Raw genomic sequence first — 56,076 nt, 5'->3', positions numbered from 1 at the left:
GGAGGAGGCGCTGCGCGTCCCGTCCCGCCACCTGGGCCTGGTCACCGCGGTCGAACGCGGAACCGAGGCGGCCGAGGCGGTCGAGGCGATGGGCGAGGTCGTGGCCCGCTCGGTCGACCTGGAGGCGGTGCGCGCGCTCGCGGCCGGCGCCGCTCCGGTGCGCTCCTCCCGCTGGACCCCGGCGGAGGAGGTGACCGCGCACGCCGGTGCTCCCGTGATCGCCGTGGCCGGGGGGCCGGCCTTCACCTTCGGCTACCCGGAGCACCTGGAACTGCTCGAGGCGGCGGGTGCGCGGGTGCGCGTGGTGGATCCGCTGCACGCCGAGGCGCTGCCCGAGGGCACCGCGGGCCTGGTGCTGCCCGGGGGGTTCCCCGAGGAGCACCGCGCGCAGCTGTCCGCCAACACCGCGCTGCGCGAGGAGGTCGCGCGCTTCGCGGGCGCCGGCGGGCCGGTGCACGCCGAGTGCGGCGGCCTGCTCTACCTCGGCGAGGAGCTGGACGGGCACCCGATGTGCGGCGCGCTGCCCGCGCGGGCGCGCATGTCCGAGCGCCTCACGCTGGGCTACCGCTCCGCCGTGGCCGCCTGCGATTCCAGTGTTGTCGACGAAGGAGCACACGTGAACGGGCACGAGTTCCACCGCACGGTCCTGGAACCGGCGGGTGGTGATCCGCCCGCGTGGCAGTGGCGGGACGGCGCGGGGCGCCTCCGCCGCGAGGGCTACGTCATCGGGGGTGTGCACGCCTCCTACCTGCACGTGCACCCGGCCGGGGCGCCGGGGACGGTCGAGCGGTTCGTCGCGGGGTGTGCTCGGTGAGGCTGGTCGGAGTCGGCGTCGGCCCGGGCGATCCGGACATGCTGACGGTGGGCGCGCTGCGCGAGATCGAGGCGGCCGGGACCGTCTTCGTGCCGGTGCTGGACTCCGGCGAGCAGGGGCGTGCCGAAGCGGTGGTGCGCGCGCACCTCGATCCGGCGGACGCGGACGAACGGGTGCAGCGCCTCGTGTTCGCGCTGGCCGATCCCGTCGACGGGTCGCAGCAGCGGCGGCACCGGCACTGGGACGGGGCGGCGACCGCGGTCGCGGAGGCGCTGCGCGAGCGCGGTGGGACCGCGGTGTTCGCGACCCTCGGCGACCCCTCGGTGTACTCCACGTTCAGCTACCTCGCCGGGGCGGTGCGCGAGCTCGTGCCCGGCGTGGAGGTCGTCGGTGTCCCGGGGATCACCGCGATGCAGGCGACCGCCGCCCAGGCGGACGTCGCCCTGACCGAAGGCGCCGAACCGCTGACGGTGATCCCCGTGATGCGCGACGTGTCCGCGCTGCGGGACGCGCTGCGCGGGCGCGGTACGGTCGTGGCCTACAAGGGCGGGAGGCGGCTCGGCGAGCTGCGCGCGGCGATCGAACAGGCCGGCGCGCTGGACCGCGCGATCTACGCCGAGCACGTGGGAACCCCGGACGCGCGCGTTCTCCCGCTTTCCCAGGTAAATGTGTCCGATGTGGATGACGGTGCTGCGGCGCCGTATCTGTCCACTGTGGTAGTGCTTCCACCCCGAGGCGGGAGAGGAGAGCAATGGTGAGTGGCCGGATCTCGTTCATCGGCGCCGGGCCAGGCGCGGCGGATCTCATCACGTTGCGCGGAGCCAATCGGATCGCCGAAGCCGACATCGTGGTGTGGGCGGCGAGCCTGGTCACCCCGGAGTGCGTGCGGGACCACGCCCGCAGCGACGCGGAACTGGTGGACTCCTCGCGGATGACCCACGAGCACGCCCTGGAGATCTACCGGCGCGCCGAGCAGGAGAAGCTCAAGGTGGCCCGGGTGCACTCCGGGGATCCCTCCCTCTGGGGGGCGGTGCAGGAGCAGTACGACGCCTGCGTGCGGATGAACGTCGAAGTGGAGATCGTGCCCGGCGTGGCCGCGTTCTCCGCGGCGGCGGCCGCGGTCGGGCGGGAGCTGACCGTGCCGGAGGTCGCCCAGTCGCTGGTGCTGACGCGCCTCGAGGGCGGCAAGACGCCCATGCCGGAGGGGGAGAAGGTCCGCGAGTTCGCCAAGCACGGCACGACGATGGCGCTGTTCCTGTCCGCGGCGCGGACCGGGCAGCTCGTCGACGAGCTGCGCGCGGGCGGCTACTCCGACGACACGCCCGTGCTCGTCGCCTACAAGGTGACCTGGCCGGACGAGCTGCTGCTGCGCACGACCATCGGTGAGCTGGAGGCCACGGTCAAGGAGCACAAGCTCTGGCGGCACACGCTGTACCTCGTCGGCGAGGGGTTGACCGCCGGAGGCACGCGCTCGCACCTCTACCACGCGGGGCACTTCCACACCTTCCGGCGCGCCGATCGCAACGCCCGGCGCGAGCTGCGGGAGCAGCGGAAGCAGCGCTCCCGCGGCGGTGCGGAGGCGACGGCCGGGCGGCAGGAGGGCTCCGCTGCCGCGGAATCCGCCCCGGCCGCCCGGCAGGTCGAGTCCGCCGCCCGGCAGGTCGAGTCCGAAGAGGCGACCGCCCCGGCGGCCGAGACCGCCCCGGTGACCGGAACCGCCCCCGCGGAGGGGAAGGCCGCCGCGGGGGGGAAGACCACCGCCGAGGCGAGCGCGGAGAACCGCGCGGTGGATCCGGACGTCGCCTGGTGGGCGGTGCGCGAGTGGCAGGAGGAGGCGCGCTCCGGGCAGTCCTCCGCCGCCCGCGGGAACCAGAACCGCCCCCGCGCGGCCCGGGCGGACGAGGCCCAGTCCGAGCTGTTCGGTGTGGGCGCCGAGGAGGGGGGTTCCACCGCCGCGGACACCGCGGCGGTCGCGGACACCGCGGCGGGCTCCGGAACGGCCGCGGAGGCCGCGCCGGAGGTGCGAGCGGAGCGGGGAGGCGCCACCGGGTCCGAGGAGGCGTCGGCTTCCGGCGCCGCGGACGCGGCGGGCTCGACCGCGCGGACCGCCGGCTCGGGCAGCTCCGCTCCGGGCAAGTCGACCAGGACGGGCAAGGGCGGCCGCTCGACCAAATCGGGGGGCGGCAAGAGCGGCAAGCGCCGTTCCGCTGCGAACTCGGAGGCGAACAGCGCGAAGCGGGATGACCAGTAGCGACAGCGGGAGACCGCACGAGCAGGGGGCCGATGCGCAGCCCCGGCCGCGTGACCCCGACCTTCCGCGCACCGCCAAGGAGCGTCCGAAAGCGCTGCGCACCGGGTTCACCACGGGTGCGTGCTCGGCGGCAGCCGCGCGGGCCGCCGCCGAGCTGCACCGCACCGGAACAGCACCGGCCACTGTGGACATCGAGTTCCCGGACGGCGAGCGGCGCCGGTTCGCGGTCGACTCGGCCGCCGCGGAGCCGCCCGCCACCGCGGTCGTCGTCAAGGACGCCGGCGACGACCCGGACGCGACGCACGGCGCCCGCATCACGGTGACCGTCCGCCCCCGCACCGACGGTGCGGTCGAGCTGCACGGCGGCGAAGGCGTCGGCACGGTCACGCAGGCCGGCCTCGGCCTGCAGGTCGGCGGGCCCGCGATCAACCCCGTCCCGCGGCGGATGATCACCGCTGCGGTGCGGGAGGGGCTCGGCGACGAGGGCGCTGACGTGACCGTCGCGGTCCCCGGCGGTGAGGAGATGGCGCGCAGGACCACCAACCGGCGGCTGGGGATCATCGGCGGCATCTCCATCCTCGGCACCACCGGCATCGTGCGCCCGTTCTCCACCGCCTCGTGGCGCGCCAGCGTGGAGCAGGCCGTGTCGGTGCTCGCCGCGCAGCGCGGCAGCACCCTCGTGCTCTCCACCGGCGGGCGCACCGAACGCGCCGCGATGCGGCTGCTGCCCGACGAGCCCGAAGCGGCCTTCGTCGAGGTGGGCGACTTCACCGGCGCCGCGTTGCGCCGCGCCGTGGAGAACGAGCTCGGTGAGATCGTGTTCATCGGCATGATCGGCAAGCTCACGAAGCTGGCCTCCGGGGTCGTGATGACCCACTACACGCGTTCCAAAGTGGATACCGACCTGCTCGCGCGGATCACCACCGAGTTCGGCGGCAGCGAGGAGGACGCCGAGCACGTCCGCGCCGCTCCGACCGCGCGGCGCGCCTACGAGGTCTGGCAGCGCACCGGCGTGCTCTCGGCGTGTGCGGAACGGCTGTGCGGGCAGGTGGCCGCAGTATTGGAGCAGTTCACCGCGGACTGCGGTCGGCGGCTGCCGGCGCGCGTGGCGATGGTGGATTTCAGCGGCGAATACGTGGTAGCGGCGACAGAGGCGAGGTGGGTGACGTGGCCGTCACAGTGATCGGCGTCGACGGAGCGGAGCTTCCCCGGGGCGGCGCGGAGCTCGTCGACTCGGCGAAGCTCGTCATCGGAGGGCGGCGGCACCTGCGGTCGCACGCCCCGGAGAGCGCGCGCACCCTCGAACTGGGTCCCCTGGAGCCCGCGCTCAACGCGCTGTCGGCCCTGGCCGCCGACGAGGAGGCCGTGGTGCTCACCTCGGGCGATCCCGGGTTCTTCGGCGCGTTGCGGGCGTTGAAGGAGCGCGGCGTGCACTGCTCGGTGCTGCCGGCGACCTCGAGCGTGCAGCGGCTGATGGCGCGCGCGGGGCGACCGTGGGACGACGTGACCGTGGTGAGCGCGCACGGCCGGGAGCTGGAGCGCGCGATCAACGTCTGCCGCGCCCGCCCGGCCACGGCCGTGCTCACCGCTCCCGGTGCGGGGCCTGCGCAGATCGGTTCCGGCCTGACCGGCTGGCGGCGCACCATGACCGTCGCCGAGGACCTGGGCGGCGAGTTCGAGAACGTGGTCACGCTCGACCCGGCCGAGGCGGCCGCCCGCACGTGGCAGGAGCCGAACATCGTGCTGTGCCTGGCCGACCAGGACGCGGTGCCGCAACGGGGCTGGTTCGCCGGTGGCGAGCCGCTGCCCCCGGACGGGTGGGGCCTGCCGGAGGAGGATTTCTCCCACCGCGACGGCATGATCACCAAGTCCGAGGTGCGCGCGGTCGCGCTGTCGAAGCTGGCACCGCGACCGGGGACCCTCGTCTGGGACGTCGGAGCGGGCTGCGGCTCGGTCGCCGTGGAGTGCGCGCGGCTGGGCTCGGCCGCCATCGCGGTGGAGTCGGACGAGGCGCAGACGGTGCGGATGATCACCAACTCCGCCCGGCACGGGGTGGACGTCCGCGTGGAGGAGGGGCGGGCGCCGCAGGCGCTGCGGCAGCTGCCCCGGCCGGACGCGGTGTTCGTGGGCGGCGGTGGCAGCGAGGTGGTCACCACGTGCGCGAACGTCGGGGCGAACCGCGTGGTCGTCGCCCTCGCGGCGCTGGACCGGATCGCCCCGGCGCGCGATGCGCTGCGCAGCGCGGGCTACGCGGTCGAAGGCGTCCAGGTCGCGGCGAGCAGGCTCGCCGACCTGCCGGACGGATCGGCGCGGTTGGAGGCGGCCAACCCCGTCGTGCTGCTGACGGGGAGCACGCGGGGCAGTGGTGGTACCCGGTCGGACGGCGGCCGGGGTCGGACAACGGACAAGGAGCAGTCGTGATCGGTTTGTTCGCGGTGACCGCGGCGGGACGCCGTGCCGCGGCCGAGCTCGCCGCCCGGATGGGACCGGAGGCGGTCGTCGCGGACGGCCCGGTCTCCGCGGCGGTGCGCCGGTTGTGGGACCACCTCGACGGCGCGGTGTTCTTCCTCGCCAGCGGGGCCACGATCCGCCTGGTGGCGCCGCTGCTGCGGGACAAGCACACCGACCCGGGCGTGGTGTGCGTCGACGAGGCGCGGCACCACGCCGTCGCGCTCCTCGGCGGGCACTCCGGCGGGGCGAACGCGCTGGCCGAACAGGTCGGCGACGTGCTCGGTGCGACGCCGGTGGTGACCACGGCCAGCGACGCCACCGGCAGCACCCCGCTGGACGAGGTGGTCGAGGCGCTGGACGCGGTCGTCGACGGCGATCTCGCCGGTTGCGGGGTCGCCGTGCTCAACGGCGAACCGGTGCGGGTGGTCAACCCGCACGGCTTCCCGCTGCCCGCGCTGCCGGAGAACGTCCGCACCGACGTCGAGGAGCCGCGGTGGACGGTTCTGGTGGACGACCGGCACCGCCCGGACTTCGACGAGACGGACAACGTCCTGCGGCTGGTGCCGCGGACGCTCGTGGTCGGTGTCGGTTCGGCCAGCGGGGTCTCCCGCACCGCGGTGGTCGAGACGCTCGCCCGGCTGGAGTCCGAGCACGACCTCGACCCGCGCGCGATCCGCGCCGCGGCCAGCGTCGACCTCAAGGCCGAGGAGACCGGCATCCTGCAGGCGGTGCAGGACCTGGGCTTCTGGCACTCCAGCGACGGCGGTGACGAGCTGCCGCTGCTGACCTACCCGGCCCAGCAGCTCGCCGAGGTCGCCGTGCCCAACCCGAGCGAGACCGTGCGGGCCGAGGTCGGCACGCCCAGCGTCTCCGAGGCCGCGGCGCTGACCGGAGCCGCCGAGCTCGCCGAGGGCGGGGAGGTGCAGCTCGTCGCGGACAAGATCAAGGGCGCGGACGTCACCGCCGCCGCCGCCCGGATCCGCCCCCGGGGGCGGCTGGCGATCGTCGGCCTGGGCCCGGGGACCCCCGAACTGCGCACCGCGCGCGTGGAGGCGGAACTGCGCCGCGCCTCCGTGGTCGTCGGGCTGGACCAGTACCTCGACCAGGTGCGGCACCTGCTGCGGCCGGGCACCGAGGTCCGCAGCAGCGGCCTCGGCCAGGAGGAGGCCAGGGCCGAGGAAGCCGTGACGCTGGCGCGGACCGGCAACGCCGTGGCGCTCATCGGTTCCGGCGACGCCGGCGTGTACGCCATGGCCAGCCCCGCGCTGGAGAAGGCGTCCTCGGACATCGAGGTGGTGGGCGTTCCGGGGGTGACCGCGGCGCTCGCGGCCTCGGCGCTGCTCGGCGCGCCGCTCGGCCACGACCACGTGCTCATCAGCCTGTCCGACCTGCACACGCCGTGGGAGATCATCGAGCGGCGCGTGCGCGCCGCGGCGGAGGGCGACCTCGTGGTGTGCTTCTACAACCCGCGGTCGGTGCAGCGCGACTGGCAGCTGGGGCGTGCGCTGGAGATCCTCGCCGAGTCCCGACCGGCGACCACGCCGGTCGGCGCCGTGCGGCAGGCCTACCGGCCCGACCAGGGCGTTTGGTGCGCACCGATCGCCGAGTTCGATCCGGGTTCGGTGGACATGCTCACCACCGTGATCGTGGGCTCCTCGCAGTCGGCCGTGCTCAGCGACCGCTTCGTCACGCCGCGCGGCTACCGGTGGATGACCAGCGATGCCTGAGGACCCGCTGGTGATCACCACCGACTGCACCGCCTGCGGCGCGTGCCTGCTGACGTGCCCGGAGCACGCGCTGCGCCCCGCTCCGGGGCGCCCGCGGGTGGTGGCCGACCGGTGCACCGCCTGCGGCGAGTGCGTGGAGATCTGCCCGGCCGATGCCATCCGCCTGCTGGAGTAGGTTCCTGCCCGGGCAGGGTGCCGCGCCCGCCGCAGCGGCAGCGGGCGCGACCGGGAGCTCTCCGGCCCCGGCCGCGCCGCCCCGCTCGGGGCCGTCCCGCTCAGGCGGGCAGCCGCACGCGGCGGTTCAGCTGCTGGCCGATGTCGGACGCCGCCGTGTCCAGCAGTTTGTGCGCCAGTTCGAACAGCGCGCGGGCCGTCGCGATTTCGTCCCCGATCTGGGGGACCTCGGGATCGTCGGGATGCCGCCGCGCCGTGCCGTGGCCGTGTACGACCTGGCCGCTCGGCGTGGTGAACCCGACATCGCACGTCGTCTTCGAACCCTGTTCGACGACTTGGAGATCGAGGGTGATCGTGTGCGTCTCGTTCATGGTCGCCTCCCGGGCCGTGCTGGGCAGAGCGCCACCACGGTGACTCCAGGATGGAGGTCGCGCTGGCGGAACGGAACCCGACGCGTCACCCACACGGGGTGGAACCGGACCCCTGCACGCTCTGTGATCGAATTCACCGGGTTTGACCTCGCGGGGTTCGCGGGCGAAGATGCGGCGGTCGGTGACAGAGGAACCCGGTGCGAATCCGGGACGGACCCGCCCACTGTGACCGGGTGAGCGGGCGCCGCGCAGGAATGGCCACGGCCGGAGACGGCGGGAAGGCCGACGGCGCTCGCGATGATCCGGGAGTCAGGAGACTCAGCACCGACCCCGCGCCGCACCGCGGCGCGCGGCGCCCTCGCCGGCCCCTCGGGCGGGAAACCCAGGAGGTTCGTGGACCGATGTCTCGCGTGCTGCGTCCGCCGCGCGGACGAGCGCGGCCGCAGCGCTGCGGAGTGCGGTTCGGCGCGCCGCGGTGGCGCGCGCGTGCCCGCGCAACCGCGGGCGAGCGCGCCCGCGCCGCCGTCCGGTGCCCCCGGCGCGGTCCCGGGGAGCGGGCGCGCCGCGGAGTCGAACGCGCGCCCGGCGCGGAGCGGCCGGGCGCGCCGAGCCCGATCTCATGCGAAGGATGACCGTGCGCAGGAAAGTGCATCCGATCGAAACCGAGTCCTACCGCATCATGCGGCAGCGCGCCGATTTCGCGCACCACCCGCCGCTGGCGCGCGCCGTCGTGGAGCGCGTGGTGCACACCACCGCCGATCCGAGCTGGGTGGGCGAAGTCGTCACCACCGAGTCCGCAGCTGAGCAGGGTCGGCGCGCGCTCGTGGGCGGCGCGCCGCTGGTCTGCGACGTGCGCATGGTCGCCGCGGGAGTGACCGCCCGCGACTCGCGCGTCGGCCTGGACCACCCGTCGGTGGCGGAAACCGCCGGACAGGCGGAAATAACCCGATCGGCCGCGGGAATCCGTTGCGCCGCAAGGGATTTTCCCGACGGTGCGGTGTGGGCCATCGGGAACGCCCCCACGGCGCTGACCGAGCTGCTGCGGTTGGCCGCCGGCGGCGAGGTGCGCCCGGCGCTCGTCATCGGGGTGCCGGTGGGTTTCGTCGGCGCCGTCGAGTCGAAGGCCGCGCTGCGCGGGAGCGGACTTCCCGCGGTGAGCACGCTGTCCGAGCGCGGCGGTGCCGCCATCGCGTCCGCTGCGGTGAACGCGTTGTTGTACTGGCAAGATTGACGAATCCGGAGGTAACCAGTGAATCGACCGCGACCACTCCTGCTCGTCGGACACGGCACAGTGGACGAAGGCGGGGTGGGTGAGTTCCGCGCGTTCACGCAGCGGGTCGCCGAGCGCGTCTCCGCCGCGGGGATCGACGTCGGCGGAGGGTTCATCGAACTGTCCGCGCCCGCCGTGAACGAGGCGTGGGACGACCTCGCCGAACGCGGCCACGCCGAAATGGTCGCCGTGCCACTGGTCCTCGTCGCCGCCGGGCACGGCAAGGGCGACATCCCGGCCGCGCTGGAGCGCGAGGTGAAGCGCAACCCCGCCACCCGCTACGTCTTCGGCCGCCCGCTCGGCCCCCACCCGACGCTGCTGTCGGTGCTGTCCGAACGCATCGAGGCGGAGGTTCCCCGTTCGGAGTGGACGGACACGGCCGTCGTCCTCGTCGGCCGCGGCTCCACCGACCCGGACGCGAACTCCGAGGTGTCCAAGGTCTCACGGCTCTTGCAGGAAACCGGCGGTTTCGCCACCGTGGAGACGTCGTTCATCTCGCTGGCACCGCCGGACGTTCCCGGCGGTCTGGAGCGCGCTCGCCGGCTGGGTGCGAAACGGGTCGTGGTGGCGCCGTACTTCCTCTTCGACGGAGTGCTGCCGCAGCGGGTCGTGACGCAGGCGCACGAGTACGGCGAGCGGAATCCGGACATCGATGTCCGGGTCGCCGGGTACCTGGGCAACACCGACGCGCTGGCCGACCTCGTCGTGGAGCGCTACCACGAGGCCCTGCACGGCGACATCCGGATGAACTGCGATACCTGCGCGTATCGCGTGCTGCTGCCCGGGTTCGAGGACAAGCTGGGCCAGCCGCAGACACCGCACCACCACCCGGACGATCCGACCGGACAAGGTCATGGCCACGGACACGCACATGGGCACGCGCACTGACACACCGACAGAGCACCACTACCTCGCCGGGTTGGACCTGCGCGGGCGACGCGTCGTCGTCGTCGGCGCGGGCACCGTGGCGCAGCGGCGCCTGCCGCGGCTCGTCGGCGCGGGGGCCGAGGTCGAGGTGATCGCACCGGAGGCCACCCCCGCCGTGGAGTCCATGGCCGATCGCGGCGAGGTGCGCTGGACGCGCCGCGCCTTCGCCGCGGGCGACCTCGCCGAGGCGTGGTACGCCGTGGCGGCGGCCTCCGACGACGCGGTCAACGCAGCCGTCGGCGCGGAAGCCGAGCGCAACCGGGTGTTCTGCGTGCGCGCCGACGACGCCCCCGCGGGCAGCGCCGTCACCCCCGCCGTGGGCGAGCACGACGGGCTGCTGCTCGGGGTGCTCGCAGGGGGCGAACCCCGGCGGTCGGTGGCGGTGCGCGACGGCCTCGTGGAGGCGCTGCAGTCCGGCGTCGTCGACGAGCACGCGGAACCGCCGTCCCCCGGCGTCGCGCTCGTCGGCGGCGGGCCGGGCGCGCCCGACCTCATCACGGTGCGCGGGCGGCGCCTGCTGGCCAAGGCCGACATGGTGCTCACCGACCACCTGGCGCCGCGCGAGCTGCTCGACGAGCTCGGCTCGCACGTCGAGGTCGTGGACGCTTCCAAGATCCCGTACGGACGGGCGGCGAACCAGGAGGTCATCAACCGGACGCTCATCGACGGCGCCCGCGCCGGGAAGTTCGTGGTGCGCCTCAAGGGCGGCGACCCGTACGTGTTCGGCCGCGGTTTCGAGGAGCTGCTGGCGTGCACCGAGGCGGGCGTGCCGGTGACGGTGGTGCCCGGCATCACCAGCGCGTTCTCCGCCCCCGCGGTCTCGGACGTGCCGGTCACCCACCGCGGCGTGGCGCACGAGGTGGTCGTCGTCTCCGGCCACGTGCCCCCGGACGACGAGAAGTCGCTGGTGGACTGGCCCGCACTGGCGCGGCTGAGCGGCACGCTCGTGCTCATGATGGCGGTGCGCCGGCTCGACGCGTTCGCCGACGTGCTGCTGCGGCACGGGCGCCCGGCCGACACCCCGGTGGCGGTCATCCAGGAGGGAACCATGCCGGGGCAGCGGACGGTGCGCAGCACGCTCGGCGCGATCGCCGAGGACGTCGAGCATGCGGACGTGGCCCCGCCGGCGATCGTCGTCATCGGACCCGTGGCCGGGCTCAAGTGAGGGTCGAGTGCGGGTCCCGCTCCTCCCGGCGGTCCCGGCCGTCCCCCGGAGCCCGGGCGACGGCCGAGTCCGGACTTCCCGTCACCGCACGATGAGCGCGAAGCGCTGCTCCCCCTCGCGCTCCACCGCGAAGCCGTCCGACCGCACGAGGTCCAGCAGGTCGTCCACTGTGGCGGGTTCTGCGGCGGTCGCGGCGAGGCTGCGCGCCAAGCGCCCCTTGTAGGACTTGTTGTGGTGGCTGACGACCTTGCGCTCGCCGCGGGAGTCCTCCGAGAGCACGCGCACACCCGCGGCGGCGGGAACGCGCGCCAGCGCGGCGTAGGCGCCCGAGCGCAGGTCGACGACGAGCTCGTCCAGCCCGCCCAGCACCGGCTCCAGCACGGGGCGCCACACCGGCCGCAGCTTCCCCGCACCGGGCAGCCGCGCATCGGCCGACATCCGGTACGGTGGGATCTCGTCGGTGCCGCGCACCAGCCCGAACAGCGCCGAGGCCACGGCCAGGCGCCGGTCGGCCCGGCCGCGCTCGTGCCCGTCCAGCGAGCGCACGTCGAGCGCGTCGTAGAGCACGCCGGTGTAGCGCTCCAGCGCGGGCGCCGTCGGGGCCTTCCACAGCTCCGCGTTCAACCGCACCTGGTCCACCTGGCGCTCGGAGATCCCGAGCGCGGACAGGCTCGCCGGGACGTCTTCGGCCAATGTGGACAGTTCGGTGGCCAGCGCGCGGCGCGCGTCGTTCAGCTCCGGGAACGACAGGGACTCCAGCTGGAGCGGAGCGCCCTCGCCGCCGGTCGTCTTCGTCTCCGAGGGAGGCAGCACGATGAGCACGGCCCCAGGGTAGGCGCCCGCACGCACCGACCGGTCCGGCGGGCGCGCCCGGCTGTCACGTCCGCGCGGCGGTGGTGGACCGGCTGGCGCCTCCGGCGCGCACCGGCAGCGCGGACAGGCCGTGGATGATCGAGCTCGCGCGATGGCGCACCGGTCCCGCCCGCCGCAGGTCCGGCAACCGCATCGCCAGGGTCCGCAACGCGACCTCACCCTCCAACCGGGCCAGCGGAGCTCCCAGGCAGTAGTGCCGGCCGCCGGCGAAGGCCAGGTGTTCCCCGCGGTCGCGGCGGGTGATGTCGAAGCGCTCCGCCTCGGCGTGCTGCCGCGGGTCGCGGCCCGCAGAACCGAGCAGCACGAGCACCGTGCCGTTCACCGGCAGCGCACACCCGCCCAGCTCGACCGGCTCGTGCGCCACCCGAACCGTCGCCTGCACCGGGGCGTCCCAGCGCAGCGTCTCCTCCACCGCGGCGGGCGCGCGCTGCGGCTCCGCGCACAGCCGCTCCCACTGCTCCGGGTGGTCCAGCAGCGCGGCCGTGCCGTTGCCGATCAGGTTCACAGTGGTCTCGAAACCCGCCACGAGCAGCAGGTTGCACAGCCCCACCAGTTCAGCGCCCGTGAGCCGCTGCTCGTCGGTGGCGCGCACCAGGTCCCCGAGCACGTCCTCGGTGGGCTCGGCGCGGCGCTGCGCGATCACTCCGTCGAACAGCTGCGCCAGCGCGGCGGTCGACTCCCGCAGCCGCCGCAACTGGCGCACCGACCGCACACCGTCCAGCGCACCGCCGAGCACGCGTCCGTGCCGGGCCAGCCGCTCGGCGTCCAACGGCGGCACTCCCAGCAGCTCCTGGATCACGGCGATGGGCAGCGGCGCGGCGAAGTCCCGGATCAGGTCGAACTCGCCCCGCCGACGGGCCGCATCCACCAGGTCCTCGGCAACGCGGGTGATGCGTTCCCGGTAGGTCTCGAGCCGGCGCGGCCGGAAGGCGGGCGCGACCAGCCGGCGCAGCCGCGCGTGGTCGGGCGGGTCGAGCTCCAGCAGCGACAGGTCCTGGCCCAGCTCATCGGCGAACGGCTGGGACGCGGCGCCTTCCGCGGTGCGCACACCGAAGCGGCCGTCGCGCAGCACCGCGTCGCACATCCCGTGCGTGGACGCCACCCACATGCCCAGGCGGCTGCGCACCAACGGCCCGCGCCGCCGCAGCGTGCGGTACACCGGGTACGGGTCGTCCCGCCACGGCCGGTGCAGCAGGCGCGCCACCGGCTCGCCGAGCCGGGCCTGCGCCCACCCGGCCGCGCCGTAGGCCACCAGCTGCGCGCGCAGGCCGAGCTCGCGGGCGGTGCTGCGAACGCTTTCGTCGACGGGCATGCGGCACCTCCGTGGGGCTCCTCCCCGGAGTACCGCCCCGCGCGGCCGCCGGCAAGCCGCCGTCGGGGGCTTTGCGCACCTCCGAACGGCGGGTCGCTACGCTTCCGGTGTCGGATTTCAAACCCCGTCGAGAGCGAGCAGCCGTGATCACGAGGATGTCGACGTTGTTCCTGCGTACCCTGCGCGAGGATCCGGCCGACGCCGAGGTGCCGAGCCACAAGCTGCTCGTCCGCGCCGGCTACGTCCGCCGCGTCGCGCCGGGGATCTACTCGTGGCTGCCGCTCGGGCTGCGGGTGCTGCGCAACGTCGAGCAGATCGTGCGCGAGGAGATGGACGCCATCGGTGGCCAGGAGATCCACTTCCCCGCGCTGCTGCCGAAGGAGCCCTACGAGGCCAGCAATCGCTGGACCGAGTACGGCCCCGCGCTGTTCCGGCTCAAGGACCGCAAGGGCGGGGACTACCTGCTCGGCCCGACGCACGAGGAGCTGTTCGCGCTCACCGTCAAGGGCGAGTACAGCTCCTACAAGGACTACCCGGCGGTGCTGTACCAGGTGCAGACGAAGTACCGCGACGAGGAGAGGCCGCGGGCCGGCATCCTGCGCGGGCGCGAGTTCGTCATGAAGGACTCGTACTCGTTCGACCTCGACGACGAGGGCCTCGCCCGCTCGTACCAGCTGCACCGCGGGGCCTACATCCGCATCTTCGACCGGGTGGGCCTGCGCTACGTGATCGTCGATGCCATGTCCGGCGCCATGGGAGGTTCGGCCTCCGAGGAGTTCCTCGCTGAGACGGAGACCGGCGAGGACACGTTCGTCCGCAGCAGCGAGTCGGGTTACGCCGCCAACGTGGAGGCCGTCACCACGCCCTCCCCGGACCCGCTGCCCGTCGCGGGCCGCCGGCCGGCCGAGGTCCACTACACGCCGGACACACCCACCATCGACACCCTCGTCGACCACCTCAACGAGCACACCGACCGCGCCTTCACCGCCGCGGACACGCTGAAGAACGTGCTCGTCAAGACCCGCCAGCCCGGCGCCGAGGAGTGGCAGCTGCTCGCCGTCGGCGTGCCCGGCGACCGCGACGTCGACCTGAAGCGGCTCGAGGCCGCGCTCGAACCCGCCGAGGTCGCCCTGCTCGAGGAAGCGGACTTCGCCGCCAACCCGTTCCTGGTGAAGGGCTACGTCGGCCCGAAGGCCCTGCAGGACAACGACGTCCGCTACCTCGTCGACCCGCGCGTGGTCAGCGGAACCGCCTGGGCCACCGGTGCCGACAAGCCCGACCACCACGTCGTCGACCTCGTGTGCGGGCGCGACTTCACCCCGGACGGCACCGTCGAGGCCGCCGACGTCCGCGAGGGCGATCCGTCCCCGGACGGGAAGGGCGTCCTGCGCGCCGCGCGCGGCATCGAGGTCGGGCACATCTTCCAGCTGGGTCGCAAGTACTCCGACGCGGTGCAGCTCGACGCGCTCGGTCAGGACGGCAAGCCGAAGCGGATCACGATGGGCTCCTACGGTGTCGGGATCTCGCGGCTCGTCGCGGCCATCGCCGAGCAGTCGCACGACGAGCAGGGGCTCGTCTGGCCCCGCGCCGTCGCCCCCGCCGACGTCCACGTCGTCATCGCGGGCAAGGACGAGAGCGTGTGGTCGGCGGGCGAGCGCCTCGCCGCGGAACTCGACGAGGCGGGCGTGCGGGTGATCCTCGACGACCGCGCCGCCTCGCCGGGCGTGAAGTTCGCCGACGCCGAACTCGTCGGCGTGCCCACGATCCTCGTGGTCGGCAAGGGCGTGGCCAACGGGGTCGTCGAGGTGCGCGACCGGCGCAGCGGCGAGCGCGCCGAGGTCCCCCTGGAGGAGGCCGCTCGGCACGTCGCCGACCTCGGCCGGTGATCCCGGGTCCAGGTCTCGCCGCTCCGGGCGGTGGACGCCCGGAGCAGCTGCTCCGATCACGGTGACGCCGAGCGTGGTGACGCTGCGGCCGAGCGGCCCGTGCGCTGCGGTTCGCACGTTTCTCGCGACATGCCCAGAACCCCGTTCGGGTGAGGTGCTCGAGGCGGCGGCCGGAGCGTGCTCAGCGGTGCGGGCAGTCAGTCGGAGAGGGCGCGCAGGAGCGGTTCCGGAGCGGTCAGGTCGTCGAGGACGACCTCGGCGCCCGCGGCCCTGAGGTCCGCCGCGCTGCTGCCGCCCGTGGCGACGCCGACCGGGCGGGCTCCGCAGGCCAGCGCGCCGGTGACGTCGTGCGGCGTGTCCCCGGCGACGAAGACCTCGGCGTAGGTCGTCCCGTGCTTGTGCTCGGCCTTGGCCACCGCCTCGGCGACGAGCTCCCGCCGGTGCTCGGTGTCGCTGCCGAAGCCGCCGATGTCGAGGTCCACGTGGCGGTCGAGCTCGAACGCGCCGAGCTTGTTCCGGGCCACCGCGGGCAGGTTGCCGGTCACGACGCTCTGCGTCAGCCCCTCCGCGGCGGCGAGCTCGGCCAACAGCGCGGCAGCTCCGGGGAGGGCGCGCCCGCCGCGGCCGAGCTCCTCCCGCGTGTCCAGCACGGCCCGCGTCAGCGCGGCGAACATCGCCTCGACCGCCTCCGCGGTGACCGGGGCGCCGTGCAGCCGCAGCACGTCCGCGGCGATGGCCCGTTCGGTGCGACCGGCGGTCTCGGGCATGCCTTCCAGTTGCCGTCCGGCGACTTCGGACAGCGCGCGCGTGTACCAGCGGGTGCCGAAGCCCTGGACGTTGACCAGCGTCAGGTCGACGTCCCACAGCAGGAGTCGTTGCGTGCTCACCCGCGCCATCCTGCCAACGGCGTCCCGCCGCCGACGCGGTACCCGCGGAACCGCGCCGGCGGACCCCGCTGCGAGCGCCCGCCGCCGGTCCGCGGGGCGGCGGTCAGCCGGCGAGGAAGCTCAGCCGCACGTTCCGCGCGGGGTTGTCCGCGTTGGTGTCCACGAGGCACACGGACTGCCACGTGCCCAGCGCCATGCGCCCGTCCACCACGGGCACCGAGGCGTACGGCGGGACGAACGCGGGCAGCACGTGGTCCCGGCCGTGCCCGGGCGAGCCGTGGCGGTGCCGCCAGCGCTCGTCCTTCGGCAGCACGTCCTGCAGCGCGCGCAGCAGGTCCTCCTCGCTGCCCGCGCCGGTCTCGATGACCGCGAGCCCCGCCGTCGCGTGCGGCACCCACACGTGCAGCAGCCCGTCGGCCGCCCGGGCCGAGCGCAGGAACTCCTGGCACTCGCGGTTCAGGTCGCGGACGGTCTCCCGGTCGCCGGTGCGGATCTCGATGACATCGGTGTGCATGCCCCTCACCGTAGGTGCCCGGGCGGTGCGGGGCCGGGCCCAGGCGTCTTCCGGAACACCACCGCCAAGCCGCGGGGGCGCGCGCGAGGTGGCGGTGATCACCACCCCTCCGGCATGATCGGAGCATGCGCGAGGCGTTCGGGGCGCTGTTCGACGTCCCCACCGGGTACGTGAACACGGCCAGCATCGGCGTCCCGCCCGCGGAGGCGCTGCGAGCGGTGCGCGAGGCGGTCGGGGACTGGGGCTGCGGGCGCACCGAACCGGGGGACTTCGACACCGCCGTCGCCACCGCGCGGGCGGCCTTCGCCGAGCTCGTCGGGACCCGCCCGGAGCACGTGGCGATCGGCGCGACCGCCTCGCAGCTGGTGGGGATGGTCGCCGCGAGCCTGCCGGGCCGCAGCAGCGTGCTGCTCGCCGAGGGCGATTTCACCAGCGTGGGCTTCCCGTTCGCGGCGCAGCGCGAGCGCGGCGTGCAGGTCGGTGAAGTCCCGCTCGAACGGCTCGGCGAGCACGCCGCGCAGCACGACCTGGTGGCGGTCAGCGCGGTGCAGTCCCGCGACGGGAGCGTGGCGGACCTGGCCGCGCTGCGCGCCGCGCGGCGGTCCGGGACCCGCGTGCTGCTCGACGTCACGCAGGCCGCCGGGTGGATGCCGCTCGGGCTCGACTGGGCCGACTGGGTCGTCGCCGCCGGGTACAAGTGGCTGCTCTCCCCGCGGGGTGCCGCGTGGATGGCCGTGCACCCGGACGCGCCGGCCCTGCTGCCGCACAACGCCAACTGGTACGCCGCGGAGGATCCGGCGGAAGCGCTCTACGGACTGCCGCTGCGGCTGGCGGCGGGAGCGCGGGGGTTGGACCTCTCCCCGGTGTGGCTGGCGCACGTCGGGGCGGGCGCGGCGCTGAGCTGGCTCGCCGGGCAGGACCGCACCGCGGTCGCGGAGCACTGCGTCGGCCTGGCGAACCGGCTGCGCAGCGCGCTGGAGATGCCACCTGGCGATTCGGCGATCGTGAGCGTGCGCCGGCCGGACGCCGGGCGGCGGCTGGAGGAGGCCGGTGTGCGGGCCTCGGTGCGCCAGGGCGGTGCGCGGCTGGCGTTCCACCTGTACAACACCGCCGAGGACGTGGACCTGGCCGCCCGGGCCCTGCGCGGGTGACAGCCCTGCGCGGGCGGTAGCAGCGCGGGCGACCCGCTGCAGGGGTGGCGCGGTGGGCGTGTGGCGGTGCTGACACCGTGATCTGACGGTTGCCCGGCCCCGCTACTGTTGTTTGCCGTGTCGGAAACACCACGTGGAGCGGGCGAGGCCTCCCCAGCGGACCCGGACGCGGGCGCGCAGCGGCACACCACCCCGTTGCGCCGGGACAACTCCCGGATCGCCGCGGATGCGGACGGCGGAACCGGATCGGAGGCGGTGCCCGCGGAGGGGAGTGCGGACTCCGCGGACGCGACGGAGGTGTCTGCGCCACCGGCCGGCGCCGGTGCGGCCGCGGCGCAGCCGGCCGCCGGGACGCCTCCCGCGGCCGGTGCGGAGGAGGCGGAACCGCACACCGACCAGTTCCCCGCGGTGCCGCCGGCGCCCGCGCAGCAGGACCAGCGGCCCGGCCCTCCGCAGCCCGCGGCGCCTCCCGCTGCGGGCCCTCCGGCCGCACCTGCGCAGGGGCCGCCGCCCGCGGTGCAGCCCGCGCCGCCCGCCCCGCCACCGGCGCAGCAGGCGCCGGGCGGCACGGCGCTCGCCCAGCAGCAGCCCGTGCCGGCGATCCGCGGCAACCCGCATCCCGGCCCGCCTCCCGGCGCCGGGCAGAACCCCGGCACGGCCCGGCAGGCGCCGTCGAGCCCCCACCGCCCCTCGTCGAGCCCCCGCCGCTCCTCGGCGTGGACGTGGGCGGTGCGCGGTCTGGTGCTGCTCGGCGTCGCCCTGCTCTCCGGCGCGGCCTGGTGGGCGTTCGGTCTCGGCGGCCCCTCCGGGCAGGAGCGGGCGCAGGACCGGGGGGAGCCGATCGAGCAGCGGACGAAGTACCAGTTCGACATGCTGCAGAAGGAAGGCTGGTTGCCCGGCTGCGCCCAGGTGTCGACGGCCCGGATCGCCGAGTTCTTCGGGCGGAACGAGTGCGTGCACCGCACGCGTGCGCTGTACACGACGACGCTGCCCAACGGCGACCGGGTCGTGACCACCGTGGTCACGGTGCTCATGCACGACGAGCAGCAGGCCGCTCAGCTGGACCGGCTGCTCACCCGGGACGCCACCGGCAACATCAAGGACCTGGTCGACGAGGGCATGGAGACCCACGGCGACCTGCCGGGGCTCAACGACAAGGCCTACGGTTCGCAGCAGCAGGGCGAGCTCGTGGTCATCGGCGACTCCGCCTACATGGACGGGGACACCCCGAAGGACGATCCGCGCCTGCTGGACGTGACCGGCGAGGCGCTGCGGCTCGGCTGGCCCCAGGACCGCGACCAGGGGTGAGCCCGCGGCGATCTTCCCGGCTGCTGTTGGCCGTCGCTCCCCGAGCTCGGGGATCCCGGGGCGAGGCGCCGTCGGAGGTTCCTCCCGGCCGCCCGCCCCCGTCGGTCAGTCCGCGGACCCGCTACGGCTGGCCGGGGAACTCCGGTGCCGCCGGGGAGCGGCCGAGCGCCAGCCGCCAGCGCGTGGTGCGGGTGGCCGCGGTGGTGAGCCCGTCCAGGGCGGTGCGGCGCAGCTCAGGCGAGTCGGTGTTCTCCAGCACCGAGCGCCATCCGACCTGGCAGTCGCGTTCGACGAGCAGGGCCGCGCGGATCGCCGAGGTCTGGTCGCCGACGTCACCGCCCACGTCGTAGGCCAGGGCGGGGGGAGGGGCCTTCTCCCCGGAGCGCCGCAGGGCGCGGTCGGCGGTGTTGCGCATCCGCTCGTGCTCGTCGAAGGCCTCGTCGACGGCCTCGGCCGCGGACCGGTCGGTGACGTGCGCCCGGGCGAGGCCGTACAGCCACACCGCGGCGTGCTCGGCCTCCAGGGCGCTGCGCAGGGCCCGAGCTGCCCTGTCGGACAGGGCGGCCCGGTCGGACGGTCGGCTCACGTCAGCACCTCCAGCAGGCTCGCGCAGCTGGCCGAGACGGACCCGGCCAGACCGGCGCGGTTCGACGGCGCGTTCGGGACGAACTCGGCCGCCCGGTCGCGGGCGCGTTCGAGCTCCCGGCGCAACCGCTGCCGCCCGGTCGCGGCGTCGGCGGACACCTCGGGCGCGGGCACGTCCGGCAGCGTCGGCGGTGCGTCGGCCTCGGGCGGGTGCACCCGCTCGATCTCGCGCCGCAGGGCGCGGGCGTGCGCGCTGCGCGCGTCGGCGACTTCCGCCGCAGCCGCGGCGAGCTCGGAGTGGCGCTCGCCGAGGGCCCGGGCGAGCGCGGCGTCGGACTTCGCGGCCTCGGCGAGGGGGAGCAGCGGGTCGGGTTCGTCCTCGCCGGAGCAGCCGGTCGCCGCGGCGGAGGCGCCGAGCACGACCGCGGGCAGGGCGGCGGCGGCGCGCAGGACGCCCCGGCGGTCGGGCTGTCCCGGGGAGCGCGGGGGAACGTTCACGAGGTTCCATCGTGCCAGCGCCGCTCGGCGGTGATCGGTCGAGGGGAACCGCAACGGCGATTCGTCGACACTGGACGGCCACACGTCGACGGACGGGTCCCGCGGCGCGCCGCGCCACCGGGCGACGCGCTACGCTGGGCGCCCGCGGCCGGCACGTGCAGCACTGGTCGTGAGTTCCGCGTTCCGCCGGCGTGGCGCCGACCGGGCGGGGAACGTCAGCGCCGCGAACGCACCCGCAGCCCCCGGGGTCTCGCCGAGGCCCGATGACGAAACCGAGGAGTGCCCGACGTGTCCAGCCCGCCGAGTGGTGCGGTCACTGCGCAGCTGGAGCCCGTGGTCGCCGAAGCGGTGGCGGCGATGGGCTTCGACCTGGAGGAGCTCGACGTCCAGCCCGCGGGCCGCCGCAAGCTGATCAAGGTCGTCGTCGACGCCGACGGCGGAGTGGGGACCGACGCGATTTCCGAGGTCTCCCGCGCGGTGTCGAAGGTGTTGGACGGGTACGAGCACGTGCTCACCGGTTCGTACACCCTCGAGGTGACCTCCCCGGGGGTGGACCGGCCGCTCACCCGCGCGCGCCACTGGCGGCGCGCCCGGTACCGCCTGGTCAGCATCACCCTGACGAGTGGCGAGTCGTTCACTGCGCGTGTCGGCGAAGCCGATGACGAGGGTGCGTCGGTGCTGGTTGGCGGGAGCGTGCGCCGGGTGGCTTACCGTGAGGTTGAGCGCGCGGTGGTCGAGGTGGAATTCCAGCAGCCACCGGCGCAGGAACTGGCAGAACTCGAGCGGGCTGCGGGCGGCGTTTCCGGGCACGGGGACGACCGGGAGGACACGGAGGAGTCGAGGTGAACGTCGACATCGCGGCGCTGCGGGCGATCGAGCGGGACAAGGACATCCCGTTCGAAACGGTCCTGCAAGCAATCGAATCAGCACTGCTGACCGCATACCGGCACACGGAGGGGCACCAGCCGCATGCCCGCGTGGAGGTGGACCGCAAGACCGGCATCGTCCGGGTGATCGCGCACAGCCTGGCCCCGGACGGTTCCGTCGCGGAGGAGTGGGACGACACCCCGGAGGGCTTCGGCCGCATCGCGGCCACGACCGCCCGGCAGGTCATCCTGCAGCGGTTGCGGGACGCCGAGCACGAGAAGACCTACGGCGAGTTCTCCACCAAGGAGGGAGAGATCCTCGGTGGTGTGATCCAGCGCGACGCGCGGGCGAACTCGCGCGGCATGGTCGTCGTCGAGTTCGGCGAGAGCGAAGGCGTCATCCCGCCGGCCGAGCAGGTGCCGGGGGAGAACTACGAGCACGGCACGCGGATCAAGTGCTACGTGATCGGGGTCTCGCGCAGCGCGCGGGGGCCGCAGATCAACCTCTCGCGCACGCACCCGAACCTGGTTCGGCGGCTGTTCGCGTTGGAGGTCCCGGAGATCGCCGACGGCACCGTGGAGATCCCCTCGGTGGCGCGGGAGGCGGGGCACCGCTCGAAGATCGCGGTGCGCTCCGCTCTCGAGGGGGTCAACGCCAAGGGCGCGTGCATCGGTCCGATGGGGCAGCGTGTGCGCAACGTCATGAGCGAGCTGGGGCAGGAGAAGATCGACATCATCGACTTCTCCCAGGACCCGGCCGCCTTCGTCGGGAATGCGCTGTCGCCCGCGAAGGTTGTCTCGGTGGAGGTCGTCGACGAGCAGACGAAGACGGCGCGCGTGATCGTGCCGGACTTCCAGCTCTCGCTGGCGATCGGCAAGGAAGGGCAGAACGCGCGGTTGGCCGCGCGGTTGACCGGGTGGCGCATCGACATCCGCAGCGATGCCGACCCCAGCTCGCCGACCACGACGGCGGGACAGGTCCCGGTCACGCCGGACGAGGCGGCGAGCTTCGACCCGGGCGTGGACGAGATGCCCACCGTGGGTTCGGCGGAGTGAGTGCGAGGGGTTAGAATCGCCGCAGGATCGACACGAGGGAGCGCATGATCCGCACGGGCAGGTCCGGCCACCGGATGACGGGGCCGGTCCGTACCTGTGTGGGTTGCCGTTCCCGGGAGTCGGTTGATGCACTCTTGCGAGTGGTGGCGGAGAGCGGCGGTGCCGGAGTGGTCGCCGTTCCCGATCCACGACGTCGGCATTCGGGTCGAGGAGCGTGGTTGCACCCCGATCCTGACTGTTTGCAACGTGCGGAGCGCCGCAAGGCGTTCTCCCGGGCGTTGCGGGTGCGAGGTGCCGTCGACGCGTCGGCGGTGCGGGAGCACCTGAGCACCCGCCTCGGGCGGGCGACTCATCGTGTGACCGACGTGGGGAGATCCCCGCGCCAGGCGACGGACAGAAAGCAGGTCGACCCGTCATGAATCAGCCGTGAAGCTGAAGCCATGAACGCGCATCGGCGATAGGACGAGGTCGTGCGGGACTGCCGCCCGGCCTCACCCAGACGAGGAGAGCAGTGGCAGGCAAGGCCCGCGTACACGAGCTCGCCAAGGAGCTCGGTGTCACCAGCAAGGAAGTACTGAACAAGCTCGCGGAGCAAGGCGAGTACGTCAAGTCGGCGTCGTCGACGGTGGAGGCCCCGGTGGCCCGGCGGCTGCGGGACGCGTTCGGTCCCTCCGATTCCGGAGGCGGCAAGAAGGCGGCATCGGGCAAGGCGACGCAGCAAGCGGCCGAGGCCGGTCAGGGAACCGGGGACGGCGCGACGAAGTCGACCCCGCCGAAGCCGTCGGACCTGGCGCCCAAGCCCGGCCCCAAGCAGCCCGCGTCCGAGCAGCAGTCCCCGTCCGAGCAGCCCGCTGCCTCGGCGGGGCAGGAGCAGGCCAAGCCCGCGCCGAAGCCGGGCCCCAAGCCCGGTCCGAAGCAGGGCTCCAAGCCCGCTGCCCAGGACGGCGGCAAGACCGAGCAGCAGGACAACAAGGGCCGCAAGCAGGCGCCCAAGCCCGGCCCGAAGTCCGGGCAGTCCCAGGGCGGTGACGGTGAGGCCGGCGTGGTGCCGCCGAAGCCGCAGGCGCCCAAGCCGGGGCCGCGTCCGCCGCGCGTCGGCAACAACCCGTTCGGCGTCGGCAGCGGCGCGCCGCAGCAGCGCGGCGGTGGCGGCGGCCAGGGCGGCGGCCGCGGTGGCCGCGGCGGCCAGCGGCAAGGCGGCCAGGGCGGCGGCAAGCCCCAGCAGGGCGGCGGCCAGCAGGGCGGTCAGCAGGGCGGCGGCCAGCAGCAGGAGAACACGGCTCCCGCTGCCGGTTCCGAGTCGAAGTCCGAGGGCGGTTCGCGTCCGAACCCGGGCATGATGCCCTCGCGCCCGAACCCGGGCATGATGCCGCCCCGCCCGCCGCGCGGCGGCGGTGCCAGCACCGGCGGCGGCCGCGGTGGCGGCGGCCGCGGTGGCGGCGGTCGCAGCGGTCCCGGCGGTGGCGGCGGTGGCCGCGGCGGTCCCGGGCGCGGTGGCGGCGGTGCCCCGGCCGGCGGTCCGCCCAGCAGTGGCGGCGGCGGCGGTGGTTTCCGCGGTCGCCCAGGCGGTGGCGGCGGCCGCGGTCGCGGCGGTGCCGCGGGTGCCTTCGGCAAGCCGGGCGGCCCGAGCAAGCGCGGTCGCAAGTCGAAGCGCCAGAAGCGCCAGGAGTACATGGAGAACATGCAGGCGCCGTCGGTGGGCGGCGTGCGCCTGCCGCGCGGGCACGGTGAGCCCGTGCGCCTGCGCCGCGGTGCTTCGCTGACCGACTTCGCCGAGAAGATCAACGCGAACCCGGCGGCCCTGGTCCAGGCCATGTTCCACCTGGGCGAGATGGTCACCGCGACCCAGTCCGTCTCCGAGGACGTGCTCGAGCTGCTCGGCCAGGAGATGAACTACAAGGTCGAGATCGTCAGCCCCGAGGACGAGGACCGGGAGCTGCTCGAGTCCTTCGACGTGAACTTCGGCGATCCGGGCAGCTCCGAGGAGGACCTGCAGCACCGGCCGCCGGTGGTCACGGTCATGGGTCACGTCGACCACGGCAAGACGCGCCTGCTGGACACGATCCGCCGCAGCGACGTGCAGACGCGCGAAGCCGGCGGCATCACCCAGCACATCGGCGCCTACCAGGTCCTCAGCGAGCTCGAGGGCAACCCGCGGCCGATCACGTTCATCGACACCCCGGGCCACGAGGCGTTCACCGCCATGCGTGCCCGCGGTGCGAAGGCGACGGACATCGCGGTGCTCGTGGTGGCCGCCGACGACGGCGTGATGCCGCAGACGGTCGAGGCGATCAACCACGCCCAGGCCGCCGAGGTGCCGATCGTGGTCGCGGTCAACAAGGTCGACGTGCCCGGTGCGAACCCGTCCAAGGTGCGGCAGCAGCTGACCGAGTACGGGCTGGTGGCCGAGGAGTTCGGCGGCTCGACGATGTTCGTGGAGATCTCGGCCAAGCAGGGCGAGAACATCGAGTCGCTGCTCGAGGCGATCCTGCTGACCGCGGACGCCACGCTGGACCTGCGGGCGAACCCGAAGCTGCCGGCGCAGGGCGTGGCCATCGAGGCCCACCTCGACCGGGGCCGCGGTCCGATGGCGAGCGTGCTGGTGCAGCGTGGAACTCTCCGCGTCGGGGACTCCATCGTCGCCGGCGGCGCCTACGGCCGCGTGCGGCGCATGACCGACGAGAAGGAGGACGACGTCCGCGAGGCGGCGCCGGCGCGCCCGGTCCAGGTGATCGGGTTCACCTCCGTCCCGCGGGCCGGGGACACGTTCCTGGTCGTGGAGGAGGACCGGGTGGCGCGGCAGATCGCCGACCGCCGGGTCGCCCGGATCCGGGAGGCGCAGAACGCCGCCAACCGCAAGCGGGTCAGCCTGGAGGACCTGGACAAGGTGCTGAAGGAGACCAGCCAGCTGAACCTGATCGTCAAGGGCGACAACTCCGGTACCGTCGAGGCGCTGGAGGAGTCCCTGAACAAGCTCGACGTGAGCGACGAGGTCCAGCTCCGGGTGATCCACCGCGGCGTCGGCGGCATCACCGAGAGCGACATCAACCTCGCCACGGCCGAGAACACGATCGTGCTGGGCTTCAACGTCCGGGCGGAGGGCAAGGCCGCCGAGGTCGCCAACCGCGAGGGCGTGGAGATCCGGTACTACTCGGTGATCTACCGGGCGACCGAGGACATCGAGCAGGCCCTCAAGGGCATGCTCAAGCCCGAGTACGAGGAGGCGCAGCTCGGCCACGCGGAGGTCCGCGAGACCTTCAAGTCGTCCAAGGTGGGCACGATCGCCGGCTGCATGGTGTCGGACGGCATCATGCGGCGGAACGCGAAGGCCCGCCTGCTGCGGGACAACGTGGTGGTTACCGAGAACCTCACGGTCAACTCGCTCAAGCGGTACAAGGACGACGCGACCGAGGTGCGCGACGGGTTCGAGTGCGGTCTCACCCTGGGGTCGTTCAACGACATCAAGGTGGGCGACATCATCGAGACCTACGAGATGCGCGAGAAGCCGCGCACCTGATCCAGCGGTCGGGGGTCACCGGGGCTGCCGGTGACCCCCGAGTCCTGTTCGACCCGTCCCCGGGATGCCGTCATGTTCGTCGGAGCCCTCGAACTCGATGTCCTGTTCGGCGACGTCCGGTCGCTGAAGCAGAAGCGCTCGGCCGTGCGGCCAGTTCTGGCTGAGCTGCGCAGGCGTTTCGACGTCGCAGCGGCGGAAACGGGCAATCAGCGGCTCTACCGCCGCGCCGAGCTCGGCATCGCCGCCGTGGCCGCGGACGCCGGGCACGTGCACGAGGTGCTCGAAGCGTGCGAGCGGCTGGTCGCGGCGCGGCCCGAGCTCGACCTGCTCGCGGTGCGGCAGCGCATGCTCGGACCCGAGGACTGACCATTCGCAGTGAATTCAGCATTTCTCACGAAGGAGGTGCGCCGTGGCCGACAGGGCGCGCGCCCGCAGACTCGCCAAGCGCATCGCCCAGATCGTGGCCTCCGAGCTGGAGCACCGGGTGAAGGACCCCCGGCTGGCGAGGGTGACGATCACCGACGCGAAGCTGACACCGGACCTGCGGGACGCCACCGTGTACTACACGGTCTTCGGTGAGGAGGCGGACTACTCCGGTGCCGCCGCGGGGCTCTCCCGCGCCACGGGGGTGCTGCGGTCCCGCGTGGGGCAGCAGACCGGGGTGCGGTTCACCCCGACTCTGACGTTCGTGGCCGACGAGGTGCCGGCTCAGGCGAAGCGCCTGGACGAGCTGCTGGCGCAGGCGAAGGAGGCGGACGCCGAAGTGGCGCGGTTGGCCTCGACCGCCAGCCCCGCGGGCGATGCGGACCCGTACCGCTCGGAGGAGGAGACCGAGGAGGCCGAGTCCGAGGAGGCGGAGGCCGCCGCCGAGCAGGCGCAGGCTGCTGAGCAAGCGCAGGCGGAGCGGGAACCCTCACAGGAAGGTTGAGGTTCGGCCCGCTCTCCGGTGAGGTGGAGTGGCACGGAGGTGACCCCACCCTGGAGGTGACGCTGTGAGCGGGCTGAGCGGGCATCCGCCGGCCGCAGCGGACGACGTGGAGCGGGCGGTGGTCGCGGCCGCCCGCGTGCTGCGCGGCGCGTCCGATGTCACGCTGCTCGGGCACCTCAACCCGGACGCGGACGCGCTCGGCAGCGCGCTCGCCCTGGCCGGCGCGCTGCAGGCCCCCCACCGGACGGTGCGGGTCTCGTTCGACGCGGTCAACGAGCTCGCACCCGCGCTGCTGGCGCTGGACACCGATGGCGTCGTGGTGCCCGCGGAGCAGGTCCCGGCCGCGCCGCCCACCCTGGTCGTCTGCGACACGGGCGCCGAGCACCGGCTCGGCGCGCTCGCCGATCGCGTCCGGGCGACCCGCGAAACCGGCGGTGACGTGCTCGTCATCGACCACCACGCGGGCAACGCGGTCCACGGCACGGTCCACGTGGTCGAGGACCGCGCCGAGTCCACGTCGCTGCTCGCGCTGCGCGTGCTGGACGCGCTGGGATTCCCGCTCGACGAGCCGCGCGCGCGCTGCGTCTACGCCGGGCTCGTGACCGACACCCGCGGCTTCCGCAACGCCGGTGCGCAAGCGCACCGGGTGGCGGCGCGGTTGCTTGAGGCCGGCGTGGATCCGGCCGCCACGACCCGCGCGCTCATGGACAACCACCCCTACCGCTGGTTGGGCATGCTCTCCGACGTGCTGGCCGGCGCCGAGCTCGAGCCGACCGCGGCGCAGGGGTGCGGGCTGGTGCACTCCGCGGTCCTCCGCTCGGCGGCTGAGGGGATGCACGGCTCCGACGTGGACAGCGTGGTCGACCTGCTGCGCTGCGCCGAGGAGGCCGAGGTCGCGGCGGTGCTCAAGGAGATCGGGGACGACCGCTGGATGGTCTCGCTGCGCGCGGACAGCGCGCTCGACGTGGCCCACGCGGCGCGCACCTGCGGTGGGGGCGGTCACCGGTTCGCCTCCGGGTTCACCATGGAGGGCTCGCGGGCCGAGGTGCTGCGGCGGCTGCGCGCGGCCCTGGAGCGGGCACCGCGACTGGGGTGAGGTCCGGAGCCCACTGCGCGAGCGCCAGCCCCGCGGGGGCGGTGCGGGGGGATGCTGCCGCCGGGGCGGGAGCGCCGGGCGGCCTCGCCGCTCGTGCGCGACGGGCGCGACATCCGCCTGCCCGTTTCGGCCCCGCGGGAGGGCCGGGCTGCGAGGGGCCGCCGCGGGCACTGCGGGTGGCCCGCTGGAGACCGACACGTCGTGTGGAACGGAGATGGGTGTGACGGACGCGGAGCAGGGCACCGCCGCGGGGCGGGAGACTGCTGCTGATCGGGGCGCCGGGGCTGATCGGGACCCCGGGGTGGATCGCGAACTCGAGAGCGGCCGCGTGTCCCCGCGGCGCATCCTGGCGCTGGCGGTGCCCGCGCTCGGGGTGTTGGCGGCCGAGCCGCTGTACGTGCTCGTGGACACCGCGGTCGTGGGTCACCTGGGGGCCGTTCCGCTGGCCGGTCTCGCGCTCGGCGGCACCCTGTTCACGCTCGTGTCGAGCCAACTGACGTTCCTCAGCTACGGCACGACGGCGCGGGCCGCGCGGTTGCACGGGGCCGGTCGGCGCGGTGCCGCGATCACCGAGGGCGTGCAGGCCACGTGGCTCGCGCTGGGCGTCGGCCTGGCGCTGCTGCTGGTCGCGCAGCTCGCCGCCGGACCCGTCGCCGGTGCGATGGCCGGTGCCGGTCCGATCGCCGAGGCGGCCACGAGCTGGCTGCGCATCGCCGTGCTCGGCGCGCCGATGGTGCTGGTGACGATGGCGGGCAACGGGTGGATGCGCGGCGTGCAGGACACGGTGCGGCCGCTGCGGATCGTGCTCACCGGCAACGCGCTCTCGGCGGTGCTGTGCCCGCTGCTCGTCTACGCGGCCGGGCTCGGGTTGGAGGGGTCCGCGCTGGCCAACGTCGCGGGCCAGACGGTCAGCGCTGCGCTGTTCCTGCGTGCTCTGGCGGTCGAGCGGGTCCCGCTGCGCCCCGACCTCGGCACGATGCGGGCGCAGCTGGGGATGGCCAGGGACCTGGTGCTGCGTTCGCTCGGGTTCCAGATCTGCTTCGTCTCGGCGACCTCGGTGGCGGCCCGGGCGGGCGCGGACACGGCCGCGGCGCACCAGGTCGTGTGGCAGCTGTGGACGTTCCTGTCGCTGGTGCTGGACTCGCTGGCGATCGCCGCGCAGTCGCTGGTGGGGGCCGCGCTCGGTGCGGGCAGTGCGCGCAGCGCGAAGGGGATCGCGCGGCAGATCGCCGCCTACGCGCTGGGCTTCGGCCTCGCGCTGGGGGTCGTGTTCGCCGCGTTGTCCGGTGTGCTGCCCCGGCTGTTCACCGACGACGCGAGCGTGCTGGCCGAGGTGCCGCACGCGTGGTGGTTCTTCGTGGTGCTGCAGCCGGTCGCGGGCGTGGTCTTCGGGCTGGATGGTGTGCTGCTGGGTGCCGGGGACGCCGCGTTCCTGCGCACGGCGACCCTGCTGAGCGCGGGGATCGGGTACCTGCCGATGATCTGGCTCTCGCTCGCGTTCGGTTGGGGGCTGTCGGGGATCTGGACCGGGCTGAGCCTGTTCATGCTCTTCCGACTGGGCACGCTGCTGGCCCGCTGGTGGTCGGGGCGCTGGGCGGTGGTGGGCGTGGCCCCCGCCTCGACCGCGACCCCGTAGAGAGTCCGCGGGTTGGCTGGCGTTGTGGGGCGGGTGGGGGAACCTCAGGCGCTGCCTCGCTCTGGGATCCCCGACATCGGGTAGCCACCTACACAACGTCGGGGCTGTCCTCGCGAGGCAACGCCTGAGAACCCCCGGCGGCTCGGCCTGCCTGCGCGGAAGGGAAGCGGCTCCGCCGCTTACCTGACGAACGGTGCGACCAAAGCACCGACCACCAATCCGCGACCCCGTAGTGGGCTCCTGACCACGCCAACGGGTGACCGAGGCTGGTGAATCCGCCGGGCGCAGGCTCAGGCCGGTTGCCAGAACCAGTCCTGTCCGCGCACCTGGCGGTAGGCCTCGCGGCGCGTCCCGGCGTCGAGCCGCTGGAGGTAGACCATGCCGTCGAGGTGGTCGACCTCGTGCTGCAGGCAGCGCGCCATGAGGCCCTCGCCCTCGACGGTCACCGGTTCGTCGTTCAGGTCCACGCCGCGGACGACGGCCCGCTGCGCGCGGCGGGTGGGGAAGCTCAGGTTCGGCAGCGACAGGCAGCCCTCCTCATCGTCCTGCTCCTCCGCAGAGAGCTCGGCGATCACCGGGTTGACGACGTAGCCGAACTGCTCGTCGACGTTGTAGCTGAACGCCCGCACGCCCACGCCGATCTGCGGTGCCGCGAGCCCGGCCCGCCCGGGCTGGTCGACGGTGTCCAGCAGATCCGTGATCACGCTTCGCAGCCGGTCGTCGAAGACCGTCACCGGCGCGGTGCGTTCGCGCAGGACCGGATCACCGAACGTGCGGATGGGGCGGACAGGCACGCGTGCACTCCTCTGCTCTGCGGACCGATGCTGACCGGGAGGCCACTCTACGATCCGCCGGTGCGCCCTCCGGAAGCGCGTGCTGCCCGGCCGGAGCCCTGCCGGCCGGAGCGGTGGGACGTTTCCGGTGGTTTCACTGGGTGGGTGCAGCACCGTGCAGGACGTTCACGGCGGAGGTGGTGCACCGCGGTGCCGGTAGAGCAGGTGGGGGAAGCGCGGCGGCTGCGGCAGCAGGAGGGGTCGTCCGCGGCGCGCCCGAGCGAACAGCTCTGCCTCGCCCCCTCGCCGGAGCCCCGGTGGCGTGCGGGAAGATGGATGCTCGTGTCCGCCCGCAGTTCGCGTTCCCAACGGCCCGCCGTGCCGCCCGGCCTGCTCGTCGTCGACAAGCCCGGCGGCATGACCTCGCACGACGTCGTCGCCCGGACGCGGCGCCTGCTCGGCACCCGCAAGATCGGGCACGCGGGGACCCTCGACCCGATGGCCACGGGCGTGCTCGTCCTCGGCGTGGAGCGGGCCACCAAGCTGCTCGGGCACCTGGCCATGGACACCAAGGCGTACTTGGCCACGATCCGGCTCGGCGTGACCACCGGCACCGAGGACGCCGAGGGCGAGGTGCGCTCGCAGCAGGACGCCTCGGCCGTGCCGGAGGAGGCGATCCGGTCCGGGGTGGCCGCGCTGACCGGTGAGATCGAGCAGGTGCCCAGCGCGGTCAGCGCGGTCAAGGTCAACGGCCGCCGCGCCTACGAACTGGCCCGCGAGGGCCACGAGGTGGAGCTCGAGGCGCGCCCGGTGACCGTCTCGCGGTTCGACGTGCTCGCCGTGCACCGCGAGGAGCGCACGACCGACATCGACGTGCTCGTCGAGTGCTCCTCGGGAACGTACGTGCGCGCGCTGGCCCGCGACCTCGGCGCCCGGCTGGAGGTGGGCGGTCACGTGGCGCAGCTGCGCCGCACCCGCGTGGGCCCGTTCGGCCTGGCCGCGGCGCGCACCCTCGACCAGCTGGCGGAGCGGCCGGAGCTGTCGCTGGACCTGGACCGCTCGGTGGAGGCCGGGTTCGAACGGCGCAACGTGGACGCGCGCACCGCGCGCGCCCTCGCGCACGGGCAACCGGTCCCGGCCGCGGAGGTCCCCGGCACCTACGGCATGTTCGACCCCCAGGGCTCGGTGGTCGCGCTCGTCCGCGACGAGGGGCGCAAGGCCAAACCGGTGCTCGTGCTCAACCCGGCCTGAGGAGGCCGCGGAACCGGCTCCCGAGGCATCCTCGCGGGGACGCGGAGCAGCGGCTCGCCGGCGTCCCGGTGGGCGCAACCGCGGCGCGCGGTGCCGCCCCGGTGCGCTCGGCGATCCGGGCCGGGTGGCGGGACCGCCGCCGATGCCCGGTCCGGCCGCGCGGTGCGGCTCTCCGCGCGCACGGGCGGCGCTCCGCCGCGCGCAACGCCGCGACGGTGCCTCCCCGGCGGCGTGCGGAGGACCGGCGATAGGCTTGCGAGCCGTGCAGCGATGGCGTGGTTTGGAGCAGATCCCCGCAGGTTGGGGCCGGTGCGTTGTGACGATCGGCGTCTTCGACGGGGTGCACCGGGGGCATCAGAAGCTGATCCGCCACGCGGTGCACCGCGCCCGCGAGCGCGGTGTGCCGTGCGTGCTGCTCACCTTCGACCCGCACCCGATGGAGGTGGTGCGCCCGGGCAGCCACCCCGCCCAGCTGACGACGCTGCGGCGGCGCGCCGAACTGGTCGAGCAGCTCGGCGTGGACGTGTTCTGCGTGCTGCCGTTCACCCAGGAGACGGCGCGGATGTCCGCGGAGGACTTCGCGCACCAGCTGCTCGTGGAGCGGTTGCACGTGGCCGAGGTCGTCGTCGGGGAGAACTTCACCTTCGGGCACAAGGCCGCCGGCACGATCGACACGCTCGCGCAGCTCGGGGAGCGGTTCGGCTTCGACGTGGCCACCGACAGCCTGCTGTCCGGGCCGACGCCCCGCGACGAGGCGGGCACCGCGGAGGTGACCTTCTCGTCGACGTTCATCCGCTCCTGCGTGGACGCGGGTGGTGTGGGGGCCGCGGCGGCGGCTCTGGGCCGCTACCACCGGCTGGAGGGGATCGTGGTGCGCGGCGTGGGCCGCGGTGGTTCGGAGCTCGGCTTCCCCACGGCGAACCTGTCCATGCCGGAGTTCGCGGCGGTCCCCGCCGACGGCGTGTACGCCTGCTGGTTCACGCACCGCCGCGACCGCGAGGCGGACGGCAGCGAGCCGCTGCCCGCCGCGGTCTCGGTCGGCAGCAACCCGACGTTCTCCGGGACGGAGCGCACCGTCGAGGCGTACGTGCTCGACGTGTCCGAGGACTTCTACGGCGAGCACGTCGATCTGGACTTCGTGCGGCGGCTGCGCCCGATGGAGAGCTACGACTCCGCCGAGGCCCTGGTGGCCCAGATGCGGCAGGACGTCGCCGACACGCGGGCTGCGCTGGGCGAGGGGTGAGCTCCGGACCGGCGCGGCGCGCGGTGGCCGAGTGCGGTGCCGCCCGGACCGATGTGCCGATTCCGGACCTTCTCGACCTGCCGGGCTGGCAGGATCCAGGTCCGGGAACCGCGTCCGAGCGCGGCGGGAGCAGTCGATCCGGGGGAACGATGGCCAAGCGCGACACAGTGCGGCGGAACCGCGAGTTGCAGCGGCAGTGGTACGGGGAACCGCTGGGTGACCGGGTGCGCCGGCTCGTCGTGGCCTTCCGGATCTCGCAGGCGCAGCTGGCGGGGGTGCTGGGGATCAGCCCCGCGATGCTCAGCCAGGTCATGAGCGGCAGCCGCGCGAAGATCGGCAACCCGTCGGTGCTGGCGCGCCTGGTGATGCTGGAGCGCAAGGTGCTCATCCCCGGGGTGGCCTCCGGGGACGCGGAGGCGATCGAGCTGGCCCTGCATGACGTGCGGAGCTCCCGGCCGACCGTGGGCCGCGACGACTTACCGGTCTCCAGCAGCGCCCGGGAGGAGATCGCGTGGTCGGTGCTGCGCGACGTGGCCGAACCGCAGGAGCTGCGGTCGGCCGCGCGGCTGCTGGCCGCCCGGCACCCCGAGCTGGCGGACTTCCTGCGGCGCGCGGTGGGCCCGGAGCCGGGCGCGCGGTGACGGGGCGTCGCGCCGGCGGAGGAGGCGCGGCACGATGGGGACCGCACACGGAAGGAGACGCGTCCGCCCGCGGTCGTGCTGGCCGCGCCCGGGGCGGAGGTGGTCATCGAGCTCGCGACGAGACACGGAAGGCGTATGCGGCTGTTCACCGCGCTGTGGCCCGCGGAGGTGGCGGTCGACCACCTGGCGGCGGAGATCGCGGAACTCCCGGAACGGCAGGTCGCCGAGTTGTCCCGGGGACTGCGCCGGTTCCGCTTCGTGCCGGCCGACCGCTGGCACTTGACGCTGTGCTTCCACGGCGAGGCCGCCGATCCGGACGAGATCGCCGAACGGCTGGACAGGGAGGCGGCCGACCTGGTGAAGGCCGAGGTCGTGCCGCCGCGGCTGCGGCTGGCCGGTGCCGGCGTGTTCCGCAGCGTGCTGTGGATCGGGGTGGAGCCCGCCACGAACGCGGACGCGGCGGTGCTCGGCGAGCTCGTGCGCATCGCCGGCGGGGATCCGGAGGGGTACCGCGGACACCTGACGGTCGCGCGCTGGAGCAACGGCAAACCGACCCGGGCGCTGGCCGAGTTCTTCGCGGAGTACGCGGGCCCGCGCTGGGACGTGCCCGAGATCACCCTGGTGCGCAGCGTGCCCGGGGAGTCCGGTCCGGAGTACCGCGTCCTGCACCGGGTCCCCGCGGGTGCCGCGTCCCCCTCGGGGTGAACGCCGCGGGGCGGTTCGCCGCGGTGCGCGGCGCTTCGGCCGCTGGGGGCAGCGCCCCTGATACCCTGACAGCGGGACGGCTGCGGTCCGTGGCGGCCGCCCCCTGCGACGGCGTGAACCACGACCGCGCGGAGCTCCGCTCCGCGGGTCGCGGCTCGTGGCGCGCAGGTCGACGGAAACCGCGGGACGTTTTGACAAGGAGTGCACTCGTGGCTTTGTCCACTGCGGAGAAGAAGCAGGTCCTGGCCGACTACGGCCTGCACGAGAGCGACACCGGCTCGCCGGAGGCCCAGGTCGCGCTGCTGACCAGGCGGATCACCGGCCTGACCGAGCACCTGAAGTTCCACAAGCACGACCACCACTCGCGACGTGGTCTGCTGCTCATGGTCGGGCGCCGCCGCCGGCTGCTCAACTACCTGATCAAGGTGGACATCGCCCGCTACCGCTCGCTGATCCAGCGACTCGGTCTGCGGCGCTGAACCGCGGGAGGGGAGCGGCCGCGGCCGCTCCCCTCCGCATGCGGGGCCGTGCGCGACCGCCGCGATCCCGCGGGGGTCGCGGCGGTGCGCACACGGTGCGAACAACGGAACACCGCCCCCAGAATGGGGGTGTCCGGCGCCGCGCTGCGCCGGATGCGTGAACAGAGTGCTCACGGTGCCAGCGGAAGGCGTTCCGCCGGTCCTCGGTAGTGGCTCTCGGACGACGAGTCCTCCGGGGGCTTCGATCGATGGCCGGCCCTTTCGGACCGCACTCCAGCTGCTCGCCGTGAGCCTCGCGAGGAGCAAGGAGTCATCAGAGTGACCGAGACCCAATCGCCCGAAGAGGGCGTGTACGAAACCACGGCCGTGCTGGACAACGGCGCGTTCGGCAAGCGGACGGTCCGCTTCGAGACCGGTCGGCTGGCCAAGCTGGCCACGGGCAGCGCCGTGGCCTACCTGGACGACGAGACGATGCTGCTGTCGGCGACGGCCGCCTCCAAGCAGCCCAAGGAGCAGCTCGACTTCTTCCCGCTGACGGTCGACGTCGAGGAGCGGATGTACGCCGCCGGGCGCATCCCCGGGTCGTTCTTCCGCCGGGAGGGGCGTCCCTCCACCGACGCGGTGCTCACCTGCCGGCTCATCGACCGCCCGCTGCGCCCGTCGTTCGCGGACGGCCTGCGCAACGAGGTGCAGGTGGTGCTCACGGTGATGAGCCTGGCGCCGGGTGACCTGTACGACGTGCTGGCGATCAACGCCGCCTCCGCGTCCACCCAGCTGTCCGGCCTGCCGTTCTCCGGCCCGGTCGGCGGCACCCGCATGGCCCTGATCGACGGGCAGTGGGTGGCCTTCCCGACGCACGAGCAGCTGCAGCGCGCCGTGTTCAACATGGTCGTCGCCGGCCGCGTCGTCGGTGACGACGTGGCGATCATGATGGTCGAGGCCGAGGCGACCGACCACACCGCGGAGCTGGTCGCCGAGGGCGCCCAGGCCCCGACCGAGGGCGTGGTCGCCGAGGGCCTGGAGGCGGCCAAGCCGTTCATCCGCACGCTGTGCGAGGCGCAGCAGCGCCTGGCCAGCGCCGCGGGCTCGGCCGCCGAGGAGTACCCGGTCTTCCCGGCCTACGAGCCGGACGTCTACACCGCCGTGGAGCGCGCGGTCTCCGACGAGCTCGCCGAGGCCCTCAAGATCGGGGGCAAGCAGGAGCGCGAGGAGCGCCTGGACGAGCTCAAGGCCGCGGCCCTGGAGCGCGTCGGCGTCGGCGAGGGCGAGGAGTTCGCCGGCCGGGAGAAGGAGGTCGGCGGCGCCTTCAAGGACCTGACCAAGCAGCTGGTGCGGCAGCGCATCCTGCGCGACCAGGTGCGCATCGACGGCCGCGGCGTGGCCGACATCCGGGAGCTCTCCGCCGAGGTCGGCGTGGTGCCGCGGACGCACGGTTCGGCGCTGTTCGAGCGCGGCGAGACCCAGATCCTCGGCGTGAGCACGCTGAACATGCTGCGCATGGAGCAGACGATCGACTCGCTCTCGCCGGAGACGACGAAGCGGTACCTGCACCACTACAACATGCCTCCCTACTCGACCGGGGAAACCGGCCGCGTGGGCACGCCGAAGCGGCGCGAGATCGGCCACGGCGCGCTCGCCGAGCGGGCGATCGTGCCGGTGCTGCCGTCGCGGGACGACTTCCCGTACGCGATCCGGCAGGTCTCCGAGGCGATCGGGTCGAACGGCTCGACCTCCATGGGCTCGGTCTGCGCCTCCACGCTGTCCCTGCTCAACGCCGGTGTGCCGCTGAAGGCCCCGGTGGCGGGCATCGCGATGGGCCTGGTCTCCGACGAGGTGGACGGTGAGCGGCGCTACGTCGCGCTGACCGACATCCTCGGCGCGGAGGACGCCTTCGGCGACATGGACTTCAAGGTCGCCGGCACGCGCGAGTTCGTCACGGCGCTGCAGCTGGACACCAAGCTGGACGGCATCCCCTCCGAGGTGCTCGGCCAGGCGCTGGAGCAGGCCCGCGACGCGCGGTTCACGATCCTCGGCGTGATGTCCGAGGCCATCGGCGAGCCGGACGAGATGAGCCCGCACGCCCCGCGCGTGACCTCGGTGAGCATCCCGGTCGACAAGATCGGCGAGGTCATCGGCCCGAAGGGCAAGATGATCAACTCGATCACCGAGGAGACCGGCGCCGAGGTCACCATCGAGGACGACGGCACGATCTACGTCGGCGCGGCGGACGGCCCCTCGGCGGACTCGGCGATCGAGAAGATCAACTCGATCGCGAACCCGCAGCTGCCGAAGGTCGGCGAGCGGTTCCTCGGCACCGTGGTGAAAACGGCCGCGTTCGGCGCGTTCGTCTCCCTGCTGCCCGGCAAGGACGGCCTGGTGCACATCTCCAAGCTGGGCAACGGCAAGCGCATCGGCAAGGTCGAGGACGTCGTCAACGTCGGCGACAAGCTGCGCGTGGAGATCGCCGACATCGACAGCCGCGGCAAGATCAGCCTCGTCCCGGTCGACGAGGGCGAGGGCGACGCCGAGGGCGATGCCCAGGCCGGCGCGGCGGAGGAGCAGTCCGGCGAGACCGCGGAAACCGCGCAGTGATCGGCTGACCCCGACGTGACCGGTGGAACACCGGACGGAACGGCCCGCTCGGAGCATCCGGGCGGGCCGTATCGTTCGACGGGACGATTCGGGTGAGCGCCAACCGCGGTGGACGTGACGGGACGATGGGGCGAGAAGAGCAGCGACCTGGCAGCGCACGGGTTGTGGTGCGCTCGGACACCGCCGCGGTGCGCCGCACCGTGCTGCCGAGCGGGTTGCGCGTGGTCACCGAGCAGGTGCCCGGTTCGCGGTCGGCCGGTGCGGGCCTGTGGGTCGACGTCGGCTCCCGGGACGAGACGCGCCCGCAGGCCGGCGCGGCGCACTACCTGGAACACCTGCTGTTCAAGGGCACCGAGCGGCGTTCCGCGGCCGGCATCGCCGCCGAGGTGGACGTGGTCGGCGGTGAGCTCAACGCGTTCACCGCCAAGGAGCACACCTGCTTCTACGCGCAGGTGCTCGACGAGGACCTGCCGCTGGCGGTCGACGTGCTCTGCGACGTCGTGTTCGCCGCCCGCAACACAGCGCGGGACGTGGAGCTGGAGCGCCGCGTGGTGTTCGAGGAGATGGCCATGCGCGACGACGACCCGGAGGACGCGCTCGGCGAGCTGTTCACCGAGTCGCTGTTCGGCGGCCACCCGCTCGGGCGCTCCGTGCTGGGCACGGAGGAGTCGGTGCAGGGCATGAGCCGCGCGCGGGTGCACGGCTTCTACCGGCGCCACTACCGGCCGGAGCGGATGGTGCTGTCCGCGGCGGGCAACGTCGACCACGAGCGGCTGGTCCGGCAGGTGCGGCAGGCCCTGGGCGAGCGCTTCCCGGCGGGGCAGGTCCCGCGGCCGCTGCGGACCGGTGGCGGCAGGTTCCCGCGGCAGCGCCCGCTGGCCCTGCAGCCCTCGGACACGGAGCAGGCCCACGTGCTCGTCGGCTGCCGCGGCCTCGACCGCTACGACGAGCGGCGCTACTCCCTCGGCGTGCTCAACGCCGCGCTCGGCGGCGGCATGAGCTCGCGGTTGTTCCAGCAGGTGCGGGAGCGCCGCGGCCTGGCCTACGCGGTGCACTCGGACAGCACCGCGTTCTCCGACAGCGGGATGTTCTCGGTGTACGCGGGGTGCGCGCCGGACCGCCTCGGCGAGGTGTGCGCCCTCGTCCGCGAGGTGCTCGGTACGGTCGCCCGGGAAGGGCTGTCCGAGGAGGAGGTCCGCCGCGGTCGCGGGCAGCTGCGCGGCGCGCTCGTGCTCGGCCTGGAGGACACCGCCGCGCGGATGGTGCGCGTCGGCAAGCGCGAGCTCAACCACGGGCAGCACGAGAGCGTGGAACGCGCGCTGGAGCGCATCGACGCTGTCACCGCCGAGCAGGTCGCCGCACTCGCCGGGGAGCTGCTCACCCGTCCGCTGGCGACGGCGGTCGTCGGTCCGTACGAGCGGGAGGCCGACCTGCCGGACGGGGCGGTGGGGCCGGCGCGGGGCGGTCGCCGCGGTGCGCGGCGGCAGGGCGCGGGAACAGCGCAGGCAGGACGGGTCAGCAAAGGAGACGTGACGTGAATTCCCCCCTCAAGGTCGGCGTGCTGGGTGCCCGCGGGCGCATGGGTTCGGAAGCGGTCCGGGCCGTGGGCGAGGCGCCCGACGCGGAGCTCGTCGCCGCGATCAACCGCGAGGACCCGCTGTCCGGACTGGTCGACGCGGGCGCGCAGGTGGCCGTGGAACTGACCCGCCCCGAGTCGGTGCTGGAGAACGTGCGCTTCTGCGTCGACAACGGCATCCACGTCGTCGTCGGCACGAGCGGGCTCGGCCCGGACGAGCTGGAGGCGGTCCGCGGCGTGCTCGGCGAGAACCCCCGGGTGGGCGTGATCGTCGCGCCGAACTTCGCCATCGGTGCGGTGCTGTCCATGCGCTTCGCCGAGATCGCGGCGCGCTACTTCGAGTCGGCCGAGATCGTCGAGCTGCACCACCCGAACAAGGTGGACGCGCCGTCGGGCACGGCCACCCGCACGGCGCGCCAGGTGGCGCAGGCGCGCGCCGAGGCGGGCGTGGGGCCGGCCCCGGACGCGACGAGCAGCCAGCTGGACGGCGCCCGCGGCGCCGAGGTGGACGGGGTTCCGGTGCACGCGGTGCGCATGGCCGGGCTCGTGGCGCACCAGGAGGTGCTGTTCGGCACGGACGGCGAGACGCTGACCATCCGGCACGACTCCTACGACCGGCGCTCCTTCATGCCCGGCGTGCTGCTGGCCGTGCGCGAGATCGGGCAGCGCCCGGGGCTCACGGTCGGCCTGGACGCCCTCATGGGGCTGTGAGCGGGGGATGCGCGTGAGTGAGCAGCAGGTGGGGCAGCGCCGGTGGTGGACGCCGCGGACGGCTGCTTTCGTCGCCGCGTTCGCCCTGGTCGTGTACCTCGTGCTCATGGGTGAGCGGGCGTTCGTGCTCATCACCAGCGGGCGCTGGGCGTTCGCCCTGTTCGGGGTGGGCGTGCTCGTGCTGCCGCTGATCGGTGCGCTGCTCGTGTACGACCAGCTGCGCTTCGGCGTGCGCACCGAGCGGCTCGCACGGCGGTTGGACGCGGAGGACGCGCTGCCGGACGTCTCCCACCTGCCCCGCCGCCCGTCCGGCCGCGTCGAGCGCGAGGCCGCCGACGCGTGGTTCGAGCAGAAGCAGTCCGAGCTGGAGCAGGACCCGCAGGACTGGCGCCGGTGGTACGCGCTGGCCGAGGCCTACGACCTGGCCGGTGACCGCAACCGCGGCCGGCGGGCGATGCGGCGCGCGATCGAGCTGGAGCGCGGCTCGTCCGAGCGGTGAAGTGGCGCGGCCCTCCGGGACGTGCGCCGCTCGGGGTGGTCGCGGAGCGCGGTGCCCTCGGGGCGCGCGTCCTCACGCCGCCGAGCCGTGCACCAGCGCGGGGGCGGCGGTGAGCACCCCGAACCGGACCAGGCGGCCGGTGAACCCGGTGACGAGGAACAGCGCCAGGGACACGCGCGCCCAGCCGGCGACCGCCGCGGTCGCGGCGAACGGCGGGACGCTGGCCGCCGCGCTGGCCAGCAGCACCCCGCCGCTCCAGGCCGGGCGCTGCCGGCAGGTGTCCCGGAACCGCTCGAGCAGCGCGGCCGCGCGCGTCCGCGCCCGCCGCCGGGGGAAGCGGCCGGTGCGGCGCAGCAGCCCCGGCAGGCGCACGGCGCCGCGGGCGGCCCCGTAGTGCAGCGTCTTGCCCGCGATCTGCCCGACAGCGATGACCAGCGCCAGCGCCCACCACGGCACGTCCGCACCGCCGAAGAGCACCCCGAGCGCGAAGATCTCGACGCTGATCAGGGGGAACACGGCGGAGACGACCGCGACGCCGAGGGCGGCGCCGAGCAGCCCGAGCACCGCGGCCACCGCACCCTCCTCACCTCGCGCCGCAGCGCCGAGCCCGCCGGGCGCGGCGCGCGGACCGCGTTCAGCACGCGCCGCCGCTGCGGCGGCGAGCACACCGCGGTGCTCACTGGCCGGGCAGGTCGAACAGGTCCTGCGCCGCCCCGACGGCGTCGATGTCGGCGGTGCCCGATGCCGCGGGGTTCCCCTCCCGCAGCGGGACGTCCCACCCGCCGGACAGGCGCATCTCCCGGACGATCTGGCCGTCGGCCTCCAACGTACGCACGGTACCGTCCGGCGCCCAGCCGAGGCGGCGGAAGAAGAACATCGACGCCGAGTCGGACTCGGCCGTCCACGTGATGCCGCGGGTGATCCCCTCCTGCCGCAGCACCTCGCCCGCGCGCGCGACGAGGCGCCCGCCGTGCCCCCGCCGGCCCCAGCGGGGTTCGACCAGCAGTGCGCTGAGCAGGGCCACCGCGGAGGCGTCCGCGGCCGGCGTGCCGTCGGCCGCGGCGGACTCCGACTCGGGGGCGGTGCCGGCGGCGCAGAACCCGACGGCCCACGGCCCTTCGGTGGCGAGGAGCACGTGGGCGGGCCCGTCCGCGATCGTCTCCGCCCAGTGCTGCGCGACCTCCTCCTCGTCGAGGCGTTCCCACGCGGTGGCGGGCAGCAGCTCGGCGTAGGCGGTGCGCCACGTCGACAGCTGGATGCGGGCGATCTCGGCGGCGTCCGCGGTCGTGGCGGTACGCACCTCGGCATCTGCCATGTGGTGAACCTAACGCGGACGGCCTCCCCGCGTCACCGCCCGGTCACCCCGGGTGCACCGCGGGGTGTCGGTGGACGGTGGCACGATCTGCGGCGTGCAGACGATGAACACCGGCACCGCGCGCCGCACCGCGCTCGCCGCGCAGGGGTTCGCCGATCGCCGCCCGTCCGGCTCGGTGGACCGGCGGCACCTGCGCCGGGTGCTGTCGCGGATCAAGCTCATCCAGCTCGACTCGGTCAACGTGGCCGTGCGCGCGCACTACATGCCGCTGTTCAGCAGGCTCGGGGCGTACCCGGGCGAGCTGGTGGACGGGGCGGCCTGGGCGCACTCCGCGCGCCGCCCGCGGCTGCTGGTGGAGTACTGGGCGCACGAGGCCTCCCTGGTGCCGGTGGAGGACTGGCCGCTGCTGCGGTGGCGGATGCGGGAAGCCGGCGGGGCCTGGCGCACCCGCCTGGCGGAGGTCGCCGATCGCGAGCCGCAGCTGGTCGACGACGTGCTCGCCGCGGTCAAGGAGCGCGGGCCGGTCGGGGCGGGCGAGATCGAACGCGAGCTGGCCGGGCAGCAGCGGCCCCGGCGCGGCACATGGTGGGACCGCAGCGACACGAAACAGGCCTGCGAGCTGCTCTTCGCCCGCGGGGAGCTGACCGCGGCCACCCGCACCGGCCGGGGTGCGGGCGAGGCCGCGGGTTCGGCGGGCGGGTTCGAGCGCAAGTACGACCTGCCCGAGCGGGTGCTGCCGCCGGAGGTGCTCACCCGCGAGGTCGCCGAGGGCGAGGCGGTGCGTGCGCTCGTCGACCGCGCCGGGCAGGCGCTCGGCGTCGGCACCGAGACCGACCTGCGCGACTACTACCGGCTGCACCCGGAGCAGTCGCGCCGCGCCGTGGCCGAGCTCGTCGAGTCCGGGCGGTTGGAACCCGTGGCGGTGCGGGGGTGGCGCAACCGCGCCTACCGGCACACCACCGCGCGCGCCCCGCGGGCGATCACCGGCCGCGCCCTGCTCGCGCCGTTCGACCCGGTGGTGTGGGAACGCGCGCGCACCGAGCGGCTGTTCGGCTTCCGCTACCGCATCGAGATCTACGTGCCCGCCGACCGGCGCGAGTACGGCTATTACGTCTTCCCGTTCCTGCTCGACGGCGAGCTGGTGGCCCGCGTGGACCTCAAGGCCGACCGCCGCGCCGGCGCGCTGCGGGTGCCGGCGGCCTTCGCCGAACCCGAGCGGCGGTGCGCCCGCGTGGCCGGTGAGCTCGCCGCCGAGCTCCGCACCATGGCCGACTGGCTCGGGCTGGAGCGCGTCGCGGTCGGCGGGCGCGGGGACCTCGCCGGTCCGCTGGCCCGCGAGCTGCGGGATGCGGTGCAGTGATCCGCCCAACTGCGCCAGAGCACCCACCCGCAGCGGGCAGAACGACTCGACAACGTCCCGATCAACAGACCGCGGAGCGGCGGTCGCGTGCTTGGCCGCAGCGGTCCGCCGGGTAAGCGGCGCAGCCGCTTCCTCCCTCGCACGCAGACCGACCCGCCGGAGGTTCCCCACCCGACCCGCGGCGCCAGCCGATCCGCGGACTCCCCAACGCTCACAGCGCCGAGGTGAGCACGGCGTCGCCCGTCCCCGTCCGCCCGTACACGTGCAGCTCCGGGGTCGTGGCGGGCGGTTGGTCGCGCACGTCGAGGTCGCTGCGCGCCGAACCGGCGCTGGAGGTCAGGTCGACCTCGGCACTGCGCCCGCGGCGCAGGGCCACCTGGATCTCCCCGGATCCGGTGATCAGCTCGAGCTCCCCGGCGGCGGCGTCGGTGACGCTGAGGTCGCCGCTGCCGGAGCGCACGAGCACGTCGGCGCCGACCTCGCCCAGCCACACGTCCGCGCTGCCGGTGACCACCGAGGACGCGGCGAGCACGCCCGCGATCTCCACGTCGCCGCTGCCGCTGCGCGCGTGCACCCCGCCCTTCATCAACCCGAGGCGGAGCTGGCCGGAACCGGTGCGCACCGTGGCGCGTTCGGTGGAGCCGGCCAGCGAGACCGCGCCGCCGCCGGAGTGCACCTGGGCGCGCACGGCGGTGCCGGTCACGGTGACGTCGCCGGAGCCGGCCTGCACGGACAGCTCGGAGTGCGCCGGGGCCCGCACCCGCACGGCCACGGGGACGTTGCGCAGCGGGGCGCCGCTGGGGGTGCGCACGACCAGCCGGTTGCCGGTGAGCTCGACGCGGGTGTTGCGCACCGCTTCGGTCGCCGGTTCGCGCTCGCGACCGCGCTCGGGGTCCCGGCCGGTGCGCGCGCCCGCCTCGCCGAACTGCTCGGTGACCCAGTTGAGCAGGCCCGCGAGGCCGCCGCGCCAGTCGGGCGCGTCCGCGTCGGGATCGTGCCGCACCTCGACCTGGGTGACCGCGGTGTCGGTGAGCTCGACGGTGACGGGACCGTGGTTGTCGCCGATGTCGAGGGTCAGCGGCTGCGGCGTGTCGAAGTCGAGGCTGCGGACCAGGCCGGGGGACTCGCCGGCGTCGTCCGCGCGCGCCCGCGCGTCCTGCGGTTCGTCCGGGCCGGTGGGGTCTTCGTCGGTCATGGCCGTGTCCTTCCGTCTTCCCGGGGATTCCGCCGTCCCGGCGTCAGTTCTCCACCCAGCCGTGGATGCGGGAACCCGCGCCGTCGGAGCCCTCGTTCCACCAGGTGCGGTCGGTGTGCGGGGCCCGCGCGGGGCGGCGGCCGGGACGGTGGTGGTCCCACGGGCCGCGGGGGCGGCCGCCGTGCAGCGCCTCCTGGACCGCCTGGGCGACCCACGCGTTCAGCGAGACGCCCTGGCCTGCGGCGGCCTGCTCGGCCTGCGACTTGATCTCGTCGAGCAGCCGCAGCGTGATCCGGCTGACGTCGCCGCCGTCGGCGCTGGGCGGCGGTGGCGGCGGTTCGCCGGGTCCGTCCTCCTCGGCCGGCCCCGCTCCGCTGACGACGACGCGCACGTCGCGGCCGTCGAGGCGCAGCTCCACCACCGGACCGTCGAGCTGGGTGGTGATCTCGGCGGCGAGGTCGGACAGCGCGTTCATGATCGCCAGGCGCGCCGCGGGCTCGAGGCTCGCGGACAGCGCGGCGGCCGCGTGGCGCGTGTGGTCGTCACCGGCCGAGGCGGCCGAGCTGAGGTCCTCGCGCAGCTGGTTGATGTACGGGCTGAGGTCCATGACATCACTATGACGCTGCTCGTGACACCGCACAATCCCGCGGCGGCGTCACCGGGCCGGTGCGGGCGGTCCTCGGCAACCGCGGCGGTGCCCGCCGCACGAGCAGCGGCGCGCGGTGGGGACCGGCGGTGCACCGCGATGCGGGCGGTCCCGGGAGCCGCCGGTGCGCCGCGGGGCCTCCGCCCGCGGCGGTTACCCTCGACGAGGACGAAGGGGAGTCGACGCGCCTGCTCCTCGGGGGCGGCGCGGTGCCGTTGCGCCGCGCCTCCCCGGCAGCCGCAGCGAAGGAAAGGGGTCCGCCCGCCGTGACCGAAATCGTGCCGCCGAAAGTGCAGCTCATCGGCAAGACCGAGTTCTTCCCGCCGGAGGACGTGGACTGGTCGACCGATGCCGACGGCGGACAGGCCCTCGCGGAGTTCGCGGGCCGGGCGTGCTACCAGTCGTGGCACAAGCCCAACCCCGCCACCGCGACCAACGCCGGGTACCTGCAGCACATCCTCGAAGTGGGGCACCTGTCCGTGCTGGAGCACGGCACGGCCACGTTCTACCTCACCGGCATGTCGCGTTCGCTGACCCACGAGCTCATCCGGCACCGCCACTTCTCCTTCTCGCAGCTGTCCCAGCGGTACGTCCCGGAGCGGGACGCGGCGATGGTGGAGCCGGACGTGATCGCCGAGGACCCGGAACTGCACGCCAAGTTCGAGGCGGCCACCCAGGCCAGCGTGGACGCGTACACCGATCTGCTGCGGGCGCTCAACGAGAAGTTCGCCGACGAGCCCAAGGCCACGTTGCGGCGCAAGCAGGCCCGGCAGGCCGCGCGGTCGGTGCTGCCGAACGCGACCGAGACCCGCATCGTCGTCAGCGGCAACTACCGCGCCTGGCGGCACTTCGTCGCGATGCGGGCCACCGAGCACGCCGACGTGGAGATCCGCGCGCTGGCCGTGGAGTGCCTGCGGCAGCTGCAGAAGGTCGCGGGCAACGTGTTCGGCGACTTCGAGATCACCGCGCTCGCCGACGGCAGCGAGGTGGCCTCCAGCCCCTACGTCAACGAGGGCTGACGCCGCTCGCGGCGGTGCCGTTGCCGGGGCGCTGACCGCGGTGGCCGGTGCGCCGTTCCTCGAGGAGCCTCGCGCGTGCAGCGGGGCGGAGGAGCCGCGTGCGGGGCTGACCGCATCGGGCTGCGCCGGTCCCCGACACGCCGGGTGGCGCCGGTGCGCTGCTGGTGGGGGCGGCAGCGGTGATCACCTGCGGCGTCCCGGTGGTGGTGCTGGCTACAGTGGTCCCATGGGTGTGGCCAGTGACGAACGTCGACAGCTCTGCGATCTCCTCGAACAGGTCGGGCCGGAGGCACCGACCCTGTGCGAGGGCTGGGCCACCAGGGACCTCGCCGTTCACCTGGTGGTGCGGGAACGGCGTCCGGACGCGATGGCCGGACGCGTGGTCAAGGCGCTGGCCGAGCGGGGCCAGCGGGTGGAGCGCGAGCTCCACGACCTGCCGTGGCACGACCTCGTCGACCGGGTGCGCGGGGGAGCTCCGAAGTGGCACCCGTTCGCCGTCGGCGCGGTCGACGAAGCGGTGAACTCCGCCGAGTTCTTCGTGCACCACGAGGACGTGCGGCGGGCCCGGGAGGGGTGGCTGCCGCGCGCGAGCGACCCCGAGCGGGAGGAGGTGCTGTGGAAGGCGCTCGGCCGCGTCGCCCGCGTCTTCTACGGGCGCAGCCCGGTCGGTGTGGTGCTGCGGCGGCCCGACGGCACGGAGATCGCCGCCAGGCAGGGCCCGCGCACCGTGCGGCTGCTCGGTGAGCCGGGCGAACTGCTGCTGCGCGCGTTCGGGCGCAAGCAGGCGCAGGTGGAGTTCGAGGGGAACGAGGCGGACATCGCCGCCGTCGAGGACCTGCGGCGCAGCTTCTGAGCGCCCCGCCGGCCGATGCGGGCGCGTGCCCGCTTCCGGGGGCGCGGTCGTCGCGGTACCGCCACCGGGACGCCGGTGCCGCGCCCCGGCCCGCCCCGCGGGTGCCGCGCGGAAACCTGCCGGACGAGGACGGTTGCGCCGCAAGAGAATCCGCGGTCGGGGCCGCTCGCCCGCGGAGTTTCCGGTGTCCCCGGGCAGCGGCCCCGGATCGGTCGACGCGGGTTGAGACGGGCGCGCTGACCTGCGGCCCGACCAGGTAGCGTCAGGAGTTATGACCGACAGCTCCACTACCACTCCGAGTGCGACCGCGGGGCGGCCGTTCGGTCGCGTGCTGACCGCGATGGTGACCCCGTTCGACCAGGACGGAAAGCTCGACGTTCCGGCTGCCCAGGAGCTCGCCACCTACCTCGTGGACCGGCTCGGCAACGACGGGCTCATCGTCAACGGCACCACCGGGGAAAGCCCGACCACCTCCGACGAGGAGAAGGAGCGCCTCGTGCGCGCCGTGGTCGAGGCGGTCGGTGACCGGGCGTCCGTCGTCGCCGGCGCGGGGACGAACGACACCGCGCATTCGGTGGCTCTGGCCAAGTCCGCCGCGAACGCCGGCGCGCACGGGCTGCTCGTGGTGACCCCGTACTACTCGCGTCCGCCGCAGGAAGGGCTGTACCAGCACTTCTGCGAGGTCGCCGATGCGACCGACCTGCCGGTGATGCTCTACGACATCCCGCCGCGCTCGGTGGTGCCGATCCAGGTGGACACGCTCAAGCGCCTCGGTGAGCACCCGCGCATCGTCGCGGTCAAGGACTCCAAGCACGACCTGCTCGCCGGCAGCGAGGTCATGGCCAACACGGACATCGTCTACTACTCCGGTGAGGACCCGCTGAACCTGCCGTGGCTGTCGGTCGGTGCGGTCGGCGTGGTCAGCGTGATCGGTCATGTCGTGGCGGACCGGCTGCGCACGATGATCGACGCCCACGAGGCGGGCGACGTGGCCGGGGCGCGCCAGGTGCACAACGGCCTGCTGCCGGTGTACCGCTCGATGAGCGTGGCCGGCGGCGTGCTGTTCGCCAAGACCGCGCTGCGGTCCTGCGGAGTGGAGACGGGGCAGCCGCGGTTGCCGATCCCGGTGGCGACCGACGACCAGGTTCGCCTGATCACGAGCGACCTGTGGGAAGCTGGTCTCGTACTGGTGAATCCGGACACGGCGGCAGAGGGGACCCAGCGGTGAGCGAGAAGTCCACGGAGAGCGGCCAAACCGCGGCCGTGTCGAAGTCGGCGTCCGCGCCGGGCCCGCTGACCAGCGGGGGGCTGCGCGTGGTGGCGCTCGGCGGGATCGGCGAGGTCGGCAGGAACATGACGGTCTTCGAGCACGAGGGCCGCCTGCTGATCGTCGACTGCGGTGTGCTGTTCCCGGAGGACGACGCGCCGGGCGTGGACCTCATCCTGCCCGACTTCGGGTTCGTCGAGGAGCGCCTCGACGACGTGGAGGCGATCGTGCTCACCCACGGGCACGAGGACCACATCGGCGCCCTGCCGTTCCTGCTGCGGCTGCGCCCGGACATGCCGATCGTGGGCTCGAAGTTCACGCTGGCCCTGGTGGAGGCCAAGTGCGCCGAGCACCGGCTCGACCCGGTGCTCGTCGAGGTCGCCGAGGGGCAGCGCGCTCAGCGCGGGGCGTTCGACCTCGAGTTCTTCGCGGTCAACCACTCCATCCCGGACGCGCTCGCGCTGGCGATCCGCACGCCCGCCGGGACGGTGCTGCACACCGGCGACATCAAGCTCGACCAGCTGCCGCTGGACGGCCGGCTGACCGATCTGGCGGGTTTCTCCCGCATCGGTGACGAGGGCGTGGACCTGTTCCTCGTCGACTCGACCAATGCCGAGGTACCCGGCGTGGTGACCCCCGAGCGGGAGATCGGCCCGGTGCTCGACGGGGTCATCGGCAAGGCGCAGCAGCGCGTCATCGTCGCGTGCTTCTCCAGCCACGTGCACCGCGTGCAGCAGATCCTCGACGTGGCCGCGGCCCACGGCCGCCGCGTGTGCCTGGTGGGCCGGTCGATGATGCGCAACATGAACATCGCCGCGGAGCTGGGGCTGCTGCACGTGCCCAAGGGGCTGCTGGTGGACCTCGACGAGGCCATGGACATGCCCGAGCAGGAGGTCGTGTTCGTCTCCACCGGTTCGCAGGGCGAACCGCTCTCGGCGCTGTCCCGCATGGCGCGCGGCGAGCACAAGCAGATCAGCATCCGGTCCGGGGACACGGTGGTGCTGGCCAGCTCGCTCATCCCCGGCAACGAGACCGCGGTGTTCGCCGTCGTCAACGGGCTCGTGCGGCTCGGGGCGCAGGTGGTGCACCAGGGCGGTGCGAAGGTGCACGTGTCGGGGCACGCCTCGGCAGGCGAGCTGCTGTACCTGTACAACGCGGTGCGCCCGGGCAACGTCATGCCGGTGCACGGCGAGTGGCGGCACCTGCGGGCCAACGCCGAGCTCGCCGAGCTCACCGGCGTCGGCAGCGAGCAGGTGCACATCGCCGAGAACGGCGTGGTCCTCGACCTGGTCGACGGCACCGCCGGCATCGCCGGGCGGGTCGAGGTCGGCCACGTCTACGTCGACGGGCTCTCCGTCGGCGACGTGGGCGAGTCCACCCTGTCCGACCGGCTCATCCTCGGCGAGGGCGGGTTCATCTCGATCACGGTCGCGGTGGAGTCGGGCACCGGTCGCGCGGTGTCCTCGCCGACGATCGCGGGCCGCGGGTTCTCGGACGACCCGAAGGCCCTGGACGAGGTCGTGCCGATGGTGGAGATGGAGCTGGCGCGCACCGAGGCCGAGGGAATCACCGACACGCACCGCATCGCCCAGGCGGTGCGCCGGGTGGTCGGCCGCTGGGTCGCCGAGGCCTACCGCCGCCGCCCGATGATCGTGCCGAACGTGCTGCCCGTGCACGAGTGAGGCCTCGCCCGCCTCGCGGTGGCCCGCCGCTCGTGGGCGCGAGGTCCGGGCGCCAGGCGGTCGTGCTCACGGATGGTTCAGCGCACCGAGGGCGTGCCGCAAGCGGTCGAGCGCCTCGCTGATCCACGGCAGCGCGCACGGGTCGTCGCTGCGCAACGCCTGCCAGCGCTGCTCGGTCGTGCTGCCGTAGAGCAGGCTCGTGGCCGCGCGGAAGCGCAGCGCTCGGTCGGTGTCGCCGAACTCCTCGCCTGCGAGCACGCCGATGCCGTGCTCGGTGAGCAGGTGATCGGCCAGGTCCCGTCCCGTGCTGACCCCCCGCGCGGCCAGCGCCGGGCGCAGCGGTTCCAGGTCCGGGTAGAGGTAGAAGGCGGCGCGCGGGGAGCGGCAGTGCGCCCCGGCCTCGAGGAAGAGGCCGTGGACCCGGTCGACGACGCGTCGGTGGAGCGCCCGGGAGGCGGCGACGTGCTCGGTGATCTCGGGCGGTTCTCCGAGAACCCACGCAGCCACTTCCTGCATCGGGGCGGCCAGGCCGGACCACACCTCGCTGGCGAGCCCGACGAGGTCGTCGCGCACGCCGTCCATGTGACCGGTGCGGGGAATGCGGGCGAAGCCGATGCGGTAGCCGCCGAGCGCCGTGCTCTTGCTCAGGCCGCTGGTGACGATGGTGCGTTCGGGCAACATCCACGCTGGGTCGGGGAAGTCCGGTGCGTCGGAGAGGTCCCGGTAGATCTCGTCCGCGAGGACGGTCAGCCGGTGGCGCGCGGCGACGTCGCAGACGCGGGTCACCAGCGTCCGCTCGGCTACCACGCCGGTGGGGTTGTCCGGGATGGTGAGCACGAGGCAACCGGGCGCGTTCCCCTCCCGCTCGGCGGTGCGGAGGACCTCGTCGAGCCGCTCGGGGTCGGGGACGCCGCCGCTGCCCTCGGCGACGGGCACGTCGAGCACGTTTTTGCCGGCCAGTGCGGACTGCGCCGCGTAGCTCACCCAGGAGGGGCGCGGCAGCGCGACGTCACCGGGAAGAACGGACAGCAGGCCGAACAGGAGGGCTTTGCTGCCGGGGGCGAGCATCACCTCGTCCGGTTCGGTGGGCAGGCCGCGGCGGGCGAAGTACCCGGCTGCAGCCGTGCGGGCGGTCACCGAGCCGGCTACGGGCCCGTAGGCGTTGTGGCCGGACGCGCCGGCGAGTCGAGCGGCCACGTCGGGGTGCACGGGCAGTCCGGCTTCGCCGAAGCCCAGGTGCAGGACGTCCTCTCCCGCTTCCCTGCGGGCGCGGAGCCGTTCATCGAGGGCGAGCGTCGCCGAGTGCCGTACCACCGTGCACCTCCCGCGCGTATCGTTCGCGCCGAGCGTTGCACAATCTTATTTGCGTTTCAATAAATAAAAGCAACTACGGTTGCGTCAACGCTCCTCTTCGTAGGCGCCGAAGGTCTCCAACAACTGCTCGTCCTCCAGCAGCTCGGAGCGGCTGCTGGTGCCCAGTTCGATGGCCGTGGCCGTGGCCAGGGCTTGCACGACGGAGGTGAACCCGGTGAGCGAGCGGAAGAGCGTGACCCCTTCGCATTCGACGAGGAGTACGTCGTCGGCGACCGCGGCCAGCGGTGAGGCCGCGTCGTCGGTCAGCGCCACCGTGTGCAGGCCGCGCTGGCTCGCCACCTCGAAAGCGCGCACCGTATCGGCGGTGTAGCGGCGGATCGAGGCGGCCAGGAACAGCTCCCCGGCGGCCAGATCGCGCACTTCGTCCACGAGGCCCCCGAGCGCCGGTGCCACGAGGTGCACGTCGCGCCGCACCATGTGCAGCAGGTAGCTCGCCAGTTGGGCCACCGAACGGCATTTGCGCAGTCCCATCACGTGCACCCGCGGAGCCTGCGCCAACCGCGCGACGATCCGCTCCCACTCCGCGGGGTCGATGCGGGAGAAGGTGCGGGTGAGGTTGTCCCGGTCGTGCTCGACGACGGCGGTCAGCAGCTCCTCGGCGGAGGTGTGCCGGCTGGCCTGTTCGAACCGGGTGACGAGGTGGGCCTGCTCGGTGAGCCGGTCGCGGCAGAGCTGGACGAGGTCGGGGTATCCGGCCAATCCGAGGGAGTTGGCGAAGCGCACGAGCGAGGACTGGTGCACCTCGGCGGCGCGCGCGGTCTCGCTGATGCTGCGGAAGGCCGTGCTCTCCGGCTCGGTCAGCAGCACGCGGGCGATGCGCTGCTGCCCGGGGGCGAGGGAGCTCATCCGGGTTTGCAGGGCCTCGCGCAGTTCCGTGTAGTTCCGCGGGGCGGTCACGACGACCTCCAGGGCTGTGCGCGCTGATCGTTCCAGCCTCGCACAGCGGTCGCGGGTGTCCGCGCCGCGCTTCCTCCCGGCGGGCGCAACCGAATCAGAGCGAGGCACCTGTTGTTGCATATCTCATGCTTAAGGCAACCTGCATTGCATGCCTGAGACGACTTCCCCCGACGCGCCGCCGGGCGAAGCCCGGCTCGTGCGGGTCATGGGGCCGAAACTGCTGCTGCTGTTCGTCGTGGGCGACATCCTCGGCGCGAGCATCTACTCGCTGACCGGGAAGGTCGCCGGCCTCGTCGGAGGCGCCCTGTGGGTGCCGTTCGTCGTGGCTTTCGTCGTGGCGTTCCTGACCGCGTTCAGCTACTTGGAACTCGTCGGCAAGTACCCGCGAGCCGCGGGGGCTGCGCTGTACACGCACAAGGCCTTCGGCGTGCACCTGCTCACCTTCCTCGTGGCCTTCGCCGTGATGTGCTCCGGGATCACCTCGGCGGCCTCGGCCGCCGACGCGTTCAGCGGTGACTACCTGCAGGAGTTCATCAGCGCACCGGAAACGCTGGTTTCCTGCGCCTTCCTCGCGTTGCTGGCGTGGGTGAACTACCGCGGCGCGAACGTCTCTGTGAAGCTCAACGTGCTGCTCACCTGCGTGGAGATCACCGGTTTGCTGATCGTCGTCGCCCTCGGTCTCGGCGCGATCGCGCAAGGAGCGGGCGAACCGCACCGGCTCGTCGAGTTCAACGGCGAGGCCGGGGCGTTCTTCGGGGTCACCTCGGCCACCGCACTGGCCTTCTTCTCCCTGGTCGGCTTCGAGGACTCGGTGAACATGGTCGAGGAGACGCACGATCCCGTGCGCACCTTTCCCCGCGCCGTCCTGCTCGGCATCGCCGTGTGCACCGGCGTCTACGTGCTCGTCGCCACCACCTCCGCGGTGCTCGTGCCCACCTCGGTGCTCGACGGCTCGACCGCGCCCCTGCTCGAAGTCGTGCGCGCGAGCGCGCCGTGGTTCCCGCTGCTGGCGTTCGCCGCGATTGCCCTGATCTCGGTCGTCAACTCCGCGCTGATCAACATGATGATGGCCAGCCGACTGCTCTACGGGATGGCGCGCGAGCATCTCGTCCCCCGCCAGTTCGGGCTCGTGCACCGGCAGCGCCGCACGCCGTGGGTGGCGATCCTGTTCACCAGCCTGCTCGGCGTCGGACTCGTCGCGGCGTTGGACATTTCCGTGCTCGGCGGGACCACCTCGTTGTTGCTGCTGATCGTGTTCACCGTGGTCAACGTCGCGGTGCTCGTGCTGCGCCGAGACCCGGCGGAGCACGAGCATTTCCGCGCCCCCACCGCCGTGCCCGTGCTCGGTGCGGTGTGCTGCGCGTTCTTCGCGAGCCCGTTCACCGGCCGCGACACCACCGAGTACGTCGTCGCCGGTGTGCTGCTCGGTTCGGGGCTGGTGCTCTGGGTGGTCAACAACCTCGTGCTGCGGTGGTGGCCCTCCGCGCGCCCGGCCGAGCCCGCCGCCCCGGAGCGGATGCCCTGAGCCGGGCGGCAGCGGCCCCGGCGTCACTCCCGCCAGGGGCAGGGTTTCCCGGTGGCCGGCCGGGTGGGATCCCGGTGGCGCGGCCGTTCGGGTTCGTCCGCGCGCAGCCGCGCCACGCCCGCGGTGAGCGCGCGCATGATCCGCGCGTGCGCGCGGGCGGCGTCGCCGGCCCGCCCGGGGTCGAGCCCCTCGAGGTCCACCGCGGGCCCGAACCGCACGCGCAGCGCGGGGCGCCGGCGCACGCCGCGCAGCCAGCTGCGCACCACCGTCCAGGCTTCGGCGGCGGTGGCGACGTGCGGGAGCTCGTAGGGCAGGATCTCGTGCGCGCCCCACTGGCTGACCGGCACGACCGTGGCACCGGTGGCCAGGGCCGTGCGGGCCGCGCCGGTCTTGCCGCGTTCCGGCCACATCCCCGGTTCGGTGGTGATCCGCCCCTCCGGGTAGACCACGATCGGACGCGGGTCCCGCCGCAGCGTCTCCACCACGACCGCCAGCGCGGCGGTGACGTGCCGGCTCCCCCGGTCGGCGCGGACGTGCCCGCAGCGCCGGAGCACGGTGCCGAGCACGGGGAAGTCGAACAGCCCGCCGGTGGCGAGGAACCGCGGTGCCAGTCCGCGTCGGTGGCAGGCGGCGAGCACGACCAGCGCGTCGGCGTTGCCGATGTGGTTGGGCACGAGCAGCAGCGGCCTGCCCGGGGTGGGTTCCGGCGGGGAACCGGTGATGTCGAGCCGCCCGGTCGCGGCGACGATCCCGCGGTCGAGCCGGGTGAGCGCCCGCCACAGCAGCGGCGCCTCGGCACGGCCCCGCGCTGCGCGGCCGGGGCGGCTCCGGTGCTGCTCGTCCGCCGCCGGGCGGGTCGGTTCATCCGGTGCGGGTGGAACGGCCACCATGCCCACAGGATCGCACGCCGGCCGGCTCCGGGTGACCGGCCAGCCGGGGTCCGCGGCCGACGTGCCGCGGCGCGGTCCTCCGCGCGCTGGCGCGGTTGCGGTGGTCGACGAACCCCGCAGCCTGCTCCCACCGGGCACCTCCGCGCGGGCGGGGTTGTGGAGCTGCCGCAACGCCGCCGCGATCCGTTCGGGCTGGCACCTCCGCGCGGGCGGGGTTGTGGCTGGTGTGACGGCAGTGGTGCAGCGGGATACCGTGTGGGGCATGGCGAGCCGAACTTCGGGAAGCGCGACGCGTTCCACCGGCTCCCGAGCGAAGGGCACGGGGCCGTCGAAGAGCGCGGGGTCGAAGAGCACCGGCGGGAGCGGCGGATCCGCGCGCGGCCGTTCCACCGGTGCGAAGGGCGGCGCGTCGAAGGGCGGTGGCTCGTCGTCGAAGGGCGGCTCGTCGTCGAAGGGCGGCTCGTCGGCGCGGAAGTCCCCGCCGAAGAACTCCTCCGCGAAGTCCTCCGCACCGAAGAAGTCCCCCGCGAAGTCCTCCGGGGGCGGTGGGCGGTCGCGGAGCTCCGCGCCGAAGAGGACGCACCGCCCGAGCGGTGCCGCGCGCGCCGCGGGCCGGGTGCTGCGCGCGCTCGGCCGCACCCGCGACATCGACCCGGCGCACCGCCGGGACGGTCTGGCGCTGCTGTTCCTGACCGTCGCCGTGATCGCGGCGGCGGGCGTGTGGGCGCACGCGGGCGGACCGGTCGGCGAGTGGATGGATGGCGGTCTGCGCGCGGCCGTGGGCTCGGCGGTCGTGGTGCTGCCGATCGTGCTGGCGCTGACCGCGGTGCTGCTGATGCGCACCGAGACGGACCCCGAAGCGCGCCCGCGCGTCGTGGTCGGCTCCGCGGTGCTGGTGCTGCCCACCCTCGGCGTGCTGCACATCGTCCGCGGCAACCCCTTCCGGCCGGAGCTGTGGCCCGAGGCGGGAGGTGCGCTCGGTTTCGTGGCCGGCGGCCCGCTGGCGCGCGGGCTGTCCGGGTGGGTGGCCGTGCTCGTGCTCGTGCTCATCGGCCTGTTCGGACTGCTCGTGCTCACGGGAACTCCGGTGCGCGAGGTGCCGCGTCGGCTGCGGCAGCTGGCCGAGCCGGAGGAGGGGACCGGTGGTTCGCCGCGCCGCCGGGACGGCGGGCGCGGTGAGCTCGAGGAAGCCGACCCCTCCGCGGTCTCGCTGCGCCGCCCCTCGCGGCGCCGCCAGGCCGCCATGGCCGAGGACCGCGAGGGCGCCGGGGACACCGCCGCGGCCGAGGAGCACGCGGCGACCGCGCGCACCGCTGCGGCGGAGGACGCCGGAGCGGCCGCGGCGAAGGGGAAGCAGAGCGCACCCGTCGCCGAGGGCGCCGGTGCCGAGGGGGCCGGTGCCGCGGACGGCGGCGCGGACGACGGGGGCAGCAAGCTCCGCATCAGCCGGACGGTCGAGGGCGACTACCAGCTCCCGCCGCTGGACATGCTCGAGGAAGGTGCCGCGCCGAAGACGCACAGCAAGGCCAACGACGCGGTGATCGAGGCCATCACCGGGGTGCTGCAGCAGTTCAAGGTGGACGCCCAGGTCACCGGCTTCACCCGGGGGCCGACGGTCACCCGCTACGAGGTCGAGCTCGGGCCGGGGGTGAAGGTCGAGAAGATCACCCAGCTGACGAAGAACCTCGCCTACGCGGTGGCCAACGACAACATCCGGCTGCTGACCCCGATCCCCGGCAAGTCGGCCGTCGGCATCGAGGTGCCCAACTCGGACCGCGAAGTGGTGCACCTGGCCGACGTGCTGCGCTCGCCCGAGGCCGCCAAGGACCCGCACCCGCTGGTGATGGGCCTGGGCAAGGACATCGAGGGGCAGATGCTCACCGCGAACCTGTCGAAGATGCCGCACCTGCTCGTGGCGGGCTCGACCGGTTCCGGCAAGTCCAGCTTCGTCAACTCGCTGCTGGTGTCGTTGCTGGCCCGGGCCACCCCGCAGGAGGTGCGGGCGATCCTCATCGACCCGAAGATGGTCGAGCTGACCCCCTACGAGGGGATTCCGCACCTGATCACGCCGATCATCACCCAGCCGAAGAAGGCGGCGGCCGCGCTGGCGTGGCTGGTCGAGGAGATGGACCAGCGCTACCAGGACATGCAGGCCAACCGGGTGCGGCACATCGACGACTTCAACGCGAAGGTCCGCTCCGGGGAGATCACCGCGCCGCCCGGCAGCGAACGCGAGTACCGGCCGTACCCCTACATCCTCGCGATCGTCGACGAGCTGGCGGACCTGATGATGACCGCGCCGCGCGACGTGGAGGACGCG

General features: G+C 74.0%; 52 protein-coding genes and 1 riboswitch (2 of these 53 running past the window's edge). Of the genes, 37 read left to right on the top strand and 15 right to left on the bottom strand.

Annotation, left to right across the window (positions count from 1 at the left end):
* The 7 genes in view from ACVGV0_RS17940 to ACVGV0_RS17910 are tightly spaced (each overlapping or abutting the next) and all read left to right on the top strand, a layout consistent with a single transcriptional unit that may run on beyond the window.
* On the top strand, positions 1 to 814 hold the 3' portion of the coding sequence (locus ACVGV0_RS17940) for a cobyrinate a,c-diamide synthase (RefSeq protein WP_459156850.1). It extends 557 nt beyond the left edge of the window; only the last 814 of its 1,371 coding nucleotides appear in the window; the start codon falls outside the window, past its left edge; it ends in the stop codon at positions 812 to 814.
* Positions 811 to 1,572 carry a precorrin-2 C(20)-methyltransferase gene (cobI, locus tag ACVGV0_RS17935; RefSeq protein WP_459156849.1) on the top strand — a complete coding sequence of 254 codons (762 nt, stop codon included), beginning with the start codon at positions 811 to 813 and terminating at the stop codon, positions 1,570 to 1,572. The genes ACVGV0_RS17940 and cobI overlap by 4 nt, the downstream gene beginning before the upstream one ends.
* A complete protein-coding gene (cobM, locus tag ACVGV0_RS17930; RefSeq protein WP_459156848.1) occupies positions 1,566 to 3,065 on the top strand; it encodes a precorrin-4 C(11)-methyltransferase in 1,500 nt (499 codons plus the stop codon). Before cobI ends, cobM begins: the two co-directional genes overlap by 7 nt.
* Complete coding sequence (locus ACVGV0_RS17925) at positions 3,055 to 4,248, top strand: cobalt-precorrin-5B (C(1))-methyltransferase (RefSeq protein WP_459156847.1); 1,194 nt, start codon at positions 3,055 to 3,057, stop codon at positions 4,246 to 4,248. The genes cobM and ACVGV0_RS17925 overlap by 11 nt, the downstream gene beginning before the upstream one ends.
* Positions 4,233 to 5,486, top strand: coding sequence for a precorrin-6y C5,15-methyltransferase (decarboxylating) subunit CbiE (gene cbiE, locus ACVGV0_RS17920; protein WP_459156846.1), 1,254 nt, complete (start codon positions 4,233 to 4,235; stop codon positions 5,484 to 5,486). The genes ACVGV0_RS17925 and cbiE overlap by 16 nt, the downstream gene beginning before the upstream one ends.
* Complete coding sequence (gene cobJ, locus ACVGV0_RS17915) at positions 5,483 to 7,243, top strand: precorrin-3B C(17)-methyltransferase (RefSeq protein ID WP_459156845.1); 1,761 nt, start codon at positions 5,483 to 5,485, stop codon at positions 7,241 to 7,243. The genes cbiE and cobJ overlap by 4 nt, the downstream gene beginning before the upstream one ends.
* Complete coding sequence (locus tag ACVGV0_RS17910) at positions 7,236 to 7,418, top strand: DUF362 domain-containing protein (protein WP_459156844.1); 183 nt, start codon at positions 7,236 to 7,238, stop codon at positions 7,416 to 7,418. Before cobJ ends, ACVGV0_RS17910 begins: the two co-directional genes overlap by 8 nt.
* A 100-nt stretch (positions 7,419 to 7,518) precedes the next feature.
* Here the strand turns inward: ACVGV0_RS17910 and ACVGV0_RS17905 are convergent, their stop codons facing one another.
* Positions 7,519 to 7,788, bottom strand: coding sequence for a DUF1876 domain-containing protein (locus ACVGV0_RS17905; RefSeq protein ID WP_459156843.1), 270 nt, complete (start codon positions 7,786 to 7,788; stop codon positions 7,519 to 7,521).
* A 188-nt stretch (positions 7,789 to 7,976) separates the two neighbouring features.
* Positions 7,977 to 8,107: riboswitch (cobalamin riboswitch) on the top strand.
* Between the two features lie 309 nt (positions 8,108 to 8,416).
* On the opposite strand from ACVGV0_RS17905, the gene ACVGV0_RS17900 reads away from it, so the two are divergent.
* Genes ACVGV0_RS17900 through cobA form a run of 3 tightly spaced genes read left to right on the top strand, consistent with a single transcriptional unit; the run spans position 8,417 to position 11,150 of the window.
* On the top strand, positions 8,417 to 9,019 hold the full coding sequence (locus ACVGV0_RS17900; protein WP_459156842.1) for a precorrin-8X methylmutase: 603 nt from the start codon (positions 8,417 to 8,419) through the stop codon (positions 9,017 to 9,019).
* A gap of 18 nt (positions 9,020 to 9,037) precedes the next feature.
* Positions 9,038 to 9,946: a sirohydrochlorin chelatase gene (locus ACVGV0_RS17895; protein ID WP_459156841.1), complete on the top strand. Its 909-nt coding sequence runs from the start codon at positions 9,038 to 9,040 to the stop codon at positions 9,944 to 9,946.
* Complete coding sequence (cobA, locus tag ACVGV0_RS17890) at positions 9,930 to 11,150, top strand: uroporphyrinogen-III C-methyltransferase (protein ID WP_459156840.1); 1,221 nt, start codon at positions 9,930 to 9,932, stop codon at positions 11,148 to 11,150. The genes ACVGV0_RS17895 and cobA overlap by 17 nt, the downstream gene beginning before the upstream one ends.
* 81 nt (positions 11,151 to 11,231) lie before the next feature.
* On the opposite strand, the gene yaaA is transcribed toward cobA, so the two are convergent.
* Together yaaA and ACVGV0_RS17880 are read right to left on the bottom strand one after the other, a co-directional pair.
* Positions 11,232 to 11,972: a peroxide stress protein YaaA gene (gene yaaA / locus ACVGV0_RS17885; protein WP_459156839.1), complete on the bottom strand. Its 741-nt coding sequence runs from the start codon at positions 11,970 to 11,972 to the stop codon at positions 11,232 to 11,234.
* Between the two features lie 55 nt (positions 11,973 to 12,027).
* Positions 12,028 to 13,335 carry a cytochrome P450 gene (locus ACVGV0_RS17880; RefSeq protein WP_459156838.1) on the bottom strand — a complete coding sequence of 436 codons (1,308 nt, stop codon included), beginning with the start codon at positions 13,333 to 13,335 and terminating at the stop codon, positions 12,028 to 12,030.
* A 143-nt stretch (positions 13,336 to 13,478) separates the two neighbouring features.
* Here ACVGV0_RS17880 and ACVGV0_RS17875 point away from each other — a divergent pair, with 143 nt between their 5' ends.
* On the top strand, positions 13,479 to 15,221 hold the full coding sequence (locus ACVGV0_RS17875) for a proline--tRNA ligase (RefSeq protein ID WP_459156837.1): 1,743 nt from the start codon (positions 13,479 to 13,481) through the stop codon (positions 15,219 to 15,221).
* Between the two features lie 197 nt (positions 15,222 to 15,418).
* On the opposite strand, the gene ACVGV0_RS17870 is transcribed toward ACVGV0_RS17875, so the two are convergent.
* Complete coding sequence (locus ACVGV0_RS17870; RefSeq protein ID WP_459156836.1) at positions 15,419 to 16,117, bottom strand: HAD family hydrolase; 699 nt, start codon at positions 16,115 to 16,117, stop codon at positions 15,419 to 15,421.
* 94 nt (positions 16,118 to 16,211) lie between these two features.
* Entirely contained in the window at positions 16,212 to 16,622 is a 411-nt protein-coding gene (locus ACVGV0_RS17865; protein WP_459156835.1) for a secondary thiamine-phosphate synthase enzyme YjbQ, read from the bottom strand.
* A 125-nt stretch (positions 16,623 to 16,747) separates the two neighbouring features.
* Here ACVGV0_RS17865 and ACVGV0_RS17860 point away from each other — a divergent pair, with 125 nt between their 5' ends.
* Both ACVGV0_RS17860 and ACVGV0_RS17855 read left to right on the top strand, forming a co-directional pair.
* Positions 16,748 to 17,773: an aminotransferase class V-fold PLP-dependent enzyme gene (locus tag ACVGV0_RS17860; protein WP_459156834.1), complete on the top strand. Its 1,026-nt coding sequence runs from the start codon at positions 16,748 to 16,750 to the stop codon at positions 17,771 to 17,773.
* A gap of 117 nt (positions 17,774 to 17,890) precedes the next feature.
* On the top strand, positions 17,891 to 19,081 hold the full coding sequence (locus ACVGV0_RS17855; RefSeq protein WP_459156833.1) for a hypothetical protein: 1,191 nt from the start codon (positions 17,891 to 17,893) through the stop codon (positions 19,079 to 19,081).
* A gap of 121 nt (positions 19,082 to 19,202) precedes the next feature.
* Here the strand turns inward: ACVGV0_RS17855 and ACVGV0_RS17850 are convergent, their stop codons facing one another.
* Complete coding sequence (locus tag ACVGV0_RS17850; protein WP_459156832.1) at positions 19,203 to 19,667, bottom strand: DUF4439 domain-containing protein; 465 nt, start codon at positions 19,665 to 19,667, stop codon at positions 19,203 to 19,205.
* Positions 19,664 to 20,164 (bottom strand): hypothetical protein, encoded by a 501-nt coding sequence (locus ACVGV0_RS17845; protein WP_459156831.1) that lies wholly within the window; start codon positions 20,162 to 20,164, stop codon positions 19,664 to 19,666. The genes ACVGV0_RS17850 and ACVGV0_RS17845 overlap by 4 nt, the downstream gene beginning before the upstream one ends.
* Before the next feature lie 288 nt (positions 20,165 to 20,452).
* On the opposite strand from ACVGV0_RS17845, the gene rimP reads away from it, so the two are divergent.
* The 8 genes from rimP (at position 20,453) to ACVGV0_RS17805 (ending at position 29,263) form a co-directional block, all read left to right on the top strand.
* Positions 20,453 to 21,010 (top strand): ribosome maturation factor RimP, encoded by a 558-nt coding sequence (gene rimP / locus ACVGV0_RS17840; RefSeq protein ID WP_459156830.1) that lies wholly within the window; start codon positions 20,453 to 20,455, stop codon positions 21,008 to 21,010.
* Positions 21,007 to 22,086: a transcription termination factor NusA gene (gene nusA / locus ACVGV0_RS17835; RefSeq protein WP_459156829.1), complete on the top strand. Its 1,080-nt coding sequence runs from the start codon at positions 21,007 to 21,009 to the stop codon at positions 22,084 to 22,086. The genes rimP and nusA overlap by 4 nt, the downstream gene beginning before the upstream one ends.
* A gap of 44 nt (positions 22,087 to 22,130) precedes the next feature.
* Complete coding sequence (locus ACVGV0_RS17830; protein WP_459156828.1) at positions 22,131 to 22,505, top strand: YlxR family protein; 375 nt, start codon at positions 22,131 to 22,133, stop codon at positions 22,503 to 22,505.
* 92 nt (positions 22,506 to 22,597) lie between these two features.
* Positions 22,598 to 25,603 carry a translation initiation factor IF-2 gene (infB, locus tag ACVGV0_RS17825; RefSeq protein ID WP_459156827.1) on the top strand — a complete coding sequence of 1,002 codons (3,006 nt, stop codon included), beginning with the start codon at positions 22,598 to 22,600 and terminating at the stop codon, positions 25,601 to 25,603.
* Positions 25,604 to 25,675: 72 nt separating this feature from the next.
* A complete protein-coding gene (locus ACVGV0_RS17820; RefSeq protein WP_459156826.1) occupies positions 25,676 to 25,969 on the top strand; it encodes a DUF503 domain-containing protein in 294 nt (97 codons plus the stop codon).
* A 43-nt stretch (positions 25,970 to 26,012) separates the two neighbouring features.
* The gene (gene rbfA / locus ACVGV0_RS17815) at positions 26,013 to 26,531 is read left to right on the top strand and encodes a 30S ribosome-binding factor RbfA (protein WP_459156825.1); all 519 of its coding nucleotides are present in this window, start codon (positions 26,013 to 26,015) and stop codon (positions 26,529 to 26,531) included.
* Between the two features lie 73 nt (positions 26,532 to 26,604).
* Positions 26,605 to 27,627, top strand: coding sequence for a DHH family phosphoesterase (locus ACVGV0_RS17810; RefSeq protein ID WP_459160050.1), 1,023 nt, complete (start codon positions 26,605 to 26,607; stop codon positions 27,625 to 27,627).
* A gap of 214 nt (positions 27,628 to 27,841) precedes the next feature.
* On the top strand, positions 27,842 to 29,263 hold the full coding sequence (locus ACVGV0_RS17805; RefSeq protein WP_459156824.1) for an MATE family efflux transporter: 1,422 nt from the start codon (positions 27,842 to 27,844) through the stop codon (positions 29,261 to 29,263).
* A 290-nt stretch (positions 29,264 to 29,553) separates the two neighbouring features.
* On the opposite strand, the gene def is transcribed toward ACVGV0_RS17805, so the two are convergent.
* Entirely contained in the window at positions 29,554 to 30,057 is a 504-nt protein-coding gene (gene def / locus ACVGV0_RS17800; protein ID WP_459156823.1) for a peptide deformylase, read from the bottom strand.
* A 315-nt stretch (positions 30,058 to 30,372) separates the two neighbouring features.
* On the opposite strand from def, the gene truB reads away from it, so the two are divergent.
* From truB to ACVGV0_RS17755, 9 genes are all read left to right on the top strand, one after another.
* Positions 30,373 to 31,287: a tRNA pseudouridine(55) synthase TruB gene (gene truB, locus ACVGV0_RS17795; protein ID WP_459156822.1), complete on the top strand. Its 915-nt coding sequence runs from the start codon at positions 30,373 to 30,375 to the stop codon at positions 31,285 to 31,287.
* A 262-nt stretch (positions 31,288 to 31,549) separates the two neighbouring features.
* A complete protein-coding gene (locus ACVGV0_RS17790; RefSeq protein ID WP_459156821.1) occupies positions 31,550 to 32,530 on the top strand; it encodes a bifunctional riboflavin kinase/FAD synthetase in 981 nt (326 codons plus the stop codon).
* Between the two features lie 149 nt (positions 32,531 to 32,679).
* Entirely contained in the window at positions 32,680 to 33,171 is a 492-nt protein-coding gene (locus tag ACVGV0_RS17785) for a helix-turn-helix domain-containing protein (protein WP_459156820.1), read from the top strand.
* Positions 33,172 to 33,306: 135 nt separating this feature from the next.
* Entirely contained in the window at positions 33,307 to 33,876 is a 570-nt protein-coding gene (gene thpR, locus ACVGV0_RS17780) for an RNA 2',3'-cyclic phosphodiesterase (RefSeq protein WP_459156819.1), read from the top strand.
* Positions 33,877 to 34,085: 209 nt separating this feature from the next.
* The gene (rpsO, locus tag ACVGV0_RS17775) at positions 34,086 to 34,355 is read left to right on the top strand and encodes a 30S ribosomal protein S15 (protein ID WP_459156818.1); all 270 of its coding nucleotides are present in this window, start codon (positions 34,086 to 34,088) and stop codon (positions 34,353 to 34,355) included.
* Positions 34,356 to 34,673: 318 nt separating this feature from the next.
* Positions 34,674 to 36,947, top strand: coding sequence for a polyribonucleotide nucleotidyltransferase (locus ACVGV0_RS17770; protein WP_459156817.1), 2,274 nt, complete (start codon positions 34,674 to 34,676; stop codon positions 36,945 to 36,947).
* Positions 36,948 to 37,072: 125 nt separating this feature from the next.
* Positions 37,073 to 38,485, top strand: coding sequence for a M16 family metallopeptidase (locus tag ACVGV0_RS17765; RefSeq protein WP_459156816.1), 1,413 nt, complete (start codon positions 37,073 to 37,075; stop codon positions 38,483 to 38,485).
* Positions 38,482 to 39,234: a 4-hydroxy-tetrahydrodipicolinate reductase gene (gene dapB, locus ACVGV0_RS17760; RefSeq protein ID WP_459156815.1), complete on the top strand. Its 753-nt coding sequence runs from the start codon at positions 38,482 to 38,484 to the stop codon at positions 39,232 to 39,234. Before ACVGV0_RS17765 ends, dapB begins: the two co-directional genes overlap by 4 nt.
* Before the next feature lie 106 nt (positions 39,235 to 39,340).
* Positions 39,341 to 39,733, top strand: a complete 393-nt coding sequence (locus ACVGV0_RS17755) for a hypothetical protein (protein ID WP_459160049.1) — start codon at positions 39,341 to 39,343, stop codon at positions 39,731 to 39,733.
* Between the two features lie 72 nt (positions 39,734 to 39,805).
* Here the strand turns inward: ACVGV0_RS17755 and ACVGV0_RS17750 are convergent, their stop codons facing one another.
* A complete protein-coding gene (locus ACVGV0_RS17750) occupies positions 39,806 to 40,306 on the bottom strand; it encodes a hypothetical protein (RefSeq protein WP_459156814.1) in 501 nt (166 codons plus the stop codon).
* A gap of 103 nt (positions 40,307 to 40,409) precedes the next feature.
* Positions 40,410 to 41,048, bottom strand: coding sequence for a GNAT family N-acetyltransferase (locus ACVGV0_RS17745; protein ID WP_459156813.1), 639 nt, complete (start codon positions 41,046 to 41,048; stop codon positions 40,410 to 40,412).
* A gap of 103 nt (positions 41,049 to 41,151) precedes the next feature.
* On the opposite strand from ACVGV0_RS17745, the gene ACVGV0_RS17740 reads away from it, so the two are divergent.
* On the top strand, positions 41,152 to 42,408 hold the full coding sequence (locus ACVGV0_RS17740) for a winged helix-turn-helix domain-containing protein (protein WP_459160048.1): 1,257 nt from the start codon (positions 41,152 to 41,154) through the stop codon (positions 42,406 to 42,408).
* Positions 42,409 to 42,619: 211 nt separating this feature from the next.
* Here ACVGV0_RS17740 and ACVGV0_RS17735 read toward each other — a convergent pair whose 3' ends face one another.
* On the bottom strand, positions 42,620 to 43,603 hold the full coding sequence (locus ACVGV0_RS17735) for a DUF4097 family beta strand repeat-containing protein (protein ID WP_459156812.1): 984 nt from the start codon (positions 43,601 to 43,603) through the stop codon (positions 42,620 to 42,622).
* Positions 43,604 to 43,646: 43 nt separating this feature from the next.
* Complete coding sequence (locus tag ACVGV0_RS17730; RefSeq protein ID WP_459156811.1) at positions 43,647 to 44,210, bottom strand: YlcI/YnfO family protein; 564 nt, start codon at positions 44,208 to 44,210, stop codon at positions 43,647 to 43,649.
* Positions 44,211 to 44,515: 305 nt separating this feature from the next.
* Here ACVGV0_RS17730 and thyX point away from each other — a divergent pair, with 305 nt between their 5' ends.
* The 4 genes from thyX (at position 44,516) to ACVGV0_RS17710 (ending at position 49,070) form a co-directional block, all read left to right on the top strand.
* Entirely contained in the window at positions 44,516 to 45,268 is a 753-nt protein-coding gene (gene thyX, locus ACVGV0_RS17725; protein WP_459156810.1) for an FAD-dependent thymidylate synthase, read from the top strand.
* Positions 45,269 to 45,494: 226 nt separating this feature from the next.
* Positions 45,495 to 46,121, top strand: coding sequence for a TIGR03085 family metal-binding protein (locus ACVGV0_RS17720; protein ID WP_459156809.1), 627 nt, complete (start codon positions 45,495 to 45,497; stop codon positions 46,119 to 46,121).
* A 271-nt stretch (positions 46,122 to 46,392) separates the two neighbouring features.
* On the top strand, positions 46,393 to 47,349 hold the full coding sequence (gene dapA / locus ACVGV0_RS17715) for a 4-hydroxy-tetrahydrodipicolinate synthase (RefSeq protein ID WP_459156808.1): 957 nt from the start codon (positions 46,393 to 46,395) through the stop codon (positions 47,347 to 47,349).
* A gap of 35 nt (positions 47,350 to 47,384) precedes the next feature.
* Positions 47,385 to 49,070 carry a ribonuclease J gene (locus tag ACVGV0_RS17710; protein WP_459160047.1) on the top strand — a complete coding sequence of 562 codons (1,686 nt, stop codon included), beginning with the start codon at positions 47,385 to 47,387 and terminating at the stop codon, positions 49,068 to 49,070.
* A 66-nt stretch (positions 49,071 to 49,136) separates the two neighbouring features.
* Here the strand turns inward: ACVGV0_RS17710 and ACVGV0_RS17705 are convergent, their stop codons facing one another.
* Positions 49,137 to 50,384, bottom strand: a complete 1,248-nt coding sequence (locus ACVGV0_RS17705) for a pyridoxal phosphate-dependent aminotransferase (protein ID WP_459156807.1) — start codon at positions 50,382 to 50,384, stop codon at positions 49,137 to 49,139.
* Between the two features lie 84 nt (positions 50,385 to 50,468).
* Complete coding sequence (locus ACVGV0_RS17700) at positions 50,469 to 51,341, bottom strand: MurR/RpiR family transcriptional regulator (RefSeq protein WP_459156806.1); 873 nt, start codon at positions 51,339 to 51,341, stop codon at positions 50,469 to 50,471.
* 148 nt (positions 51,342 to 51,489) lie between these two features.
* Between ACVGV0_RS17700 and ACVGV0_RS17695 the strand changes: the two genes are divergently transcribed.
* The gene (locus ACVGV0_RS17695) at positions 51,490 to 52,866 is read left to right on the top strand and encodes an APC family permease (protein WP_459156805.1); all 1,377 of its coding nucleotides are present in this window, start codon (positions 51,490 to 51,492) and stop codon (positions 52,864 to 52,866) included.
* Positions 52,867 to 52,889: 23 nt separating this feature from the next.
* On the opposite strand, the gene ACVGV0_RS17690 is transcribed toward ACVGV0_RS17695, so the two are convergent.
* On the bottom strand, positions 52,890 to 53,756 hold the full coding sequence (locus tag ACVGV0_RS17690; RefSeq protein WP_459156804.1) for a lysophospholipid acyltransferase family protein: 867 nt from the start codon (positions 53,754 to 53,756) through the stop codon (positions 52,890 to 52,892).
* A gap of 262 nt (positions 53,757 to 54,018) precedes the next feature.
* Between ACVGV0_RS17690 and ACVGV0_RS17685 the strand changes: the two genes are divergently transcribed.
* A protein-coding gene (locus ACVGV0_RS17685; protein ID WP_459156803.1) for an FtsK/SpoIIIE family DNA translocase crosses the window boundary here: on the top strand, positions 54,019 to 56,076 show its 5' portion. It continues 630 nt past the right edge of the window; only the first 2,058 of its 2,688 coding nucleotides appear in the window; it begins with the start codon at positions 54,019 to 54,021; its stop codon lies off the right edge, out of view.

Source organism: Salinifilum ghardaiensis (assembly GCF_054491345.1).
Note: the sequence above shows the minus strand (reverse complement) of the source record. Positions and strands in the feature narration are given on the sequence as shown.

Excerpts from the sequence above, each read along its gene's own strand:
- cobM (WP_459156848.1), top strand. The coding sequence starts at position 1,566 with ATGGTGAGTGGCCGGATCTCGTTCATCGGCGCCGGGCCAGGCGCGGCG.
- ACVGV0_RS17925 (WP_459156847.1), top strand. The coding sequence starts at position 3,055 with ATGACCAGTAGCGACAGCGGGAGACCGCACGAGCAGGGGGCCGATGCG.
- ACVGV0_RS17910 (WP_459156844.1), top strand. The coding sequence starts at position 7,236 with ATGCCTGAGGACCCGCTGGTGATCACCACCGACTGCACCGCCTGCGGC.
- ACVGV0_RS17905 (WP_459156843.1), bottom strand. The coding sequence starts at position 7,788 with ATGAACGAGACGCACACGATCACCCTCGATCTCCAAGTCGTCGAACAG.
- ACVGV0_RS17900 (WP_459156842.1), top strand. The coding sequence starts at position 8,417 with ATGACCGTGCGCAGGAAAGTGCATCCGATCGAAACCGAGTCCTACCGC.
- cobA (WP_459156840.1), top strand. The coding sequence starts at position 9,930 with ATGGGCACGCGCACTGACACACCGACAGAGCACCACTACCTCGCCGGG.
- ACVGV0_RS17880 (WP_459156838.1), bottom strand. The coding sequence starts at position 13,335 with ATGCCCGTCGACGAAAGCGTTCGCAGCACCGCCCGCGAGCTCGGCCTG.
- ACVGV0_RS17870 (WP_459156836.1), bottom strand. The coding sequence starts at position 16,117 with ATGGCGCGGGTGAGCACGCAACGACTCCTGCTGTGGGACGTCGACCTG.
- ACVGV0_RS17865 (WP_459156835.1), bottom strand. The coding sequence starts at position 16,622 with ATGCACACCGATGTCATCGAGATCCGCACCGGCGACCGGGAGACCGTC.
- ACVGV0_RS17860 (WP_459156834.1), top strand. The coding sequence starts at position 16,748 with ATGCGCGAGGCGTTCGGGGCGCTGTTCGACGTCCCCACCGGGTACGTG.
- ACVGV0_RS17830 (WP_459156828.1), top strand. The coding sequence starts at position 22,131 with ATGATCCGCACGGGCAGGTCCGGCCACCGGATGACGGGGCCGGTCCGT.
- ACVGV0_RS17820 (WP_459156826.1), top strand. The coding sequence starts at position 25,676 with ATGTTCGTCGGAGCCCTCGAACTCGATGTCCTGTTCGGCGACGTCCGG.
- ACVGV0_RS17805 (WP_459156824.1), top strand. The coding sequence starts at position 27,842 with ATGGGTGTGACGGACGCGGAGCAGGGCACCGCCGCGGGGCGGGAGACT.
- truB (WP_459156822.1), top strand. The coding sequence starts at position 30,373 with ATGCTCGTGTCCGCCCGCAGTTCGCGTTCCCAACGGCCCGCCGTGCCG.
- ACVGV0_RS17785 (WP_459156820.1), top strand. The coding sequence starts at position 32,680 with ATGGCCAAGCGCGACACAGTGCGGCGGAACCGCGAGTTGCAGCGGCAG.
- thpR (WP_459156819.1), top strand. The coding sequence starts at position 33,307 with ATGCGGCTGTTCACCGCGCTGTGGCCCGCGGAGGTGGCGGTCGACCAC.
- ACVGV0_RS17765 (WP_459156816.1), top strand. The coding sequence starts at position 37,073 with ATGGGGCGAGAAGAGCAGCGACCTGGCAGCGCACGGGTTGTGGTGCGC.
- ACVGV0_RS17755 (WP_459160049.1), top strand. The coding sequence starts at position 39,341 with ATGGGTGAGCGGGCGTTCGTGCTCATCACCAGCGGGCGCTGGGCGTTC.
- ACVGV0_RS17745 (WP_459156813.1), bottom strand. The coding sequence starts at position 41,048 with ATGGCAGATGCCGAGGTGCGTACCGCCACGACCGCGGACGCCGCCGAG.
- ACVGV0_RS17740 (WP_459160048.1), top strand. The coding sequence starts at position 41,152 with ATGAACACCGGCACCGCGCGCCGCACCGCGCTCGCCGCGCAGGGGTTC.
- ACVGV0_RS17735 (WP_459156812.1), bottom strand. The coding sequence starts at position 43,603 with ATGACCGACGAAGACCCCACCGGCCCGGACGAACCGCAGGACGCGCGG.
- ACVGV0_RS17730 (WP_459156811.1), bottom strand. The coding sequence starts at position 44,210 with ATGGACCTCAGCCCGTACATCAACCAGCTGCGCGAGGACCTCAGCTCG.
- ACVGV0_RS17720 (WP_459156809.1), top strand. The coding sequence starts at position 45,495 with ATGGGTGTGGCCAGTGACGAACGTCGACAGCTCTGCGATCTCCTCGAA.
- dapA (WP_459156808.1), top strand. The coding sequence starts at position 46,393 with ATGACCGACAGCTCCACTACCACTCCGAGTGCGACCGCGGGGCGGCCG.
- ACVGV0_RS17695 (WP_459156805.1), top strand. The coding sequence starts at position 51,490 with ATGCCTGAGACGACTTCCCCCGACGCGCCGCCGGGCGAAGCCCGGCTC.
- ACVGV0_RS17690 (WP_459156804.1), bottom strand. The coding sequence starts at position 53,756 with ATGGTGGCCGTTCCACCCGCACCGGATGAACCGACCCGCCCGGCGGCG.